This window comes from Photobacterium rosenbergii (genome assembly GCF_033022775.1).
Lineage (GTDB): Bacteria > Pseudomonadota > Gammaproteobacteria > Enterobacterales > Vibrionaceae > Photobacterium > Photobacterium rosenbergii_A.
In genome coordinates, this window is record NZ_JAWJZI010000003.1 from 115344 (window position 1) to 173014 (window position 57671).

58 protein-coding genes and 1 riboswitch (2 of these 59 cut by a window edge) are annotated in these 57671 nt (G+C 48.6%); of the genes, 29 read left to right on the top strand and 29 right to left on the bottom strand.

The annotated features are described in order from the left end of the window. A protein-coding gene (locus R2X38_RS08470; RefSeq protein ID WP_317521801.1) for a patatin family protein crosses the window boundary here: on the bottom strand, positions 1–1065 show its 5' portion. Its footprint begins 147 nt before the window's first position; the window shows 1065 of its 1212 coding nt (coding positions 1–1065); it begins with the start codon at positions 1063–1065; its stop codon lies beyond the left edge, outside the window. A gap of 101 nt (positions 1066–1166) precedes the next feature. Further along, complete coding sequence (locus R2X38_RS08475; protein WP_317521802.1) at positions 1167–1256, bottom strand: YnhF family membrane protein; 90 nt, start codon at positions 1254–1256, stop codon at positions 1167–1169. A 141-nt stretch (positions 1257–1397) separates the two neighbouring features. Here R2X38_RS08475 and R2X38_RS08480 point away from each other — a divergent pair, with 141 nt between their 5' ends. From R2X38_RS08480 to panP, 6 genes are all read left to right on the top strand, one after another. Then, positions 1398–1991 (top strand): outer membrane beta-barrel protein, encoded by a 594-nt coding sequence (locus tag R2X38_RS08480; protein WP_317521803.1) that lies wholly within the window; start codon positions 1398–1400, stop codon positions 1989–1991. Positions 1992–2399: 408 nt separating this feature from the next. Beyond that, positions 2400–3887 (top strand): sodium-dependent transporter, encoded by a 1488-nt coding sequence (locus R2X38_RS08485; protein WP_317521804.1) that lies wholly within the window; start codon positions 2400–2402, stop codon positions 3885–3887. Further along, the gene (locus tag R2X38_RS08490; protein ID WP_107298394.1) at positions 3884–3979 is read left to right on the top strand and encodes a MetS family NSS transporter small subunit; all 96 of its coding nucleotides are present in this window, start codon (positions 3884–3886) and stop codon (positions 3977–3979) included. The genes R2X38_RS08485 and R2X38_RS08490 overlap by 4 nt, the downstream gene beginning before the upstream one ends. A gap of 239 nt (positions 3980–4218) precedes the next feature. Continuing rightward, positions 4219–4731 (top strand): hypothetical protein, encoded by a 513-nt coding sequence (locus tag R2X38_RS08495; RefSeq protein WP_317521805.1) that lies wholly within the window; start codon positions 4219–4221, stop codon positions 4729–4731. Positions 4732–4892: 161 nt separating this feature from the next. Further along, the gene (locus R2X38_RS08500; protein ID WP_317521806.1) at positions 4893–5891 is read left to right on the top strand and encodes a DUF2860 domain-containing protein; all 999 of its coding nucleotides are present in this window, start codon (positions 4893–4895) and stop codon (positions 5889–5891) included. A gap of 76 nt (positions 5892–5967) precedes the next feature. Continuing rightward, a complete protein-coding gene (gene panP / locus R2X38_RS08505; protein ID WP_317521807.1) occupies positions 5968–7629 on the top strand; it encodes a pyridoxal-dependent aspartate 1-decarboxylase PanP in 1662 nt (553 codons plus the stop codon). Positions 7630–8103: 474 nt separating this feature from the next. Here the strand turns inward: panP and torR are convergent, their stop codons facing one another. After that, on the bottom strand, positions 8104–8817 hold the full coding sequence (gene torR / locus R2X38_RS08510) for a two-component system response regulator TorR (RefSeq protein WP_317521808.1): 714 nt from the start codon (positions 8815–8817) through the stop codon (positions 8104–8106). Between the two features lie 202 nt (positions 8818–9019). On the opposite strand from torR, the gene torC reads away from it, so the two are divergent. The 4 genes from torC to R2X38_RS08530 all read left to right on the top strand — a co-directional run bounded on the left by torC (position 9020) and on the right by R2X38_RS08530 (position 14404). Then, positions 9020–10186, top strand: coding sequence for a pentaheme c-type cytochrome TorC (torC, locus tag R2X38_RS08515; RefSeq protein WP_317521809.1), 1167 nt, complete (start codon positions 9020–9022; stop codon positions 10184–10186). Between the two features lie 70 nt (positions 10187–10256). Next, positions 10257–12788 carry a trimethylamine-N-oxide reductase TorA gene (gene torA / locus R2X38_RS08520; protein WP_317521810.1) on the top strand — a complete coding sequence of 844 codons (2532 nt, stop codon included), beginning with the start codon at positions 10257–10259 and terminating at the stop codon, positions 12786–12788. Positions 12789–12958: 170 nt separating this feature from the next. Next, positions 12959–13612, top strand: coding sequence for a molecular chaperone TorD (gene torD, locus R2X38_RS08525; protein ID WP_317521811.1), 654 nt, complete (start codon positions 12959–12961; stop codon positions 13610–13612). Positions 13613–13837: 225 nt separating this feature from the next. Further along, entirely contained in the window at positions 13838–14404 is a 567-nt protein-coding gene (locus tag R2X38_RS08530; RefSeq protein ID WP_317521812.1) for a hypothetical protein, read from the top strand. A 54-nt stretch (positions 14405–14458) separates the two neighbouring features. On the opposite strand, the gene R2X38_RS08535 is transcribed toward R2X38_RS08530, so the two are convergent. From R2X38_RS08535 to hutW, 23 genes are all read right to left on the bottom strand, one after another. Continuing rightward, positions 14459–14644, bottom strand: coding sequence for a hypothetical protein (locus R2X38_RS08535; RefSeq protein WP_317521813.1), 186 nt, complete (start codon positions 14642–14644; stop codon positions 14459–14461). Between the two features lie 151 nt (positions 14645–14795). Beyond that, positions 14796–15896, bottom strand: coding sequence for an ethanolamine utilization protein EutH (gene eutH / locus R2X38_RS08540; RefSeq protein WP_317521814.1), 1101 nt, complete (start codon positions 15894–15896; stop codon positions 14796–14798). 255 nt (positions 15897–16151) lie between these two features. Further along, positions 16152–16700, bottom strand: coding sequence for a BMC domain-containing protein (locus tag R2X38_RS08545; protein WP_187462182.1), 549 nt, complete (start codon positions 16698–16700; stop codon positions 16152–16154). A gap of 19 nt (positions 16701–16719) precedes the next feature. After that, on the bottom strand, positions 16720–18078 hold the full coding sequence (locus tag R2X38_RS08550; RefSeq protein WP_317521815.1) for a 4Fe-4S dicluster domain-containing protein: 1359 nt from the start codon (positions 18076–18078) through the stop codon (positions 16720–16722). Positions 18079–18089: 11 nt separating this feature from the next. Then, positions 18090–18746 carry an ethanolamine utilization microcompartment protein EutL gene (gene eutL / locus R2X38_RS08555; protein WP_187462180.1) on the bottom strand — a complete coding sequence of 219 codons (657 nt, stop codon included), beginning with the start codon at positions 18744–18746 and terminating at the stop codon, positions 18090–18092. Positions 18747–18759: 13 nt separating this feature from the next. Continuing rightward, complete coding sequence (gene eutC, locus R2X38_RS08560) at positions 18760–19650, bottom strand: ethanolamine ammonia-lyase subunit EutC (protein ID WP_317521816.1); 891 nt, start codon at positions 19648–19650, stop codon at positions 18760–18762. Positions 19651–19663: 13 nt separating this feature from the next. Next, entirely contained in the window at positions 19664–21028 is a 1365-nt protein-coding gene (locus R2X38_RS08565; protein WP_317521818.1) for an ethanolamine ammonia-lyase subunit EutB, read from the bottom strand. Positions 21029–21041: 13 nt separating this feature from the next. Beyond that, the gene (locus tag R2X38_RS08570) at positions 21042–22463 is read right to left on the bottom strand and encodes an ethanolamine ammonia-lyase reactivating factor EutA (protein WP_317521819.1); all 1422 of its coding nucleotides are present in this window, start codon (positions 22461–22463) and stop codon (positions 21042–21044) included. Continuing rightward, a complete protein-coding gene (locus R2X38_RS08575; RefSeq protein ID WP_317521821.1) occupies positions 22463–23701 on the bottom strand; it encodes an iron-containing alcohol dehydrogenase in 1239 nt (412 codons plus the stop codon). Before R2X38_RS08575 ends, R2X38_RS08570 begins: the two co-directional genes overlap by 1 nt. Before the next feature lie 3 nt (positions 23702–23704). Further along, positions 23705–24541 (bottom strand): ethanolamine utilization protein EutJ, encoded by an 837-nt coding sequence (gene eutJ / locus R2X38_RS08580; RefSeq protein WP_317521823.1) that lies wholly within the window; start codon positions 24539–24541, stop codon positions 23705–23707. A 2-nt stretch (positions 24542–24543) separates the two neighbouring features. Then, complete coding sequence (locus tag R2X38_RS08585) at positions 24544–25953, bottom strand: aldehyde dehydrogenase family protein (protein WP_317521825.1); 1410 nt, start codon at positions 25951–25953, stop codon at positions 24544–24546. A 24-nt stretch (positions 25954–25977) separates the two neighbouring features. Further along, a complete protein-coding gene (locus R2X38_RS08590) occupies positions 25978–26274 on the bottom strand; it encodes a EutN/CcmL family microcompartment protein (RefSeq protein WP_039461511.1) in 297 nt (98 codons plus the stop codon). 49 nt (positions 26275–26323) lie between these two features. After that, positions 26324–26599: an ethanolamine utilization microcompartment protein EutM gene (gene eutM, locus R2X38_RS08595; protein ID WP_039461512.1), complete on the bottom strand. Its 276-nt coding sequence runs from the start codon at positions 26597–26599 to the stop codon at positions 26324–26326. Positions 26600–26614: 15 nt separating this feature from the next. Beyond that, complete coding sequence (gene eutM, locus R2X38_RS08600; RefSeq protein ID WP_187462172.1) at positions 26615–26935, bottom strand: ethanolamine utilization microcompartment protein EutM; 321 nt, start codon at positions 26933–26935, stop codon at positions 26615–26617. Positions 26936–26964: 29 nt separating this feature from the next. Continuing rightward, positions 26965–27942 (bottom strand): phosphate acetyltransferase, encoded by a 978-nt coding sequence (gene pta / locus R2X38_RS08605; RefSeq protein WP_317521828.1) that lies wholly within the window; start codon positions 27940–27942, stop codon positions 26965–26967. Continuing rightward, positions 27929–28765, bottom strand: a complete 837-nt coding sequence (gene eutT, locus R2X38_RS08610) for an ethanolamine utilization cob(I)yrinic acid a,c-diamide adenosyltransferase EutT (RefSeq protein WP_317521829.1) — start codon at positions 28763–28765, stop codon at positions 27929–27931. Before eutT ends, pta begins: the two co-directional genes overlap by 14 nt. A 2-nt stretch (positions 28766–28767) precedes the next feature. Further along, positions 28768–29493 (bottom strand): ethanolamine utilization acetate kinase EutQ, encoded by a 726-nt coding sequence (eutQ, locus tag R2X38_RS08615; RefSeq protein WP_317521830.1) that lies wholly within the window; start codon positions 29491–29493, stop codon positions 28768–28770. An 18-nt stretch (positions 29494–29511) separates the two neighbouring features. Further along, complete coding sequence (locus R2X38_RS08620; RefSeq protein WP_317521831.1) at positions 29512–29988, bottom strand: EutP/PduV family microcompartment system protein; 477 nt, start codon at positions 29986–29988, stop codon at positions 29512–29514. 1 nt (position 29989) lies between these two features. Next, positions 29990–30340, bottom strand: a complete 351-nt coding sequence (gene eutS, locus R2X38_RS08625) for an ethanolamine utilization microcompartment protein EutS (protein WP_187462167.1) — start codon at positions 30338–30340, stop codon at positions 29990–29992. 400 nt (positions 30341–30740) lie between these two features. Further along, positions 30741–31136, bottom strand: coding sequence for a hypothetical protein (locus R2X38_RS08630; protein WP_317521832.1), 396 nt, complete (start codon positions 31134–31136; stop codon positions 30741–30743). 178 nt (positions 31137–31314) lie between these two features. After that, the gene (gene hutZ / locus R2X38_RS08635; protein WP_317521833.1) at positions 31315–31872 is read right to left on the bottom strand and encodes a heme utilization protein HutZ; all 558 of its coding nucleotides are present in this window, start codon (positions 31870–31872) and stop codon (positions 31315–31317) included. A gap of 25 nt (positions 31873–31897) precedes the next feature. After that, positions 31898–32416, bottom strand: a complete 519-nt coding sequence (gene hutX, locus R2X38_RS08640) for a heme utilization cystosolic carrier protein HutX (protein WP_317521834.1) — start codon at positions 32414–32416, stop codon at positions 31898–31900. 51 nt (positions 32417–32467) lie between these two features. Further along, positions 32468–33853 carry a heme anaerobic degradation radical SAM methyltransferase ChuW/HutW gene (gene hutW, locus R2X38_RS08645; protein WP_317521835.1) on the bottom strand — a complete coding sequence of 462 codons (1386 nt, stop codon included), beginning with the start codon at positions 33851–33853 and terminating at the stop codon, positions 32468–32470. Positions 33854–34211: 358 nt separating this feature from the next. Here hutW and R2X38_RS08650 point away from each other — a divergent pair, with 358 nt between their 5' ends. The 15 genes from R2X38_RS08650 to R2X38_RS08720 all read left to right on the top strand — a co-directional run bounded on the left by R2X38_RS08650 (position 34212) and on the right by R2X38_RS08720 (position 49081). Further along, positions 34212–34958 (top strand): energy transducer TonB, encoded by a 747-nt coding sequence (locus R2X38_RS08650; RefSeq protein WP_317521836.1) that lies wholly within the window; start codon positions 34212–34214, stop codon positions 34956–34958. Between the two features lie 18 nt (positions 34959–34976). Beyond that, a complete protein-coding gene (locus R2X38_RS08655) occupies positions 34977–35660 on the top strand; it encodes a MotA/TolQ/ExbB proton channel family protein (protein ID WP_317521837.1) in 684 nt (227 codons plus the stop codon). Beyond that, the gene (locus R2X38_RS08660) at positions 35657–36079 is read left to right on the top strand and encodes a biopolymer transporter ExbD (RefSeq protein ID WP_317521838.1); all 423 of its coding nucleotides are present in this window, start codon (positions 35657–35659) and stop codon (positions 36077–36079) included. The genes R2X38_RS08655 and R2X38_RS08660 overlap by 4 nt, the downstream gene beginning before the upstream one ends. Then, entirely contained in the window at positions 36076–36912 is an 837-nt protein-coding gene (locus R2X38_RS08665; protein ID WP_317521839.1) for a hemin ABC transporter substrate-binding protein, read from the top strand. Before R2X38_RS08660 ends, R2X38_RS08665 begins: the two co-directional genes overlap by 4 nt. A gap of 34 nt (positions 36913–36946) precedes the next feature. Beyond that, positions 36947–37984 (top strand): iron ABC transporter permease, encoded by a 1038-nt coding sequence (locus R2X38_RS08670; protein ID WP_317521840.1) that lies wholly within the window; start codon positions 36947–36949, stop codon positions 37982–37984. Beyond that, positions 37981–38799, top strand: a complete 819-nt coding sequence (locus R2X38_RS08675; protein ID WP_317521841.1) for a heme ABC transporter ATP-binding protein — start codon at positions 37981–37983, stop codon at positions 38797–38799. Before R2X38_RS08670 ends, R2X38_RS08675 begins: the two co-directional genes overlap by 4 nt. 378 nt (positions 38800–39177) lie before the next feature. Further along, a complete protein-coding gene (locus R2X38_RS08680) occupies positions 39178–40182 on the top strand; it encodes a substrate-binding domain-containing protein (protein ID WP_317521842.1) in 1005 nt (334 codons plus the stop codon). Between the two features lie 192 nt (positions 40183–40374). Further along, positions 40375–40479: riboswitch (cyclic di-GMP riboswitch) on the top strand. 123 nt (positions 40480–40602) lie between these two features. Further along, the gene (locus R2X38_RS08685; RefSeq protein ID WP_317521843.1) at positions 40603–41193 is read left to right on the top strand and encodes a TfoX/Sxy family DNA transformation protein; all 591 of its coding nucleotides are present in this window, start codon (positions 40603–40605) and stop codon (positions 41191–41193) included. A gap of 221 nt (positions 41194–41414) precedes the next feature. Next, a complete protein-coding gene (locus R2X38_RS08690) occupies positions 41415–41807 on the top strand; it encodes a hypothetical protein (RefSeq protein ID WP_317521844.1) in 393 nt (130 codons plus the stop codon). A gap of 140 nt (positions 41808–41947) precedes the next feature. After that, on the top strand, positions 41948–42535 hold the full coding sequence (locus R2X38_RS08695; RefSeq protein ID WP_317521845.1) for a carboxymuconolactone decarboxylase family protein: 588 nt from the start codon (positions 41948–41950) through the stop codon (positions 42533–42535). Between the two features lie 11 nt (positions 42536–42546). Continuing rightward, entirely contained in the window at positions 42547–44841 is a 2295-nt protein-coding gene (gene lpdA, locus R2X38_RS08700) for a dihydrolipoyl dehydrogenase (protein ID WP_317521846.1), read from the top strand. Between the two features lie 16 nt (positions 44842–44857). Continuing rightward, entirely contained in the window at positions 44858–46033 is a 1176-nt protein-coding gene (locus R2X38_RS08705; protein WP_317521847.1) for an ABC transporter substrate-binding protein, read from the top strand. A gap of 56 nt (positions 46034–46089) precedes the next feature. After that, the gene (locus R2X38_RS08710) at positions 46090–47820 is read left to right on the top strand and encodes an ABC transporter permease (protein ID WP_317521848.1); all 1731 of its coding nucleotides are present in this window, start codon (positions 46090–46092) and stop codon (positions 47818–47820) included. Then, positions 47817–48476 (top strand): ATP-binding cassette domain-containing protein, encoded by a 660-nt coding sequence (locus R2X38_RS08715; RefSeq protein WP_317521849.1) that lies wholly within the window; start codon positions 47817–47819, stop codon positions 48474–48476. Before R2X38_RS08710 ends, R2X38_RS08715 begins: the two co-directional genes overlap by 4 nt. Beyond that, positions 48470–49081, top strand: a complete 612-nt coding sequence (locus R2X38_RS08720) for a CDP-alcohol phosphatidyltransferase family protein (RefSeq protein WP_317521850.1) — start codon at positions 48470–48472, stop codon at positions 49079–49081. Before R2X38_RS08715 ends, R2X38_RS08720 begins: the two co-directional genes overlap by 7 nt. A gap of 110 nt (positions 49082–49191) precedes the next feature. Here R2X38_RS08720 and melB read toward each other — a convergent pair whose 3' ends face one another. From melB to R2X38_RS08735, 3 genes are all read right to left on the bottom strand, one after another. Next, on the bottom strand, positions 49192–50562 hold the full coding sequence (melB, locus tag R2X38_RS08725) for a melibiose:sodium transporter MelB (RefSeq protein WP_317521851.1): 1371 nt from the start codon (positions 50560–50562) through the stop codon (positions 49192–49194). A gap of 319 nt (positions 50563–50881) precedes the next feature. Beyond that, the gene (locus tag R2X38_RS08730; RefSeq protein ID WP_317521852.1) at positions 50882–53005 is read right to left on the bottom strand and encodes an alpha-galactosidase; all 2124 of its coding nucleotides are present in this window, start codon (positions 53003–53005) and stop codon (positions 50882–50884) included. Between the two features lie 250 nt (positions 53006–53255). Then, positions 53256–53453, bottom strand: coding sequence for a hypothetical protein (locus R2X38_RS08735; protein ID WP_317521853.1), 198 nt, complete (start codon positions 53451–53453; stop codon positions 53256–53258). 207 nt (positions 53454–53660) lie between these two features. Here R2X38_RS08735 and R2X38_RS08740 point away from each other — a divergent pair, with 207 nt between their 5' ends. The 4 genes from R2X38_RS08740 to R2X38_RS08755 form a co-directional block, all read left to right on the top strand. After that, on the top strand, positions 53661–54296 hold the full coding sequence (locus tag R2X38_RS08740) for a response regulator (RefSeq protein WP_317521854.1): 636 nt from the start codon (positions 53661–53663) through the stop codon (positions 54294–54296). After that, complete coding sequence (gene uhpB, locus R2X38_RS08745) at positions 54293–55888, top strand: signal transduction histidine-protein kinase/phosphatase UhpB (protein WP_317521855.1); 1596 nt, start codon at positions 54293–54295, stop codon at positions 55886–55888. Before R2X38_RS08740 ends, uhpB begins: the two co-directional genes overlap by 4 nt. 96 nt (positions 55889–55984) lie before the next feature. Continuing rightward, a complete protein-coding gene (uhpC, locus tag R2X38_RS08750) occupies positions 55985–57289 on the top strand; it encodes an MFS transporter family glucose-6-phosphate receptor UhpC (protein WP_317521856.1) in 1305 nt (434 codons plus the stop codon). A gap of 66 nt (positions 57290–57355) precedes the next feature. Next, positions 57356–57671, top strand: partial view of an ABC transporter substrate-binding protein gene (locus tag R2X38_RS08755; RefSeq protein ID WP_317521857.1) — the beginning only. The gene runs 719 nt beyond the window's last position; only the first 316 of its 1035 coding nucleotides appear in the window; the start codon lies at positions 57356–57358; its stop codon lies beyond the right edge, outside the window.

Below are 57671 nucleotides of genomic sequence, written 5' to 3' on the forward strand. Positions count from 1 at the left end.
TGCTATCTGAATGATTTTCAGCCCCTCTGGGGGAGAGAGCATAAACTCATGTGCATCCTGGTAGGTGGTGTAATAACGATTAAGCATATCAATCACTTCTAAACGCTTGTTCGAACCAGTCAGTGACAAAAAGCGCTCTATATTGTCTGCAGAGAGCAAGCTCCAACCTTTGCTCTTAGTACTAGAATCGGTGCCTGAGATGGCCTCACCTTCCCCGCTGTTCAATGTTTCCTCTTTATCACGCCAGTTCAACTTCCAGCTTTCTAACTTGGTGGTGAGTTCACCATGCAGCGCCTTCACTCTATCCAAAGACTGGTTGAGGCTGAGCCTTTCGATATACTCAGGTAACGCTGTCTCTACCTTGCCCCGCCAATCATCAAAACGGCTGGTTCCATCTTGCGGCAAAACAACAGGCTCGGTTCTAACCACAATAACCAAGTCAGCACCACGCAACTGTGCCTGCCGAACGGGGACTGCAGCACTTACCCCGCCATCAACCCATTCTAAATCATTAATATTAACTGGTTGATTGTAGATAACAGGAATGGCACAGGATGCCCTCAATACCTCGCACCAGTTTTCCTCGTACATCGGCATGTAGATATCTTGCAAGGTATCTTTACGGGTTGCGCAAGCTAATGCTGTTCTACGCCGCAGTACTTCACGGGCGGTGACAATATCCAACGGGGTAGAACCACGCGGACAAACTTCTTCCAGCGCCCAGTCGAGGTTCATTGATTTCTGCTGGCTCAAATATTTATACAGATTGAAAAATTCATTGTCAGTGGTGTAGTTAACAATAAAGTTATAGCCGAACCGGGGTTGACGGCTGATAAAGGAAGAAAGGTTTAAGGCGCCGGCTGAAGTGCCGATGTAGAGCTCGAAGGGATCAAATCCGCTTTCCAAAAAAGCATCAAATACGCCAGCTGTAAAAATACCGCGCTGACCGCCTCCCTGTACCACAAGCGCAATTTTTTTCTTTTTCGCACTCAGCAGCTGGCGCGAGAAATTGTTAATTAAAGGTAAATCGAAAGCTTTTAAGCTAAACGGTAAATGATTTGTCATACCCCTGACTCTCAGACTACAGAATCCATTTCAGGCAGTATACCGTCCTTAGTTTGATAATACTTTAATCTTGACTACAGTTTTATTGCTGTATTAATAACTTACGCAGTCACTGAGACAAGGCCAAAACCCAAAATGACAGTCATGGTGATGATTGCAGTTAAGACAGCGAACTTCAAATCAGAATCCATAATAATATCCTTATCCCATCAAGGCACTTAACAAATTATTAACCCCATTTTAGGGAGAGTTCAAGATTCTGGCTAATAAAAAAGCAATAATATAAGAAAGCTGTCACACTAAATATTATGTTTGCGCTATTGGATAATGGTATGAAAACTGGACATTTGTTCATCATTGCCGCAGGACTAATAACGGCATCTCACTCAGCTATGGCGAATACCGTCTATGTCACCCCGTATGTTGGGTATACTTTTTCAAATTCAATCAAAGATGATAATGGGACCAAAATAGAGCCTGAAAACGATCCCCATTACGCAATCAGTATTGAAACAGACTTGGACAAAGGCCGTGTCGGCCTGTTCGTTAGCCACCAACCCACCGACTATGATACGTTCTCTGGTTCAGGCTCATTCACTTATGTCCATTTTCAGAGTTCACTACGCTTCGATACATTCGATCACTTTGATACCTATCTGGGCGCCAGTATAGGTACCACCATTATTGATGAAGACTGGACCGACAAAGACATGGTGTTCTCTGGTGGTTTCTTGGGTGGTGTTGAGTACAAGTTCACCCCTAACTTTTCAGTTCTGCTGGAAGGACGTTGGCTGGCCAATCTGATGGAAAGTGATACCACAACTATCTGTAACCTTCCTGAAGGAAACCAAACCTGTAACATCAGAGTCAATTCTGAGTGGCTAACCCAATTCCAGACCAACCTTGGCTTTACCTTCTCATTCTAAACATCAAGACGGCGGTTTCGACTGCTTATCAAGCCAACTTCCACACACCAGGATAGTGCTGCTGATGTGTGGAAAAGCTGAATTTGGGCCATTCCTCAGTCATTATCGTTAAGTTTGTAAAATAATATTTCCAACCAAACATTTTCCCTCCTGATAGTTTTTTCCACCAGCACGAAGGCGATCACGGTTTTTCTCATCTGGAAACTAATAAAAACCCAAAAATTAACAACTAGCTAATTTAGGATTTACAACCCTACGCTCTATTGCTTTACATATTCACTCTAGTTAATCTCGTCCCATCAGCGTGGTCTTACCTTTCAATTCTCACGCTAAGTATCGATATTAATTGGAATAATTCTCTGACTAATCCTATTTATATAGCGATTTGCAGTACATAAGGAGATGTATATGAAACGTGAACAATGGGGCTCGCGAGCAGGATTTATTCTTGCTGCAGTAGGCTCTGCAATCGGCCTTGGGAACATCTGGCGCTTCCCATATATGGCTTACGAAAATGGTGGTGGCGCCTTTTTTATCCCCTACCTTTTTGCCATGCTCACCGCCGGTATCCCATTTATGATCATGGAGTTCAGCCTTGGTCATAAACTTCGTGGTGCCGCACCCAGAGCCTTTTCAAAACTAGGTACAAAATTTGAGTGGCTTGGTTGGTTTCAAGTATTTATTGCTGCCATCATCGCTGTTTACTACGTCGCAATTATCGGCTGGGCAATTTCGTACTTGAGTTATTCATTCACCCAAAGCTGGGGCACAGACACTAACGGCTTCTTCTTCGGTGAATACCTGAAGCTCGGTGACAACACGCCTAGTCAACTAGGTAGCCTACAGAGCCATATTGCCATTCCAATGGCTATTGCATGGGCTATCACATTTGCTGCCGTATTTACCGGTGTTAAAGGCGGTATTGAACGCGCCAGCAAAATCATGATGCCGCTTCTATTTATCATGGTGCTTGCACTGATTGCCCGCGTGGTCTTCCTGCCTGGGGCTCTGGATGGTCTGAACTACCTATTCCAGCCAGATTTCAGCAAGATCATGGATGCCAAAGTATGGTCAGCAGCATACGGTCAGATTTTCTTCACCCTGAGTGTCGGCTTCGCCATTATGATTGCCTATTCTAGCTACCTGCCTGAGAAGTCTGATATCAACAACAACGCCTTCATGACGGTACTGATCAACTGTGGCTTCTCTATCACCGCAGGTGTATTGATCTTCGGTGTATTGGGTTACATGGCGCAAGAGCAAGCCAAACCGATCACTGAAGTCGTTTCAGCCGGTGTCGGTTTGGCGTTCGTGACTATTCCAGCAGCAATCAACCTGCTACCAGCTCCGTTTATCCTTGGTCCACTATTCTTCTTAGCTCTGGTCGTTGCAGGTCTCAGCTCGCACATTTCAATCATTGAAGCGGTTACTTCGGCCATCATCGATAAGCTGAAGATCTCGCGTAAACTTGCAGCCTCTTTGGTATGTGGCATCGGCTTTATCGTATCAATGGCATTTGCCACTAACGGCGGCTTGCTACTCCTAGATTTGGTTGACTACTTCATTAACAACGTTGCACTGCTTGCCAGTTGCTTGGTTGAGCTTGTCGTGATTGCCTGGTTGCTGAAAGTGTCTGACATCCGTAACTATGTAAACAGCATTTCGGAGTTCAGCATCGGTAAATGGTTTGAAATTTGTATCCGCTTCCTAAGCCCAGCAATGCTAGCGGTTATTCTAGGCACAAACCTTGTGAACACCTTCAATGATGGCTACGGCGGTTATGCTACCTCAGATCTACTGATACTCGGTTGGGGTTTGGTTGCAGCTATGTTTGTTGTTGCCGTCATCATCAACGTTTCGTCTAAACCACAACTTCAGCAGGAGGCCAAACTATGACCACAGGTGCGATTATCATGATGCTTTTCGGCTTGGGCATTACATGGGGCGGCGCAGCATACTGCATCTCCGTTGCGATGAAAAAGCAATAATATAAGGCTAAAAGTCAACAAGGAGGCATTTCGCCTCCTTGTTTTTTTGTCCTAAGCCAACAGTAATAATGTTAACAATGATGCATTCTCATAAAGAATTCTTTTCCTTATGGCAATCAGATAGCTACAATCGGAATTCATGAGATGGCAGCTGAAAAATAACAGCCTGTAAACAACACAAGCCATCAGACCCGATTTATCTGTTGAGCCCAATGAAAAATAAGAACCAAGGATTTGAAATGAAGTTAGCAGCATTAGTACTCTCAACGACACTCATCCCATCCATCGCTTTGGCATCTACATCCAGTTGCGAAAGTGAAAAATACCATCAATATATCGACGCTTCGCTCAACTGGTATGAAAACCTCGTCGAGCTAGCAGTAGAAAAAGAACCCAGTCTCAAAGAAGTCGGTGATTGGTTTCTGGAAGGACGTAAACACCATTTTGAGCTAAACCGTGATGCCTTCGATTGGTACCTTGCCAACGACAAAGATAAACTCGCCCTATCCCTGCCGGTTGAATCTTGGCTCAATCTGACTCAACAGGATGTCAAAGCACTATCAGAGCAAGATTCGGAGTTAGGCAAAGCGGCAAAACTGGCTTTTGATGACCGCCAAAGCAAACCCCATCCGCAAAACTACGCATTGCGCAGTGCATTTGCTGAGTTATTAACCCATCCGGGTAACATTGAAAAGCCACTCAATACCTATAACGAAAAAATAACGGCGATTTCTGAAATGGAATGTAAGTAATCACCAAGTCTATGGCTCAATATAAATTTTATATAAATTGGGCCAGTTTCTTATTCTTTTCAATTGCATACCTAAGTCGATTCATACAAGATCAACGGTTTTTTGCTACGGTCAATCTACCCTTTTTCGCCATGAATCCCTTTGATTAGGAAGGACCCAAGATGACAAAACGGTACGCTAACGCACTATGTATTCTTTTTCCTGCAGCTTGTTTATCGACTCAAGCGCTAGCCAACCAGCCACAAACCTGGTCTGCAGGCCTCAATGCTGATATTTCAATTTTGGCTGGCTACTCAGAAAGCCGCTCCCCATTCAACACTGATGACAGCACGATTAGTGATTACGGCAAAGCGGACAAAGAAAGTGACTTACTTATCGCTCCACTGGGTACTATTAGCTACACCAATGAAGCACTCGACAAGCAGGTGTACTTTGGTACCAGCCGTTCTGACTTGGCCTTCGGTCGTTTTCATGTAGAACTCGGCTATAAACACAAACTCAAAGACAACGGCACCTTGATTTTTAGCTATGTGCCAGGATTGCTGACAAGTGAAACTTGGCAAGACCCGTACTTGCTGGATCAAGATCGCTCAAAGACCGACAGTACAATCAGAGGCCTGCGTTTCCAGTATAATCAGATCCTCGGCAGTAATTTCTCGCTGGAGCTGTCTGGCGGTAACCAGGATCTTGACGAAGAAAACAGCGGTGCAAGCCAGGTTCGTCTTGATGATTCGCAGAAAGAATCACTCGACCGCCAGTCTGATATCTACTTTGCCCAGCTAAGTCATTTCTTGCCAATCAACCGCACACAAGTCATCCGCTCAGCGGTCAGCTATACCCGTAACGACGCACAGGGCTCGGCGATGGCCAGTGACAGCTTTGGTGCTGAATTAGGTGTGGTGCAGCGTGTCAACAAAGCCAGCTTCGCACTGACCTTCAGCTACAACTATGTGGACTTTGATGAGCAAAACCCTATCTTTGAGCGTACCCAACAAGATGATAAATGGGGTGTGTTCCTAGCATCGCAATACGATGCGCCTATGGGCTGGGAAAACTGGAACTTAGTCTCGCTTATAGGCTATAACCAAAGTAACTCAAACATCACTTTTTATGATGAAGAGAGCTTACTATTCACCGTGGGTATGAACTACCGTTTCTAATTTTTTTTCGACAGCGGCGGCAAATTGCATTAAATTAGCTGCAATTTGCCGAAATAGTTACAAGTTATTAATCGTTATGGCAGTAGTGGATCACAAAAAAGCCGATGCAACCCAAGAGTCGCTGCATCGCATTTTTACAGTGCCGGAAGCACCCGAATCGACGTTAGGTCGGATCGAAAAAGACATTTCAGAAAACCTCAATGTGTTTTTGCAAACGCATATTGCTGCCCGCGAAAAACCTCTGGCAGAAATCGAGAAGGACTTCTCGTCCGCCGATATTCCAGAGACGCCGAGCTTTGTTTCTGATCACACCCATTTCCTATTGGACAAGCTGGTCGCACAGTCAGTGCATACCTCTGCGCCGACGTTTATCGGTCACATGACATCGGCCCTGCCCTACTTCTTGATGCCGCTGTCCAAAATCATGATCGGTTTGAACCAGAACCTGGTAAAAATCGAAACCTCCAAGGCATTTACGCCATTGGAACGCCAAGTGCTGGGAATGCTTCACAACCTGGTTTACGGTGAGCAAGAGGTCTTCTACCAACAGTGGATGCACAGTGCCAATCACTCACTTGGAGCTTTCTGCTCTGGCGGTACCATTGCAAACATCACGGCCCTTTGGGTTGCACGTAATAATGCGCTCAAACCGGATGGTGCGTTTAGAGGTGTCGCGCAGGAAGGTCTTTTCAAGGCGATGAAACATTATGGCTACGAAGATCTGGTGGTGCTAGTTTCCGAGCGTGGCCATTACTCGCTCAAGAAAGCCGCTGACGTATTGGGCTTAGGCAGAGACTGCTTGGTCCCTATCAAGACTGACAGCCACAACCGTGTCCGTGTCGATGAAATGCGTGCCAAGCTAAAAGAGCTCAAGCAGAACAATATCAAAGCCTTTGCGATTGTCGGTGTAGCCGGCACCACGGAAACCGGCAATATTGACCCGCTTGAAGAGCTGGCTGATCTGGCTCAGGAATATGATTGCCATTTCCATGTCGATGCGGCTTGGGGTGGTGCGACTCTGATGTCCAACACCTACCGCCCGCTACTGAAGGGGATCGAGCGTGCTGACTCTGTCACCATTGATGCCCACAAACAGCTGTATGTACCGATGGGTGCCGGTATGGTTATTTTCAAGAACCCAGCCCTGATGACGGCCATCGAGCACCATGCTGAGTATATCCTGCGTAAGGGCTCCAAAGACCTAGGTAGCCATACTCTGGAAGGCTCAAGAAGCGGTATGGCGATGCTGCTGTATGCCAGCCTTAACATCATCAGCCGCCCGGGTTACGAAATGCTGATCAACACCAGTATCGAGAAGGCCAAGTACTTTGCCTCTTTGATTAATAAAGATCCGGATTTTGAGCTGATTTCAGAGCCTGAGCTTTGCTTGTTGACCTATCGCTATGCGCCTGCTCGAACGCAAGAAGCGCTGCACCTTGCCGATCCGGCTCAACGTGAAGAGTTGTTGTCTGCCCTTGATGATATGACAAAATTCATCCAGAAGCGCCAACGTGAATCAGGTAAGTCGTTTGTTTCTCGTACCCGTATAACCCCTGAGGCATGGGACCGCAGGCTAACAACCGTTTTCCGCGTCGTGCTAGCCAACCCACTCACAACGGACCAGATCCTCAAGGATGTACTGCAAGAACAGAAAGACATTGCCAAGCAGAGCTTGATCAGTTTCCCTAAAATCAACACCCTCACAGACAGCATTCTGAATCAGCAAGCTGCACTCTAAATTAGCATGCGATAAGTGGGTAAACAGTTTGAAAGCCTGGTGAAAGCCAGGCTTTTTTGCGTCTAAAGCAGCGAGAGCTGATTTCATATTTCTTCACAGCTTGCTTTAAAAACCATCAATTACCTTAAAATAATTTTCACAAAGCAATTAACTGCCTGATAAAACACCGCAAGACCGCTCAAATTACGACCGAACAGTCATTTCATCGAGAAATAACCGCCAATGCAGAGCATTGAAATAACAACACACCCAACTCATACTGGCAACCAAACATTAACTATTAGCCACTAAATGCAAAATTTAAAGTGAATGTCTTATTATTGATACTCTTCCAACCATTCATATCACGTAATAATAGTTGATCAAGATCAACATAAGCGCCGTTTTAAACAAACAAAAAAGGCCAATACCCAGTGGATATCGGCCTATTTATTACAAATTATTTCAGTGCTTCAGTACATCAATGCCGGGGAATTAGTCACCCGCAAACATGTATCCTTCACCGTGTACCGTAACAAAAATCTGCGGGTTTTTCGGGTCAACTTCCATCTTGGAGCGCATACGGCGGATCAGTACATCAATGGTACGATCGTTAGGCGCTTCGACACGATGGCTAAGCATATTCAAGATGCGCTCACGACTCAGAACCACGTTCGGATGGGAAGAAAAAGCCACCAGCAACTCGTATTCCGCCTTGGTCAGTTTAACAGGTACACCATTGTGCGTTAACGCGCGCTTGTTAATATCAAACTGCCAATCACCAAAGCGAATAATGCTATCTTCTTGCATCTCAACCATGGTTTCATCACGTGCTTTTTCGACAAGAGAGATGCGCCACAGCAGGTTTTTGACCCTAACCAAAAGTTCTCGCAATTCAAAAGGTTTGGTCACGTAGTCGTCGGCCCCCATCTCTAATCCGACAATACGATCAATGCTATCTGTACGCCCCGTCACCAGGATAATGCCGACCTCTGAACGACTTCTCAACTCGCGGGTTAGCATCAGGCCATCTTCGCCTGGTAGGTTAATATCGAGCATGACAAGATCGATCTTTTCACTGGCCATCACTTCGCGCATCTGGGCACCGCTTTCGGCCTGACTGACTTTATATCCCTCGTTCTCAAAGTACCCGACCAATTTGGTACGGGTAACAATTTCATCCTCTACTACAAGTACATGATGACTCATTTCTTTCTCTTTATGTCTTATTTACTGTTCTATAAAAACGTTAGCACAGGAGGCAGTTATTCACAATTTGTCATAATCCTGCAAATCCTGTTCACTGCCGCCATTAACCTTATTCACATCGTGGAATTAAGATTACCCCATAAAAATTTATACGTCACCGTAGTTTACGGCAGGCATTCATTCGAAATTGGAATCTTCCACTATGAAAAAACTTTGGCAAATGTTGACTAAGCCTAGCAGCAAGTATTCGATTCTTGCGCTGGTCTTGGTTGGTATTGGTATCACTTTGGCGGGCGTTGTGACCGTACACAAGAGTTTTGAATTCGCGTCTTCCACTGAATTCTGTACGTCTTGTCACACCATGCAGCAAAACTACGAAGAATACAAACAAAGCATCCACTTCAAAAATGCCTCGGGTGTTCGTGCCGAGTGTGTTGACTGTCACCAGCCAAAAGATTTGCCAGGCAAGGTTCAGCGTAAGCTGGGCGCGTGGAAAGATGTATACAACCACTTCATCACCAAGAAAATAGACACGCCAGAGAAACTGGAAGAGCACCGCTTGGAGCTTGCGACCATGGTATGGGATCGCATGAAGAGCCAGAACTCTAAAACCTGTAAGAGCTGTCACTCGTACGATGCGATGGATCATACCAAGCAGTCTGCACAAGCCGCTTTCGAAATGAACAAAGCTGCCGCTGAAGACATGAACTGTATCGAGTGTCACAAGGGTATTGCCCACGAACTGCCAAACATGGCTGGCGGCTTCCAGAAAGACTTCGAAGAGCTTCAGGCAACAGCTAACTCACAAGGTGCCGTGGCTGAGAAACTTTACTCTTTGGGCGAAAAAGACCTATTTGCGACCGATGATGCCAACGGCAAGTCTGACGGTAAGCTGCTTCCTGCATCTGAAGTCACTGTACTTGAGCGCAACGGTGACATGCTGAAGGTTAAAGTTGATGGCTGGCTAGAGAAAGAAGGCAAAGGCCGTGTGATGACCGAGTACATGGGTAAGCGTGTCTTCAAGGCTACTATCCGTGGTGAAGTTAAAGCGACTGAGCAAGTTATCGAAGAGCAAACTGACGCATCAACCAACATCGTTTGGCAGCACGTTTCTGTTGAAGCTTGGATCACTGGCGAAGACATGATCGACAATATCCAGCCAATCTGGAACTACGCCGAGAACATGTACGGTGCAACCTGTAACGCCTGTCACGCTGCTCCGGACCCAGGCCATTTTACTGCAAACGGTTGGATCTCAGGTCTGAACGGCATGAGCGCCTACTACCGTCTAAGCAAAACTGAAGAGCGTACCCTTCTGAAGTACCTTCAGAACCACGGTAAAGACACCGGCGGCGCTGGCTCTCATTAATTCCTATTCGCAGAGAGGGGACTCGCTCCCCTCTCCCATGCAAAAGAATTCAAATTAAAGGAATTGCTCAATGGCAACTCAAATTCTGAACAAAGGCGTTTCACGCCGCCGTTTCCTTTCAGGCATGGTTGCAGCAAGTGCTGCATCTGTTGTCGGTACTAGCCTGCTGGCACCTCGCAAAGCTCTGGCTGCAACTGATACCAAGGCTAACTTCTCCGGTGAAGTACTATCTGGTTCTCACTGGGGTGCATTCCGCGCCAAAGTAGAAAACGGTGTATGGGTAGATACCGTACCGTTCGAAAAAGACAAGAACCCAACCTCAATGATCAACGGTGTACGTGAAGTGGTATACAACCCTGCACGTGTTAAGTACCCGATGGTTCGTCTTGACTGGCTAAAACACGGCTACAAGTCAGATACAAGCCAGCGCGGTGACAACCGTTTCGTTCGTGTGCCTTGGTCACAGGCTTTGGACTTTTTCTACCACGAACTAGAGCGAGTTCAGAACAACTACGGTCCAAGTGCCCTATACGCGGGTCATACTGGTTGGCAGTCAGTGGGTAAACTGCACTCTGCAGGTACCATGATGATGCGTGCAATCGGTCTACACGGTACTTACCTTGGTAAAATGGGGGATTACTCTACCGGTGCTGCGCAGGTTGTGCTTCCTTACGTTGCTGGTGCAATGGAAGTTTACGAACAGCAGACTTCTTGGCCGCTTGTTCTTGAGCACTCAGATACTATCGTGATCTGGGGTTCTGATCCGGTTAAGAACCTGCAAGTTGGTTGGTTGGTGCCTGACCACAGCCCTTATGCTTACTTCGAGCAACTAGCCGATAAGGTGAAGAACAACGAAATCAAGGTTATCTACATTGATCCCGTTGTCTCTGACACCCAGAAGTTCGTGGGTGGCGAGCAGGTTAAAGTGAACCCGCAAACCGATGTGCCTTTGATGCTGGCTATTGCCCACACGCTATATACCGAGAACCTTTACAACAAAGAATTCCTGGCTGACTACACTACAGGTTTCGACAAGTTCCTGCCTTACCTACTGGGTGAGAAAGACGGCACGGCGAAAACACCTGAATGGGCTGAGAAAATTTGTGGTATCGACGCTGATACCATCCGCGAGCTAGCTCGTCAGATGGCTTCTGGCCGTACCCAGATCATCGGTGGCTGGTGTCTACAGCGTATGCAGCACGGTGAGCAGTACGCGTGGATGCTGGTTGTGGTTGCTGCGATGCTGGGCCAGATCGGTCTGCCAGGCGGTGGTTTCGGTTTCGGCTGGCACTACAACGATGCAGGTTCAATCACCTCTAACGGCCCACTGATGTCAGGTTTCAGCGGTGTAACCGGTGTTGACCCAATCCACAACGGTTCGTACAAAGGCTACTCGTCTTACATCCCTGTAGCTCGCTTCGTAGACTGTATCGAGAACCCAGGTAAGACTATCCAATGGAACGGTCACGACATCACCTTCCCTGAAATGAAGATGGCGATCTTCTGTGGTAACAACCCATTCCACCACCACCAAGATCGTAACAAGATGATCAAGATCTGGCGTAAGCTTGAGACCGTTGTTTCTGTTGAGCACCAATGGACAGCAACCTGTCGCTTTGCCGATATCGTTCTGCCTGCAACAACCACGCACGAGCGTAACGACATCGAACAGTACGGCAACCACTCTAACGCCGGTATCATTGCCCTTCCCAAAGTGGTTGAGCCGATGTACGAAGCGAAAGACGATTTCGATATCTTCCGCGATCTGTGCCGCCGTTTCGACCGTGAAGAAGCCTTCACCGAAGGTAAATCACAGATGGAGTGGATCGAGCAGTTCTACAACGGTGCACGCCTGCAGGGCCGTGGCCTAGGTGTTCGTATGCCTAACTTCAAGAAATTCTGGGAAGAAGAAGGTTTCATCGAGTTCCCGGCAGGCACCGAGTGGGTACGTCACGAGTCATTCCGTAATGAACCGGATCTTGAGCCACTGGGCACAGCAACAGGTCTTATCGAGATCTACTGTAAAGCCATTGCCGATATGGGGTACGACGACTGTCAGGGTCACCCAATGTGGTTCGAGAAGAAAGAGCGTAGCCACGGTGGTCCGGGCTCTGAGAAGTTCCCACTGAACCTACAGAGTACGCACCCTAAACACCGACTGCACTCTCAGCTTTGTTCTTCAACAGAGCACCGTGCAACATATTCGGTTGCCGATCGTGAGCCTGTATACATCAGCACACAAGACGCAAAAGCGCGTGGCATTAAATCTGGTGATATCGTACGTGTCTTCAATGACCGCGGTGAAGTACTGGCAGGCGCAGTTGTGACTGACGACTACATGTCTGGTGTTTGCCGTATCCACGAAGGTGCATGGTACAGCCCGCTAGAAGGCGGTAAGCCCGGTACACTCTGTACTTACGGTGATCCAAACGTACTGACTCAAGATATCGGCTCTTCGAAGCTAGCTCAGGCAACGTCGGCTGCCTCTGCGTTGGTTGAAATCGAGAAGTACACAGGCAAGGTGCCAGCGGTAACCGGCTTCCATGGCCCTACAGCCGTGACTGACATTAACCCACTATTCCCAGCGATGGATCTAGAATAAGTTAATATCAGCTATTACCCAGTCAGGGGCTTTGGCCCCTGACTGATTTTTACTTCTATAACAGTGTGTTTACAAAACCTATTCAGATAGAATATATGCTTTATTTATTCTACCTAAATATGTTTTTTATTCGGTGAGCACAGCACCGCATGCCTTGATTTGGAGTGATCATGAAAGAGTTTATTGCTTTCAACGAACAACGCGCAGAAATTTATTGGTGGATGTCATCCCTTTTCGCTCGAGAGCTGACCGAGCAGGACATTGAACAATACCGTGGTGGCGATATGGTCACTTTTTTGTCAGGCTTGGCAATGACACCGGAGCTAAAGCAGCCTGTGGAAGCCTTCCGAGACGCCATTAACCGTTTGGAAAGCCGAGAAGACGCTCAACTAGAGCTTGCTGCTGACTTCTGTGGCTTGTTCCTGAGCACACCAAAGTCCGGTGCCCTTCCCTATGCATCTATGTATGTCGGCGAAAGCGGCCTGATGAATGACAAGCCAGCACAAGACATGAACAAGCTGATGGAAGAGTATGGCATTGCCCAGCGCAAAGAGTTTAATGAGCCTGCCGATCACCTTGCTGTCGAACTCGACTTCATGGGCAACTTGATCATCATGGCTAACCAGCAAGGTTCACCGGAGCAAGCTGAACCGGTTATGCAGGCGCAGCTCGATTTCATCAACACTATGCTGCTTAACTGGCTGCCTGCCTTTGCCGCTGAAGCCAAACAGCGAGACCAGTTTGGTTTTTATGCAGCAGCAGCACAAGTGCTCATCGCATTCTGCCATTTGGACGCTCAGTTCCTAAGAGGCGAAGAACAATAATCCTGACTGGCAATAGCCAGCGACTCAAAAACACTATCTTCATTTGCCGGCACATGGATTGCCGGCTTTTTTGTACTTCGCCTTCCATGCAACGCCCACTTTCAAAGGCAGCCTGCTGCTTGTTCAGTTCGTATCCAGCATACATGACACAATACTGACATTCCGCTTTGGGTGCTTTTATACATTGCAGTCATAGCGATGATAACCACCAACAAAGGTTAAACTATGCAAAACAGCAAAACGCGTACCCTGCAACAATCAAATTCAGTATTCAACCTAATGAAATACGCCCTTCCTTTGATGCTTGTGACTTTGTTCGCATTTAGTCCAGCGTCGAAGGCCAGTGATGCGGCAACCGATACAGTTGCCAACCAGAAAGAAGTAACGCACCGTATCAATGCAATCCAGCGTGATTTGACCAGCATCCGTCAGCAAACGCTACAGGCAAATCCAGAGCTAATTGAACAAGCCAAAGCCTTTGAAGCGGCCTACAAAGAGAAGGCCAAAGAAATCGGTTACAACCCTGATGAGTTCGTCAGTCAGGCTCAAGAGATCCAAGACAAAGTTCGCAATGCTGAAACCAGCGAAGAAGAACGTGAAGCGTTGATTAAAGAATTCGCTGCCGCTAAGCGTCAGCTAGCCGAACAGCGTGAGAGCATCCTTGCGGATGAAAAGCTGATGGCAATGCAGGAAAAGCTGCAGGCTGATACGTTTGCAGCGATGAAATCTACCAACCCTGAAACTGAAACATTGATCCAAGAGCTAAATAGCCTATTGGAATCTCTTCAGTAAGCGTTAGCCCAAATATTGATAACAAATACCGCAGCCATTTCGCTGCGGTATTTTTTATCGACCATCTTCATAATCGCTCATGTTAATACCCATTTCATCAGCAACATCCATCCAGTAAGGCTCGGCTTCGCACACACAGCAGTCGCACCAGTTGGCAATTCCTTCGTGCATGCTCATCTTTTCCTCTGGTACAACACTCTCGCTGTCAGGGCGGCTTCGCCCGATATCATTACTAGCCATAACACCCTCCTCTATGAGGATTCTCCCGCAACAAAAGCCGATAGAATAAGTATAGGGAATTAAGAGCTATTATTGGCGATAACAAAAAGGGCAGCACGACAGCAGCCCTTTTCTTTTAATCAATCCCACTTAGGACAGAGCACATCTATCATCACTGGTTGGCAGGAATCAAATCAGGTTCATCTGTCATGTTTCGGGTCACATAAACAGCTAGCAACAGTGCACTAAAGCCACCAACCAATTTACCGGCGACAACAGCAGAAATCATGTCGCTATTTACCGCCGCCGTGAAACCAAGGTGGTCTCCAAAGACAAAAGAACCACATACCGCAAAAGCCACGTTAATCACCTTCCCGCGGTTGTCCATGTCTTTGAAGATATTGAACATTGCAATGTTGTTTGCCATGGTAGCCACAAGACCGGCCGCTGCTGTTTCTCCCATCCCCATTGAACTGCCCAGTTTGATGAGCGGTTTGTTCAAGTGCTTGGTAATAAAGTGGACCATCGGGAATGCACCAGCCAACACGATAGCAATGGCACCGACAATTTCGATACCGTCTGAAATAGGTGCCATACCTGGGATTAGTACCAAGCCGGTCAAGGTTTCTACCACTATCGCCGCCAAGGCAATAGTGATAACAGCAATTACCCCTTTACCAAAGACTTCAAAGCCTCGGATCATCGCATCGGGTTTGAGCCATAGACCGACCGCAATCAAGCCGGCAACAATCACGATAGGCACCAAATTACCCAAGATCATTGCCATATCAAAGCCGGCAACCAACCCGCCAACGAAGCAACCCACAGGGATAGTGATCATCCCAATCAGTACACCGCGCGCCAGGTATTGAGTATCCTCTTTTTGGATGATTCCCAGCGCCACGGGAATGGTAAAGACCAATGTTGGTCCCATCATGGCACCTAGGATCAAGCCAGAGAACAAACCCGCCGCTTCGGTTTCCGCCATGCTCTGTGCTAATGGATAGCCGCCCATGTCATTGGCTAGCAATGTACCGGCAAACATTGCTGGGTCCGCACCTAGTGCGGTATATAAAGGCACGACAACAGGGCTGAGTAAATTAGCCAGCACCGGAGCTAAACTCACGACCCCGACCATTGCCAATGCCAAAGCCCCCATAGCCATGAAGCCTTCGTCGAATTGCTGTCCGTAGCCCCACCGGTTACCGAGAACTTTATCTATCGCCCCCAGAACCATGAAGCCCACCATAATGTATAGAATGATGTCATTCATGATGTACCTTCCTTTTCCCAAATAATGATTTGCATCAGCTGCAAGGAATCGTTGCTTTCTTCAAGGTGCAAGAGCTCCGCCCTGTGCAGCTGCATACGGCTAAAAAATGGAACGTTAATTTGATTAGTTCGCTTTATTTACTCGAAAGACATTAAAGCGAATGGGTAAATAACAGTTATTTTCAACAGCAACCAACAGTTTGCGTGGTTCGAAATACCACATTAAGAACGACCACTGTTTGGTTATATCACTGATTTATACTTTTCCTTCTAAAACCTCTTTACGGGGTTGTGCAATGACGACCTTGTCGACCAGCACGCCTTTGTCTCTAATTCGATCGGCTGCCGCTTCCACAGCAGCTTGCACCGCAGCGACATCACCGGTAAGTGTGACGAAACCTTTCCCGCCAATCGCCATTGCCATATGGACTTCTAGCAGCTCAATGTTTGCAGCTTTGACGGCTGCATCGGCCGCCTCCACGATAGCAGCGACAGAAAATGTCTCGACTATTCCCAGTGCCGCGGTATGTTCAACTACACGTGTACCTGCGATGGCTGGAAACACGTCCGGGTGAACATTGGCAATAATTAAGTCATCAACCACTTCGCCGCCGCCGACCCGCAATCCAGTCTCGACCGCTGCGTTGATCGCTGCGACATCGCCGCTGACCATCACCATGAACTTGCCGGGGCAAATCGTCCGGTTAAACAGGATCTCGACATTTGCCGACTTGAGCATGGCATCAGCAACCAAATAGCCACGCGCTATCGAGTTCAGTTCAATACAGCCAATTGCATTTACCATCTATTATTCCAATCTATGTCTAATTGCACGAAGCCGCCGACTCGGCAATGGCTTGGTGCTGGATTACTACTGAATCACCCACGGCAGTGACAATACCCGAGATACTGGCATGGACAGCGGTACTCAATCCGCCTTCGGCAGGTTGGCCGATCATCTGTCCTTTAGTAACCGTTTCGCCCTTTGTCACAATAGCCAGTGCTGGCTGGCCGATATGCTGGGCCAGCGGAATTGCCACTTTCTCGGGCGTAATCTCAAAATCATGAAACGTGGCTTTTTTGGCCATGTAGTCAGTGAGCTCCAGCCGTCTGGCAAGTCGCTTGGTCGGTACACCGCGGTATTCGCGCAATGGGTGGACCTCTGTGGTTTGCGCCTGAAGTTCATCTGGTGATTGCCACTGCTGATGCTCGCGTAACACCCTTTTCGTCGTCGCGCAAACCCGGCTTGGATCCAGTCCCTCGGGACACGACCACATAGTACAGAGGTTGCACTCAGAACATGCTTGCGCAGCCAGTGAGTAGCTCAAGTTATTGCTACCGGAGACTTGGAGTGATCGCATGGCAAGGTGCGGCTTGATCGGGTAACCCAGCAAGTTGCGTGGGCACATCGATGTACACAGGCTGCACTGATCACAAGCGGCTTTGCCTATACGGCGAAGATCCGCTTCACTGCGCAGCTTGATGCGGGCAATACGTGATGTTCTCGGTAATACCAGCAAACCACTTGAAACCTTAGTGATAGGCTTGTCGAAATCTGCAGTTACCGCTCCCATCATTGGCCCGCCTTCAACGACAATACAGTCCTGTGCTGTCATGCCTCCGGCAAGCTCAACGGCCTCACGGTATGTCATGCCCAAAGGAAGCCATGCCGAATAAGGTGCCACGACCTCACCGTGGACCGTGATCATGGTGTCTGTGACGGGGTGGCCATTGGCAGCCCGGAAAACATTAATGAATGATTCGATGTTATTGACCAACACACCGATATCTTTCGGCAGGCCACCAGCCGGGATCCGCTGCCCTGTGGCATGGAAAACCAACTCCACTTCGTCGCCTGCCGGATAGACATCATCCATGAGCAGAAACTCGATATTCTCCGGCAACAGTGGCTCCAAAATAGCAATGGTATCAGCATTTTTTTTCTTGATACCAATCACCCCTCGTGATGCCCCAACTTGCTTCATCGCCAGTAACATGCCACCACATAGCTCGTGCCCCCACTGCTGCATCAAGACTTGATCCTTGTAAAGCAGTGGCTCGCACTCAGCACCATTTGCCAGCACCAGGTCAACCTGGCAATCAAGCTTGACGTAAGTCGGGAAGCCAGCGCCACCGGCACCGACTACCCCTGCTTGCTGAACCAGTTTCAATAGCGGTTCCACATCAACCTCGCCTAATTCGCTATAGGATTACGGGCAACGTCAAGCACGGCTGCCTGAAACGCCTCGCACGCTGCCCGGCAAGCCGCTTGCGAGCCCGCCAGATGACCACCGCCAAAGTTGGTTTCTGACGGTGGCGCAAACAGGTTAACCAAGCGCACATCCGCAGCTTTCAATGCCGCATCAAGGGCAAACATCGCCTCTAGCGGAGGTGCAATCAGATACGCAAGCGCTTCGCCTTGTTCTACCCCTGCTTCTGCTGACAAATAGCTACCTGTTGATGACACCAGATGGGCAAAGAATGCAATGTCGCCATTTTCATCAGCACACTGGAATGCTGCTTCATCTTCAATAAAGGCTTTGGCACGCTCGAGGCCGGCGATGACGTCAGCCGGACATGCGCCTGCCAAAATACCGATCACCTCGCCCGATGTCGGGCCTGATGAGTGAGCAGCACCGGCATAGAACGAACGGGCGTAAACCACATCAACGTTAGCCGCCTTCGTCGCTTCATCTAGCGCACAATAAGTCACATCATCACAATCAGCGGTGATCATGCCGATACTGTTGTGGTGGGGTGCCAGCCCCATTTTTTCCTTATATACAGGATCGACCGAGGCAATCACACGGGTTGCCAATACGGCAGGTTGGATTTTGTCTAAAATAGCCATGCTTTGATCCTTCTTAGCGCTTCAAGTTAATACCACTGGCTTTCTGCGCCAGCATGGTTTTCACCAAGTCAACAATGACCGCAGCTGCTTCAACCGGCGGTGTGCCGCCCGCGTGAATATTTGAAATCACGGTTCTGTCAGACTCAACGGTATCTTCTGTCGGTTTATAGATGGCATAGCAACTCAACGACTCTGACTGCCCTAACCCCGGGCGCTCACCAATCAACAACAGATTAACTTCGGCATCCAGCAACATGCCGATCTCGTCCTGTGCCTTGACCCGGCCATAGCGCAGGAAGAAAGGTGTGCCGACATCCAATCCTGCATTCTTGAGACCATTAAGCAATGGCGGCAGTATTTCATCATGGTTAACGGTCACCGCATCCAAGCTCAGGCCATCAGAAAGTACAACCTGGACCTGCGGTGACTTCTTACAGTTATCACGAATCAACATCTTGGCATCATCGTTGAGCTTGCGGCCCAAGTCCGGACGCGTCAGGTATTGGTCTTTATCCACCGCACAAGACTGCACCTCCATCAGGTTGCGCTCTTGCAACCATGAAGACTCGACGTTTTTGATCACCGTATCTTTGGATCGGGAATGGTCCGCCAGAAAGCGCAGCAAAGCCGTTGTTCTAGGCCGTGGGCCAGTACGCCCAGTCCCTACCCTTGCATCGGTCTGGGACATCAAGTCATCAATCACTTTGCTATCAGCAGCATCGGTAATTCCGTTCCACTTTTTAAAGCATTTCTCGCCGAGATCAGGCAGTGACTCGGCATGGTTGTTGTCTTGTTGCGAAACCTTGGCATCAACCACCTTGGTCACGGCCGCCGGTGTTACATTGGTTTCGCCCAATTGAGCCAGCACAGTGGCGACGATATCCTGAATTTTTTGTTCGTTCATTCCTAGCTACCCCTTATTTGAAGAAGATTGACGGGTCGCCCGCCTTGCGGGTCAAGCGGCCATTTTCCATAAGCCCCATGGTTTCCATCCAGGCTTCAAACTCAGGGGCCGGACGCAACTTCAATAGCTGTCGCACAGTGGCGGTATCATGGAATGAGGTGGTTTGGTAGTTGAGCATGATGTCGTCGCCAAGCGGCATGCCAATCACAAAGTTAACCCCAGCGGCGGCCAACAAAGTCACCAGGTTTTCGTTGGAGTTCTGGTCGGTATCGGCATGGTTGGTGTAACACGCATCACACCCCATAGGAATGCCCGACAACTTACCCATAAAGTGGTCTTCCAAACCGGCACGGATAATTTGTTGGTGGTTGTAAAGGTATTCTGGACCGATAAACCCAACGACGGTGTTGACCAGATGTGGGTTGTAACGCTGTGCCAGTGCATAGCAACGCGCTTCCATCGTCATCTGATCGGCACCGTGGTGGGCATCGGCAGAAAGTTCTGAACCCTGACCGGTTTCAAAATACATCATGTTCTCACCGGCCAGGTTGCAGTACTGCTTGCCGATTTCATAAGCTTCATCGAGCATCTCGACACTGACGCCGAACTCGGCCAGGCCTTTTTCAGAGCCGGCAATGCTTTGGAACAACAAGCCACCTGGCGCACCACGGCGTACCGCTTCCATCTGGGTGCTAATATGGGCAAGTACGCATGGCTGGGTAGGAATATCCCACTTGGTGATCACGTCCTGGATAGCATTGAGCATCTGCGTGGTATTTTCAACGCTGTCAGTCACAGGGTTAATACCGATCACCGCATCGCCACAGCCGAAAGTTAGGCCTTCGTAGGTCTGGGCCAATATCGAGTTAACGTTGTCGCGGGTGTCATTGGGTTGCAGGCGGCAGCTGAAGTGGCCCGGCAAACCTACAGTGGCATTGGCCTTGGTGATAACCGGCATCTTGCTGGCGCCGTACATTAAGTCGCCGTTCGAGCACAGCTTGCCCACCGCCGATACCATTTCAGCCGTTAGGCCCTTGCGAAGGCGCTGCATATCTTCGTTGCTGATATCGTCACTCAGCACGTATTCACGCAGCTCACTCACCGACCAGTTCTGAATTTTCTCGTACATGGTACGATTCAGGCTGTCTTGGTTGATGCGGGTGATCATATCCTTTTCGTAGCTGACCACCGGGTTCTCGCGCAGATCTTTGAGCGTCATTTCTGACAAAACATGCTTGGCAGCAACACGCTCTTGCGCTGTTTGAGCCGCTACTCCCGCCAGAATATCGCCGGAGCGAAGGTCCGAAGCTTTAGCGAGTACATCTTTGACATCCCTGAATTGGTAGGTTTGACCAAACAGGTGGGTTTTTAACTTCATGTAACAACTCCTTTTAAGACGGGAAGGCGAGAGATTTCACAGTTAAGGGCACAATCTCCCCGCCGAAGTAACTGTTGCCGATATCGATATAGTCACCCTCATGGGTGATCACTTCGTCAATCACACTGACTGGTTGTGGTTGTAATTTTGGTTGCAATTCCATGCCTACCGCTTTGCCGATATCGTTATGTACAATGACAAACGCTGGATCTTGATGATTGCCATGATGTTGGTAGAAACGGGCCAATTCCTCCGCCACGTGCTGAACAGTTTGGTAACGCACTGGCATTCCGCGATCGAGGGCTATCGCGTAGCGGTCGCAACCGAGGGCAAGATCCATCCTCTCGGCAGCGATGACAATTTCATCGCATATCGACGGCTGTGGTTGTAACCAATCCACGGCCGGATGAACAACCGGTATGTTCTTGAGAGGCAGCTCGTCCGAGTTCAGCCAGATTGTCGACCCTGATAACGTCAGCGAATAAGCCCCGGCGCCAATAACGGTGGCTCGCAATGTCTGGTTAGGGCGGCGTACTGGATAATTAGAAAGCCGGCCATGGCGCAGCAGAGAAAACGCTAACTTGGGGCCGATATCGCCAAAGCCTCCAGCCTCCTGACTGTCATGCTGGTAGTAGCACTCACCCACACCGCCACTGAGAAATACAGCGTCTAAGTCTTTATGCTCAGAAAGAGCCGAGGTTTGAAGCAATTGCACAGCCAAAGGGGAAAGCTGTCCCTCCATCACCTCGACAATCAAGTTGGCCATCCGGTCAACCATGCGCTTGAGGTGATCCGCAGTGATCTGGCGAGGATGCAGCGCTTCGCCAAAAAGATCCTGCATTACCGCAATGCCTGGCTTGTGGACGTACACCACCTCCCCGTTATCGTTGAGTTCCACCAGGCGGCCGCCGATATTGAGACAAGCGGTCTCTACCACCCGGCCACAATCGAATACCACGTAATTAGAGGTTCCTCCGCCGATGTCGATATTCATCACTTTCAGGTGGTTGTTCTGTGCCAGTTCCTGCGCGCCGCTGCCACGCCCTGCGATAACAGACTCGAGATTGGGCCCAGCCGTCGCGACCACGAAATCACCCAGCCGCTGGGACAACGCCATAATGGCATCACGAGCATTATGCGCTTTAGCCGTTTCACCGGTAATGATGATGGCCCCAGTCTCAACCTTCTCTGCCAGTCCAGCCTGTTCTATTTGCTGTTCAATAAACTGCTGCAACCGCGTGGCATCAATGGTGCCCTCGCGATTAATTGGTGTGAAAGACACAGGACTCTGATAGACAATTTCACGCTCGATAAACTCATACACTGGCACTTGTGACGCCGGCGCACGGTTAACCACCGTCAGGTTGGAAAAAATAACCTGTGTTGTGGTGGTACCAATATCAATGCCGACACTGTGAATCAGCTTCCTGTCCATCAGCAGTATCCTTCTGGCAAGGTGCCATCAATAACCTGCTGTAACAGGCTTGCGATCTGGTTTGGGTTCACATCACGAGGGTTGCCCTTCAGGCAGATATCTTTCATCGCCTGTTCGGCAAGCAAGGGAATATCTCGCTTGGCAATATCTACATCGGCCAGCGAAGTCGGTAACCCCAAGTCAATGACCAATTGGCGCACGGCAAGAACCGCGGCCCGGCAACGCTCGCGCAATGTCATTGATTCGCGCCCTACCCCCAGCGCACTTGCCACTTCTGCCAACTCGGCTTCACAGCTAAGGGCATTAAACGCCATGATATAAGGCAGCAAAATGGCGTTAGCTACCCCGTGGGCGAGGTGATAACGGGCCCCTATCTGGTGCGAGATGGCATGGGTTAGTCCCAGCCCGGCATTGCTAAATGCCAAACCTGCTTTGTAGGCTGCGACTGCCATGTCATAACGTTTGTCGATATCCTGACCGTAACCCACCGCAATCGGCAGGGCTTTACCAATCGCCTCAATGGCGTGGTAGGCATAGGCTTTTGATAGCGGATTTGAATGGCGGGAAATATACGCCTCGATAGCATGGGTCAGCGCATCTATACCCGTTGCAGCGGTTATCCCGGCTGGCACACCCGTCATCAAGGCGGGATCAATCAAAGCCATATCAGGCACCAGCGCCGGTCCCTTCACTGGCACTTTGATACCCAATACCAGATCCTTGATAACCGCAATATCAGTAACCTCTGATCCCGTACCTGCAGTTGTCGGTATCGCGCCCAGCCCTACACGCCGCGAGGCAATGCCGCCGACATGGAAATCGGTCAATTTACCCGCATAGTCTCCTAGAACAGCGATGGCTTTCGCCGCATCCAATGCCGAACCACCACCAACCCCTAAAACAAAATCTGCATCACAACGATTGAGCATCTCTGCGCCCGCCTTGATACAGTCAGTATCCGGCTCACCGGCGATATCGGTGAACAGCATCAGTTCAAGCCCCGATAACGTGATGGCAGCTTCGCAACTTGTGGTTAGGCCAAGCTGGTGAACCAGTTTGTCGGCAACCAGCAGTACTTTAGTCGCTCCAAGCTCTTTCAGCACCTCACCCAGCTGGTAGACGCAATAACCACCGGTTACCGTGACAGCCGGGGAACGGAAAGTAAAACCCCGGTGCGGGCGGAACTGGGTAAGCGTCTGCTGGACTATCGCTGCTATATCGGCTTGAGACACATTCATCGCTTACTCCTTGCCTTCCAGCATCAAGCCATAGCTAGCAATAGCCAACGGCGTCAGATAGAGAGCCCGTGAAAACTCGACCACGTTGATAGCCGGAAAAGACTTACGGAAAATATCACTAAAGCCCGCAATCAGGGTGCCACCGCCTGTCAGGTACATATCCGCAGGTTGGTGCCCAGCAAGATGGCCAGCGACGATGTCGGCCATTTTTTCAATAACCGGCTTTGCCATTGCAGCGACAAGAGGATCTTCATGGCTACGGCGCTTGTGCTGCTCGGCTTCATCCATATCAATCCCAAGCCCGCCTGCAATTGTCAGGCTGACATGGCGACCGCCCGACGGCTCGTCTAAAGATGTCACCAACTCGCCACCAGATATAATGGCAGTCCCCGTTGTCCCGCCGCCAACATCTATCACTGCACCTTGTTGGATCTGCAGTAGCTCGGCTACACTGCTTGGCTCATCGATAACATGGCTAACCACAATCCCGGTAGACTCCACCACATTGATAGAAATACGCGGATCGGTTCCCGGTGGATAGGAAGTAATGGCTTGCTCGACGCTAACGCCGAGCTTTTGTTCCACTTTGAGCAGTTGCTCGCGTGCAATGCGGCAGGCACCGACATAATCGACCACCACCCCGTCCCGGACCACATCGGCCCAGTCAAGGAATGCCGCAATGGGCACACCGCAGCCATCGACCACAACGGTTTGGATATCCGCGGTTCCCAAATCAATGCCGACATGCCATTTTTCCGGAGCTGTAATCGGTGACGCATCATTCACCAATTCATCAATACGCAGCAGGTGCTGATTAACTTGTTCGAGCAAACTAGTCATGACTAAACAATCCTGAAAGCGTCAACGGCGGTGCAACGGCGTTTGCGGGTAAAGGTCAACGCATTGGTCACCCCTTCCCCGGTAGGCGTCGAAATGGTCATGGTTGTCCAACCTTCACCACCGGCACCAATGGCAGCTATCGCAGGTCCATTTTTGGCAAGCAGGCTACAGTCCATTTCAAAAGCCATCCGGGTTAGCACATCGATATTTTTTGAATGGATGGCGGCCGTATGGCGATTGCCATTTTCCAACTCCACCGCCCAATCAATGGCTTGATCGACATGCTTGGCCCTGATCAGCGGCAGGATCGGCATCATTTGTTCGGTCGTAGCAAAGACATGATCTTTATCAGCATCAAAGATCAGCAGTCGGGTATCGGCTGGAACTTGGATATCCGCGGCTGCGGCAATTTTGGCTGCATCACGGCCAACCCATTTAGGATCGGCCGATGGGCTCTCGCCCGGGTAACCTTTAAGTACCACCCTTGCCACAGCCTCAGCCTGGGCTGGTGTTAGCTCATGGGCACCGTGCTGGCACATCTGCACTTTCAGTTCATCGGCTATCGATTCAACGGCGATAATCTCTTTTTCGGTAGCACAAACGATATTGTTATCGAATGATGCCCCCTGAACGATGGAGATAGCAGCACGTTGCAAGTCTGCAGTTTCATCAACAACAACAGGCGGGTTACCTGGTCCAGCCGCGATAAGGCGCTTATCCGTAACCTTTCGTGCTGCATCAACTACTGCATCACCACCAGTGACAACCAACAATCCAATACCTGGGTAGCAGAACAGAGCCTGCGCATTTTCCAACGAAGGCGTCTTAACCGTGGTACAGATACTGGCTGGGCCGCCAACGCTTTCACAGGCCTTGTTGACCAACTGAATGGCATACTGGGAAACCTTTTTCGCTGCTGGGTGAGGTGCAAATACCACTGCATTGCCAGCAGCAATCATACTGATCGCATTATTAATGACAGTACAGGATGGGTTAGTACTCGGGGTTACCGATGCAATTACTCCCCATGGGGCATTTTCCATCAAGCTCATTCCCGCATCACCTGAAACCGCTTGAGGGGCAAGGATTTCGGTTCCAGGCGTACGTTGGGCGACCAACAAGTGCTTGGCAATTTTGTCTTCTACACGGCCAAAGCCTGTTTCCTCAACAGCCATGCTAGAAAGCTCTTCGGCATGTTTTTTCGCCATCCGGCGGATAGCCAAAATCATCTCATCGCGCAAAGCTAGCGAATGAATTTGTTTCTGTGCTTGTTTTGCCGCGGCAACGGCGCCGTCCAACGTTGGGAAAATTCCATAGTCGCCGGCTTCGCTACCTGAAGAGGTACTGCCGTGGGCAACATCAAGTTGCATGACAACACGTCTAACAATTTCTTCAATTTGCTGCTGATCCATAGTGATCGACTCCATGCAACATCATTAAATTTTTCGATAAAGCTGTTCGCGAGACGCCGTGACTTCATCGATGATCCCCACGACGCAAAGATCAACCGGTGAACCCGTCTGCAAATCGCCGTAAGCCGCCCTGGCTGAACTGCCTGACACGACCATTACCCATTCGTCTTCTCCGGCTCCGAGCTGATCCATCGCGATGTGGATCTCCCCCATACCGTTACCTTGCTTGTCGATAAATTCCACCAAGCAAAGTTTGTCCATCCGCATATGTTGGCTGCGGACAGTGGCGATAACATGGCCTATGACCTTTGCGATGCGCATACGAACTCCTCATACAATCACTCCCCCAGCCTTTACCAAGGGAGGATTTTTATTTCACTTTGATCGGAAAGACTTTCTCAAGATCCTGATGAGGACGTGGGATCACATGTACAGCTACCAGCTCTCCCAAACGCTGCGCCACAACCGAACCGGCATCTGTTGCTGCTTTACAAGAAGCAACATCACCACGGATCAGCGCTGTTACATACCCAGAGCCAATTTGCTGATAGCCAACCAGTTCTACCCGAGCCGCTTTAACCATGGCGTCCGATGCTTCAATTAGCGCTGTAAGCCCTTTGGTTTCAAGAATTCCTAATGCGTCCATTTGCTTCTCCTTGGGTTATTTAGTTGTGCGGGCTTTGGATGCCGCAGGTTTTTCTTCTTCTACTTCTGTGGTAATTGGGAAAATCGCTTCCAAGTCACCGTGCGGACGCGGGATCACGTGCACCGCTACCACCTCACCAAGTCGCTGAGCCGCCGCTGCACCTGCATCTGTTGCAGCCTTACATGCAGCCACATCACCGCGAACCATCGCTGACACAATGCCTGAGCCGATTTGCTTATAACCCACCAACTGCACGCGAGCCGCCTTCACCATGGCATCCGATGCTTCAATCAGTGCAGTCAATCCTTTGGTTTCAATAATGCCTAACGCTTCCATTAGCTATTCCTCAACTTTTTTGTTTACAGTTACCGACACAGACATGAAGCCAATACCGAAATATCAACGATATCGTTCGCACTGCAGCCGCGAGATAAATCATGTACCGGTGAAGCCAAACCTTGCAGCATTGGCCCCAGCGCGATATATCCGCCTAACCGCTGGGCAACTTTGTAAGCAATGTTGCCGGCGTTAAGCGAAGGGAAAATAAATACATTAGCCTGCCCTTCAAGTGGGCTATTGGGCATTTTCTGGGCGGCAACTGCAGGAACAATTGCCGCATCGAATTGCACCTCGCCATCGATGATTAGATCTGGACAACGCTGACGGACCAGTTCGGTCGCTTCGGTTACCTTGCTTACCGTAGGGTGTTCAGCGCTTCCTTTGGTTGAAAATGACAGCATCGCAACCCGTGGAGTTTGTCCGGTGAGCTTTGCAAAGTTAGCTGCGGTATCTATCGCTATATCGGCCAACTGTTCTGCTGTCGGTAATGGGATCACGCCAGCATCGGAGAATGCATGGACAGATTCGCCGTCTGGCGACAGCATCAAGAAAAAGCTCGATACCGTTTTGGAATCAGGGGCAATCCCAACCCCACGTATCGCCGCCCTGATTACATCACCAGTAGTAGAGATATTGCCGCCGATACAAACATCGGCATACCCGTGGGCCACCATCATCATCGCGAAGTCCAATGGTTGTTTTAGCCTTGCCGCAGCCTCGTCGGTAGTTATCGGTTTACGCTGCCGTGATACATAGCTAGAAACCATTTCGTCGAAGCAGCCCGCTGATTCAGGCGAAAGCAAGGTCAGGCATGGCACGGCGATGCCGCTACGATGGGCCAAATCACGCAGCTTGAACGGGTTACCCACCAAAATAGGCTCTGCCAACCCAGCAAGCTTCATCTCGTTGGCAGCATGCAGTAGACGGACATCCTCGGCATCAGGAAAAACAATACGTTTTGGCGCTTGGCGGCAAGCATCGCGGCATGTTTCAAGCAACTTCATTTCCAAGCTCCTTGAGAATTTCTACGCGGCCTTTTTCGCACTGCAAAACCAAAATCATCACCACGTACACCGCACTCGAAAGTCGGTTCAACCCAGCAACAATATCGTTGCGGCTCAGTTGCATGCAGTCGTCCAGAAATACCTGGCTTGCGATCAGCTCAAGCTCACGGACAAGGGCGCGCAGGTAATTCAGTTGTGCTACCTGCTCCCCATAACCCACCTCAGGCAGCAAATGGTCATGGCCAAGGTACGTCAAGGGCTTATGCGACCAACGATGTACCTCGTCAGCTTCAAAATCGCCCAAACTAGGTAGCGGAAGCGTCTGCTCGGTCACTTCGGCCTGCAGCACTTGCCCTAGATATGAGCGGATATCAGCCATGAAGCCCTTTAAGATTTCCGGTTGGTTCCCCATTGCGCACTGCGCCATAACACAAAAACATATACAGCTATCTAATTTGCCCCGCAGCGCAATCCTCGGGTGCGTTTTCGGTACCAGCACTTTGTCATTGAGGTGAGTCATCAGTGCTGGCTTTTCGGCAATATTCGACCCACACATCACACACGCGTTTTCTGGTCGTTCGTTGTTGGTTTTTAATGGGTGGACCTGCTTGGATGACGCTTGCGCCTTATCTTGCCCACCGGTAAACACCCGCCCGCTGTCATCACGCCATTTCACCGTAATCTGCCGTTCGGTGATCATCTGCTGGGCCGAGGGCGTGAAACGGGTACCTGCAGGCAAGAAGATTTCACCACCAGCACGTAATCCCACATGCTGGCGAAGGTAATCTTCCGTAATAAATGCAGGCGAGGCTTTACTGTCCATGATTACGCCCACTCAGCTGGGTAGGTAATGTAGACATAACGGACATGAGTCGGGGTACCGAATTCCACCGTACTTCCCTTAGGAATAAAAATGACATCCCCTGGTTGACCAACAGTGGTTCCAGAAGCGGTTTTTACGTGGAATTCCCCTTCCAATACCACGTTGACCTCGTCGTAACACAGGGTCCATGGGAAGAATGCGTTCTCCCACCCCATATAGCCCACGCCCATATTGCTGTTGTCTTGAGCACCGATAACATCGGTAAGCCCTATGTTCTTCCCTGGCGCTCCATCGAATTCGCCAAGTTGAACTGCGCTACCTCTTACCAGCACAATGCCATCATCATTGATCTGCCGGGCTGATGGCGGGGCTTGTACACCGAAGTCTTGCAATGCCTTGCTGATGAGCTCTTTGATCAAAAGGCTCTGATCACTGTCTACCCCCGGTAACTTCGATTCAATTTCAGACTGGATCTTAGCGGCTAGCTGCTGTGGACACTCAGCCTCGTCTTTTTGCTTGCTGACCAAATTACCGTCGCCAGTTGGTGCCTTCTGCGCAGAAGGTAACTGCTGTTGATCAGGCTCAGTGTCTAGCAATGCGATGCCTTCAACTTTGGCGACATCGCGAGCTTCTGGCGTAATAATGTATTGCGCCACCGGAACAACGAGGTAAAACTTGTTAGCCGCTTTTGCTTTGCGTATATCTGCAGCAGAAATTAGCTGTTTCATTACCGCTTCCCTTGCAAATTAGATGGATTCAGCACTTACCGGCTGAAGAGAAAGTAAGTGCCCGTGTAACTGCTCAATTGAAGGCAGGTCGTAAATTGATGTACGAAAATAGGGCCCGGTTATCCCTTCCACTCTCAATAACCGCTCTGCCCTTTCGCAATCAGCGTCTTCGACGTCGGACTTACTGATCACCGCAACGATATTTTTGTTTGGGTATACCCTAAGTAAACCGCTAGGCGCGCTGACACGTTTGGCATCAGCCGGCTGCAAAATGACAATCGTCTTAACGGATGAAATTGTCGACAGCAATGCACCGTTCCATGAGCGGTTATCGACAAACTCTCCGGGTGTATCGATAACGCTGCCCTGATAAAAAGTCGCAGCCTGTGTTTTGCCAGTATTGGTATCAGTATTTAAAAGCTTATTTATTAATGCCGACTTACCTGCATCAACCTCGCCAATAAAGGCGATATTTGATATTTGCTGATTATTCATATCATGTCCGCGTTATTTCACAGGTGTTATAAGACAAAGTGGTATTAAGTACAGAAATAACGGTATTCAAGGCCTCATCGACCGATGCAACACTACCTGTAATCACTAAAGCACCCGAGAAACGGTCAAGAAAGCCAATATTTACATTTGCAGACTTAGTCGCAATATCACCAGCAATAATCGACGTTTCACCCGGTGTCAGTGTCAAAATACCAATCGCACCTTTACTCTCTACGCCGACACGCTCGCATAACTCTTCAGTCGGATTAGCGACAAGATGCGCAAGAGTGACCTGTTTACCCGGCACAAACTCCTGAATAATCCGCTCTTTACCAGAAGATAGATCTAACATTAGTGGTCACTTAGTATAAAAACACTAAATCAATCTACACTTATGCCTAGCGTTTTTATGAAACACCTGTCACACATTTATTTTTTGCTTTCATTAATTATTAAACTAATAAATAAAACATGATCGCAGTCACCAAAACAAATAACTATATAATTTACTAGGCAAGAAAATAAAACAACAAAGCCAAACGGCAGCAACAAAAGCCTAACAACCGCATTAACCATCGATTAACAGATAGAATTGTTTCAATTTAAATATAAGTATCAAAATGATATTTAAAAGACATTTATCATATTGATTAAAATATTTAGGAAATTAGATAGCCAAACCATAGATAGATACAAAAAAACCGATGCAAAACATCGGCTTTAGAATAATTAATTATGGTGAGTTTTTAATTTTACAGCTCGATCGGCTGATTTGCCTTAAGCAATTTCATACCTTGGATATGCTGTATAAACCATTTCACAATCGCAAGCAGCGCGATGACAAGACCAACTACAGGTATAGCCTGTAAGAGCTTGTGCAGTACAGGACTGTAAACCCAGTACTCGGCACCGGCAATAATACCCGTGGTAGTTGCAGCGGTTACACCCAACACCACGAAGAAGGTGAAGAAGTAAAAGAAGGTTCGGATGATGGTGTAGTAGTGGCTGTAGCTCAGCTCATCAGTTCCCTTGTTCAGCTTGTAAGCTGAGTAGATCACAGCAATGATGCCTGAAATCATCAAAGTCAAAGGGGTAAGGAAACTGGCAATATAGGCAAATCGCACTTCGCGGCGTGGATCAGTAGACATGACTTTATCCGTTGATAATTATCTTTATCCTAATTATCACAGGTATTTTTGTGCTATCAAGTTTAGATAATCAAGACGCTGATCACGATCAAGCCTATCCGCTATAGTCTGTTATAGTCATTTATAATGACAGATAAACAACAGCCTAGGTTGAGCGGCCTAGGCTGTTTTTTTTAAATTAAAGCTCTTCAGTCGGTTGGGTCACTTCGCTACCGTCTTTGATTCGACGGTGACCTTCTTGGAGGTGTACAAAGTCTACCAAGTCATCACCACCAACCTGGAATGCTTGACCAAAGCCTTTTACGAATAGGCCCTGAGTCGGTTCAAAGCGGAACATTTTGAAATCTTCCAGACCGCTAAGACCATCGATAATCTCGCCAAAACGTGACTTCAGCTCTTCTACCGCCGCCAGCCATTTCTCGGTTTCACGCTCGACCACAACCACATTGGCTTCAAATGTAAGACGTTTGCGCGCATAAATAGTCTTCGATGATGCTTCATCCTCAATCATCATCAATGAAACCTGTGGGTTGGCCAGCAAATTACGAGCGTGCTTAGCAATCTGGCTGATAAGCACATAGTAACCGTCACCAAGCAAGGCAAATGGTGCATAGCTCACGTTTGGCTTACCGTCTGCATCAACGGTCGCCAACTGGATAGTCTGGCAAGACTGGCGGAATTCTTTAATTTCTGGGCCTAGGCGGTTTTGAAGGCGCTCTTGCTTTACAGCATTCATTCTGACTTTCTCCGGGATATTATTGTTATTTAAATTTTGTTTTAAGTTCTTGGAATTTTTCAATTTGCTCTGGGAACAGTTGACGTTTCTTGTCGCGTCCCAGGTAAACTTTGAATACACACTCACCGCCTTTAGCGAAGAAGCCGATGAAGTAGCTTTCCTGTCCCATAAATGGCTTGCTTACCAAAGCAATGTCAGTCACAAGATCAAGACGTAGGTGGCCATGCAATTCACCTTCTTTACCCATTAGATTGTAGTAACCACGTGCTTCTTTACCTTTAGGGAAAGGCGCTTTTACTTCAAAAATTGAAGCCATTGAGTGAACAATGGTGGTAACTGGGCCCCAAGTAGGTAGCTCTTCAAGAATCGTTTGTGCATGTTCACCTGGCAAAGCAACCACTAACTCTTCAGGAAAAGCCATCACAACTTCACCTTCAGTGACACCTAGGGTTTCGGCAATCGCCATTGCATGAAGTTTAGGTTCAGCAGCTAGTTGTTCTGCAACCTGAGCTTTTAGCGATTCAAAGGAAATTTTCTCAAACACGTTTTTCTCTCCAGGTACTTCAATGTACGAGTATTAATTAGTTATATTTGTTTATGCAGCGACTTTTGGCATCGCATGCTGTTGTAAAACTTGAATCATCGACTGAGCCAAGGTCACAGACCAGAACGTTCCGGCAAGGGTTAATGAAAGGTACTGCCCTTCCAACTTCACTAAACCATTCTTTTGCCACGCTTTAAACAGCGGCTTGCATAGTGAAAAGATGTCTTGTGAGAACTTCTGGTTAAAATCTCTTGCAGACAAGAAACCACGATCAAAGCTCGCTTTGATCTCAGCGTGCAATGCGGCTTGAGGGCTTGATTTAGTCATCATCGCCAGAGGTAGTTGCTCGGCTTTGATAGCTTCAATGTAAGCTTCCAAGGTTCTGTGCTGCATGAACCCAAATCCACCTACGTTACCGCCAGCACCAGCCCCTAGAGGCAATACCTCAGCAGAGGTTTTCGCTAGGCTGTTGTATATACTGCGTTCGCGATTGTCGCGAGCCCAATGGTTTCCGCTGAGTCGACGCAAGTGGTGCTCTGCCATAAAGTTTACGCCATATTCAAACATAGATGCTTTGGTCGGCGTGTCGGCAGGCTCTGGTAGGCGCCCTTTCTCAATCATGCCTTTCATTGGTGTGCCGCCCATCTCAATCAGCTGATAGAGATCGACACCGTGTGCGCCGCTGTCCAAGAAATCACTCAAATCTTGCTGCCAAACATCCATATCTTGATAAGGAAGGCCAAACAACAAGTCGATGACAATGGGGGCTTCATTGGTTGCACTCAAATATTGGATCCGCTCCATAACTGGCTCGCGGTCATCCAGACGTTTGGCTTTTCGACGTACCCTTGTGTCAAAGCTTTGCACACCAAAGGAAAAACGGTTGAAGCCACCTTCTAATGCCCCTTCGAACATTTGATCATCGAAGCGGTTAATACGGCCTTCAAGGGTAATTTCGCAATCTGTGGTCAATGGAAAGTGAGCTTTTACCATTTTACCCAGACGCGTCACTTGCTCTGCCGTTAAGTCGGTTGGCGTACCCCCACCAACATAGACCGCCCGAAACGGGGCTGCTTGTGTCCAAGGCATTGCCGCTTTTGCTTTCAGCTCAACCATCAGTGCATCGAAATAATCATCAATTAGAGACTGGCTGGAAGCATACTGGAAGAAATTACAGTACGTGCAACGCACACGGCAGAATGGAATATGAATATAAAGGCATCGACTGTTAGGACTTTCTGGCACAGTCGCTAGCACCTTGAGCGCTAAACCCTGTCGCTCTTCCTCTGCGATCATTGCCGACATACCACCGGCATGCGCTGAACGCTTATTGGCAAATGCATAGCGAAGTGGGTCAGGCGTGTGCTTTCCTACCACCGCTTCAGTCAGTAGCTCCGGCGCCAACACAGCAGAATGTAATGCTTGTTCTTCAATCATCTACTTTTTCGTCGAGCTAGATACCTAGCCCCTCCACAACAGGCTGATACCTGTCAGTTTTACTCACTAGAGCAACAGTTCTTTGCTGTTTACTTCTAGCACCACGTTGAGCAAACGTGCATGACTACTTTCTTTTGGGCTAGGCCCTAGTTATTGAGTGGAATGATAACCACTCTTATTTGCAGGCAATCATAAGCACCCCTAAATAATATTGCAAATGATAATTGATATTATTTCGATTACATGGATAATGATAACCATTCTTGATTCGAGGGGCTAATTGATAAATTACTTTTTATACAATTTATCAATAGTTACAAACACATAAAGCATTATTTTGCATAGTTGGAGTTAAACAGTGAACGCAAAGAGATATGCCATAGCGGGTGTTGTATCAGTGCTTGCCCACAGCCTATTGCTTTCAGCTGTGCCTAACAAAATGGTGATGGCGATGCCGGTTGGTACAGACTCAACCAAAGTCTCGCTGAATCTCGTCTCGGCACCGGCTCCTCAGCCAACTGAGCCCGTTGCAGCCGAGCCACCACCTCCAGCGCCGGTCGAAGCGCCTAAAAAAGTCGTCAAAGAAGAAACAGCAGTTAAAAAGCTGGTAAAGAAAAAGCAGCCGGAGCCTAAACCCGAGGTAAAAAAGGTCACTAAACCTGCACCGAAAAAAACAGTTGAGAAGAAGGTCGAACAAAAGGTCGCAAAGAAACCAACACCTGTTAAGAAGCCCGTTGAGAACGATAAGCCTAAAGCTATTGAAGAAGTGGCGAAGACAGCTGCACCTACCCTGGCACAAGCCGCTTCTGGGGTGAACAGTGAGCCTCAGCTCGTGACCAAGCCAACCTTCGCCACAAGGCCGAGCCCTGTTAAATACCCTCGCATTGCTAAGCGTCGCGGTATTGAAGGCCAAGTCTTGGTTGAAATTTGGATTGATGAGTCTGGCAAGCAGGTAAAACAGAATCTATTGAAATCATCGGGCACAGAGATCCTTGATGATGCTGCGCTGGAAGCCATCAAGCGCTGGCGTTTTTCTTCCCATATTGTTGATGGTCAAGCCATTGCCCATCGCGTACAAGTTCCTGTCCGCTTTAAGCTGGACTAGCAATTATTGGAATCACCCATGGAAATGTTTCACTCCCTACAAAACCAATTTGGCCTAATGACAGCACCCTTGCTGCTGTGTTCAGCACTGACGCTGATGATCCTCATTGAACGATGCATCCAGGTACTGTTATGTACGGGTGTTGGCCGAAGTAAAATTGATGCCATTTTGGCTAAACAAAGCCGTAGCGATGAAGCTGGGCTCGACCAGTTAGCGACTTCGCTAAAAGAAAAACGCCCTTTACTTTTCAAAGGCGTTTCCATGCTCATTTCACACCGTCATTTTGCCAAGCCTTTGCGTGAAGATGCAGCGGGAATATGGCTACAGCAAAAGCGCTCTCAACTTCGTTCAGGCCTACGCCTACTGAGCCTAATTGGCGTGATCAGCCCGTTACTAGGGCTACTGGGTACCGTTCTTGGCTTGATTGAAATGTTCAAGGGCATTGCGATGAGCTCAGGCTCTGTGACACCAAACGATCTTGCAGATGGCCTGGGTCTAGCCATGCGTACTACTGCTGCAGGCCTTATCATTGCGCTGCCAGCCATTACTGGTTCACAGCTGCTTGGACTTTGGGCCGATAAAATAACCGCTAAACTTGAACATAGCCTCAACCATTGCAACCTATGGTTAGAAGGCCTGACCCTTGACCCAAACTGTCAGCCTAGGACGGACAACGCCGAACGTACAGAGGCCGAATCATGATCCGTACCAATCAAGGGGGTGCTGGCGAAGACGAACTAAAGCCAGATTTAACCCCCCTGCTCGATATCATCTTTATTGTCATGGTATTTCTGCTTTTGACTGCCAGTGTGAAGCTGCAGTCTTTAGATGTCGAACTGCCTCAAACAGAGACCCAGGCACTGCAAGAAACAGAATCAGATCCTATCACAGTCAACATTACCTCTACAGAGCCTTACTGGGCACTGCAAGGCACAGAAATCGACAGTTGGGATGCCTTCAAAACTGCACTTCTTAAGGAAGTAAAAGCCAATCCTGATAAGCCCGTGGTGATTGGTGCCGATAAGGCTGGCTCGGTTGAAAACATGCTTAAACTTCTCGCTTTTCTTCAACAAAATGAAATCAAGGCGACACAGTTATTAATGGAAGAGGATAAATCATGAAGCGTATTGCTCTGGCTACCGCATTACTACTCGCTGCTAACTCATCTTATGCCAGTGAGCGCATTATCAGTGCAGGAGCAGCAATTACTGAGCTCATTAATGCAATGGGTGCACAAGAACAACTTGTTGCCGTTGATGTTACCAGTAAAACAATGGTCAATGATGACATGCCTGTACTGGGCTACCACCGCCAGCTTTCGGCTGAAAGCTTGATCGCCCTTAACCCTACTCGTCTGCTAGGCTCAAGTGAAATGGGACCAAAGACAACCTTGGCTCTCATCATGCAAGCAGGTATTGAAGTAAATGTGGTCAACTCAGGTGAAACCGTTGATGACCTTCTGGCGCGTATCGAGCAAGTCGGCGAACTCACCGACACGGAGCAAGAAGCACAAGCTCTACAGGCGAACGTGCAGGATAAGGTTGATTCCATCAACCAAAACCTAGCAAACCACTCCGACAAGAAAAAAGTCTTGTTCCTAATGATCCACGACGGTCGCCCTGCGAATGTGGCTGGCCGTAATACCACCGCTGACAGCGTGATTCGCCTAGCCGGAGCCATTAACCCTGCCGCAGGTGCTGTCGAGTCGTACAAGCCAATATCACTAGAAGCCATGGTTGAAATGCAGCCTGATATCATCTTGCTAAGTTCTCGCACGCTCAGCCAAATTGGCTCTGCGGATGACTTGTTGAAGAAGATGCCTCTGCTAGCAGCAACGCCAGCAGGCCAGAACAAAGCGGTGGTGGCCATTGATGGCACAGCGCTTATTGGTGGCCTTGGCTTAAAAAGCCTGAGTGAAGCAGAACGCCTGAACCAAGTGTTTTACAACCAATAACGCTTTGCCGTTCATCTAAGCAGTAGTTTTTATTATGCAGTTACAACGAATTCCTGCCAGCATTGTTTTTCCTATTGGCCTGACATGTCTGGTAATGGCTGTCACCTCATCAATTGCGGTGGGTCCGATGAATATCAGTTTTGCTGACAGCTTCAAAGCTCTACTCCCTATTCAGCTGGATTTACCGGCCCATATTGAAATCGTCATTCACCAAATTCGCCTTCCACGAACATTACTAGGCATGGCCATCGGTGCCATTTTGGCACTGTGTGGGGCCGTGATGCAGGGGCTATTCCGCAACCCTCTTGCCGACCCTGGAATCATTGGCGTCTCAGGGGGGGCAAGTCTGGGCGCAGCGCTTTCCATTGTTATCTTCGCGCCATTAGCCGCAAGCTTTCCGCTGCTGTTAACTCTGGGAACAGTGCCTGTTTTCGCCTTTATTGGCGGTGCTGTCAGTACGTTTTTGGTCTACCAGCTCGGCACAGATAAAAACGGGACATCCGTTACCATTATGTTGCTAGCCGGTGTAGCCATCGGCGCCCTGTCAGGCGCAGCACTGGGTCTGATGAACTATTATGCGGATGACCAAGCGCTGCGTGATTTGTCATTATGGACAATGGGCTCTCTGGCTGGCGCTACGTGGCCAGGAATTGGCCTTGCCTACATAACCTTGATCGCCCTGCTGTTCTCTTTTGATCGCAATGCAAACGCGCTAAACGCCTTTTTGCTCGGCGAAGCGGAAGCCAAACACCTTGGGGTGAACGTCCAACGCTTGAAGCGCATGTTGATCTTGCTGTGTGCCGCCGGTGTCGGGATTGCCGTATCACTAACTGGGGTGATTGGTTTTGTTGGGCTTATCGTACCGCACATTGGCCGTATGATTTCCGGGCCAAACCATAAAACCTTGCTACCTCTATCCGCCTTGCTTGGCGCATTGATCTTATTGGTTGCAGACATGCTAGCCCGTGTTGTGGCTGCGCCAGCAGAGCTGCCAGTGGGGATCATTACTGCATTACTTGGTGCACCATTCTTCATTTACTTATTGATCAAGCAAAGAGGCAGACTGTCATGAGCCAGCAAACCAACTCGGCGCATCAACAAGGTCCTAACAATGACATTGCCATTGAAGCACGAAACCTGTCACTCAGCCTAGGGGGTAAAACGCTGCTTGATGATTTCTCGCTACAAATCAAACGCGGCCAACTGACAGCTCTGCTAGGGCCAAATGGAGCAGGAAAAAGTACCTTGTTAAAAGTTATGTGTGGCGAAGTAGAAGCCGAAGGTAATGTCGACCTATTCGGCTACCCTCGACAAGATTGGCCACCAGCGCAATTGGCGAAACATCTTGGTGTCCTTCCCCAGCACAGCTCATTGACGTTTGCTTTCACGGCACAGGAGGTCGTTGAGCTCGGTGCGCTACCACTCGAACTGCCGAATGCCCAAACAAAGCAAATTGCGTATGAAAAAATGGATATGGTCGGTGTGACCGATCTTGGTCCCCGCCTCTACCCAACCATGTCTGGCGGCGAAAAACAGCGGGTTCACTTTGCCAGGGTCCTCACGCAGTTAAGCCAAGCAGGTGAAAACTGCATCTTGATGTTGGATGAGCCTACCTCAGCACTAGATCTTGCCCACCAGCACAATGCACTACTTGTTGCCAAACACATGGCGCAAGCAGGAGCCGCCGTGATTATTGTGATTCATGATCTTAACCTTGCTGCTCAATATGCAGACCGGCTGGTTATCATTAACCATGGCAAGATACAGGCCGATGGTAAACCGCATCAGGCACTGACGGCAGAAACCATAGAGTCTGTCTATGGCTGGCCAGTATGCATTACCCAGCACCCTGTCGATGGTTACCCGATTGTATTACCAGCAGCATAGCTGACTTTAACCGTTGCATAGAATGATAGACAACAGGGCCAAAATTTGGCCCTGTTGTCTTTCTCTCAAGCAAATTATCGAATGTAAGCCATGAAAATTGCAATTTGAGATAACAAGCATTGCACTCTGGGCCACACTAAGTAAAATGTGAACGCAAGCGATTAAACCATGCAACATGTGCGATATGCACATCATGCATGCAGCAGAAATGTCAGTAGAGAGCCGCCCATTTGAGATGCGGCCTTTTGCCGTTTCTGCTTTTCGTACCCAACAGAACAATGAGCTACTCGAATAGAAGACGGTGAACTAGTTCATTTTTCTGTTGAGTAAATGATTAATTTATAAGGTTCTCTGACCTTTATTATTAGAAGAATAACTATGGCAACGATTAAAGATGTTGCACGTATGGCTGGTGTATCTACAACCACAGTCTCTCACGTGATTAACAAAACTCGCTTCGTCGCAGAAGCAACCCAAAAGAAAGTGCTAGCTGCGGTAGATGAGTTGAATTACGCACCTAGTGCGGTTGCGCGAAGCCTAAAATGCAACACAACAAGAACCATTGGCATGTTGGTGACCAAATCGACCAACCCTTTCTTTGCCGAAGTGGTACATGGCGTTGAAGAATTCTGCTACGGCGCAGGCTATACCCTGATCTTATGTAATACCGAAGGTAACCTGGTTAAGCAGCGTGATTACCTACGCATGCTGGCCGAGAAGCGTGTAGATGGCCTTCTTGTTATGTGTTCAGACTTAGATGAGCAGCTTCTGGGGTTACTGGAACGCCAGAAAGAAACGCCTATGGTGATCATGGACTGGGGTCCAGAGAGCCCGCACACAGATAAAATCCAAGATAACGCCGAACTTGGCGGATATGTCGCGACCAAATTCTTCATCGAGCATGGCCACAAAGCCGTTGGTTGCTTAACCGGCCATAGCGAGAAAACGGCATGCCGTGAGCGCCTGAAAGGCTTCCGTAAAGCAATGAGTGAAGCTGGTCTCGAAGTCAATGAAGACTGGATTCTTGAAGGTGACTTCGAGTGTGAGTCAGCGGTCACTGCTGCCAAACAGATCATTGCGATGGAAGAGCGCCCTAGCGCAATATTCTGTTTCAACGACATCATGGCTATGGCGATGATCAGTACCTTTCAGCAAGCTGGTATCAACGTACCGGAAGATATCTCTATCATCGGCTACGACAATATCGATCTGGCACCTTACTTCTCACCACCGCTAACCACTATTCACCAGCCTAAACGTCGCCTGGGCAAGAGCGCGGTTGAAATCTTGATGCACCGTGTGAAAGACAAAGAGCACGCACCACAGGTATTCGAAATGGTGCCTGAGTTGGTGATCCGTAACTCGGTTAAGAAGTTGAACTAAGTAACCGCCAGCGTTTACTTTTTTAGAATCCAAACGGAGGCTTGTACCTCCGTTTTTTATTGCTATCAACTTATGTTTTGGGACAAAAAAATTCATTCACGAGCAGAAATCGACGGCAATTTCTGGAACCAACATCACATTTACAAAGTTGCGATCAAGTTCAAAAATATCTTCTGAGATATTCTTAAATTGTCACGAACAAGGCAAACCTATCGAAAGGTAGGGACGCAAAGCTTCCGGCCTAAGAGTCGTCGGGTTTTATTAACTCAGTCAACTTATGGTAGCGGGGTTGCCGATGGATATAGCAACTGTGTCAAGAAAGTCTTACTTTCTCCTGACAGTGTAATGTCTTGATATTTGCTATTCTTGAATCCTCGCTCTGTTGTTAGGTGACCCAAGAAATTTTCACCGAGAAGAAGCATGGACAAACCAATTTTAAAAGAATCTTTACGCCTGTTTAGTTGTTTCGATAACGTTAAATCGCGTTCAATGTTTGGTGGCTTTGGTATTTTTGCGGGTGAAACAATGTTTGCACTCGTAGTAAATGACAAACTTCATCTTCGCGCTAACGCAAAAAACGAACAAGAATATAAAAAGGCAGGACTAAAACCGTACATATATAAAAAGCGCGGCTTTCCAGTTGTAACCAAACATTACGCAATTCCTGATGAATGGTGGAATGACACTGCAAAAATCGTCGAACAGGCTACTCGTTCTCTAGATGCTGCGAAAGTTGATAAAGAAACAAAAGAAAAAGCATCACCAGATCGAATAAAAGACCTACCAAACCTTCGCTTGGCAAATGAAAGAATGCTCAAGAAAGCAGGTATTTGCACTGTGGACGAATTAATGGAGGCAGGTTCAATCAATGCCTTTAAAGCATTGCAAGATACCCACCAAGGCACCGTGAGCATTGACTTGCTTTGGGCCCTAGAGGGGGCAATTAGCGGCCAACACTGGTCAGTTATTCCAAAAGATCGCCGCTCTGAGTTACTAGCAAAATTAAGCTAGCAAAATTAATTGCATATATATAAAGAGACCATCAAGGTCTCTTTTTTGTATTTATTCCATCAATGATATGTGTCAATAATCAATCATTCCATTGACAACTTTTTGTCAATTTTCGTTAAATATTGAATTATCTCACAACGCTGTTTATAAATTGCTCAACACCCTTTTATTGCAAACTCACACTTGTAAAATATGTTTCAAAATAGCACTAGGGGGTAATTATGAACTGTTCCAAACCTTTTCCAGGACAGAGCGATAAAATGTTCAAGGATAAGTTTGGCAAGTGGCCGCGACTCATGCGCCTACTTGCTTTGTTCAGTCTGCTTCCTCCTCTCGTCGCTTTTATTCTTGTACAGAATAACATCGCCACCTATCAGTCACTTCACAACTTACTGGTGTCAATGGCAAGCTTAAATGCGCTGCTATTATTTTGGGGCCTGATGCTGAAAATCAGAGCACGCAAATACTGGTACCGTAATTACCATATTGGTAAAACCATGCTGCTGGCCTTTGTCCCTTTGATGGCCTGCGGCTATATTGTGCTCACAGAGCTCTCTTCTGAGAAGGTGATCACCCACCCCAAACCGCAAACTGTACATATTTCGGTCAACTAAACACTTATTTTTGCCAATAAGTGAAATAATTTGCTTCCTAGTAAGGTCTTTGTCTCATAACTATCTGATAATTTCGGTAATAATTACCGCCGCTATCCTGATAGGCTCATAGTAGCATAACAAAGAGACAAGGGGTCACCGTGCGCATTTCCGCCAAAGAAAACTACTCAATATTTATCAAGCCACTGCTATGGCTACAAAAACGCCATTACGGCAAAGTGCTAAATCCCGCCAAGCTGTGGGGGCGTCGTCCGACGCTATTTTGGCTCGTTGCTGGATTCTTTGGCTATTTGGATCGCCGCTCATCCCCGCTAAGCCCAGTAATTCGTTCACTGGTTTGCGTCAGGGTCTCCCAGCTAAACGACTGCGCATTCTGTGTCGATGCCAACGGCATGAAGCTTGCCGAGCGTTGTGATTCTGTCGATAAAATCAAAGCACTTGCCAACTGGCAGCACAGTGAACTTTTCGACCAGCAGGAGCAAGTCGTCCTGAGCTATGTAGAAGCGATGACCATTACCGGCCAACGCGTTACCGATGACATGCTTGCAGACTTGAAACAATGGTTTGATGAAGATGCTATTGTTGATTTAACCGCTCTGATTGCATTTCAAAACCTATCGGCAAAATTTAACACCGCACTTGATGTACCTGACCAAGGTTTCTGTTCACTCCCGATCCAACCCGGTCAACAGCAATCCGATGATGCCCCTACTCATACGGACAAATAAAGGAGCAAATTATGGACAGAAAAAAACTGCTGGTGATCAGTGTTGTTGTTTCCCTGATTGCTATTTGGTATGCATTTGATCTTGGCCAGTACTTTACCCTTGAACAAGCCAAGGCACAGCAAATTGCACTGACTGACACCATCCATGCTAAGCCTTTCTTATCAAGCATGGTCTACTTTGTTCTATACATTGTCGTCACAGCCCTGTCATTGCCGGGCGCTGCAATTATGACCTTGCTCGGCGCAGCCTTGTTCGGGTTCTGGTGGAGCTTACTACTGGTTTCCTTTGCCAGCACGATTGGTGCTACCCTCGCCTTCCTGTTTAGCCGTTATATCCTGCGTGACTGGGTACAGGCAAAGTTTGGTCACCGCTTATCTGCGATTAACCGAGGTATTGAGAAAGACGGTCCATTTTACCTCTTCACGTTACGTTTGATCCCGGTATTCCCGTTTTTCATCGTTAACTTGCTGATGGGCCTAACACCTATCACCACCCGTATGTATTACCTTGTCAGCCAGCTGGGTATGCTTGCAGGCACCGCCGTCTACATTAACGCCGGTACCCAGTTGGGCCAGATTGACAGCCTAAGCGGCATTATCTCTGCGCCAGTATTGGTGTCGTTGGTACTACTCGGTATCTTCCCACTTATCGCCAAAGCCGTAATGCAAGTTCTCAACAAGCGCCGCGTATACGCTGATTGGGAAAAGCCAAACCATTTTGACCAAAATATGGTAGTCATTGGCGCTGGTGCCGGTGGGTTGGTTAGCGCATATATCGCTGCCGCAGTAAAAGCCAAAGTGACCCTTATTGAACGACATAAAATGGGAGGTGACTGCCTTAATACTGGTTGCGTGCCATCCAAAGCCATTATCCGCGCTGCCCACACCATGGCTGAAATTACCCGAGCCAAGGATTTTGGTATCGAAACCGGTGAAGCCAAGGTGGATTTTGCCAAAGTCATGCAACGTATCCACAACGTGATCGGAAAAATTGAGCCGCATGACAGCGTAGAGCGTTACAGTAAACTTGGCGTTAACTGTATCTCAGGTGAAGCGACTATTCTCTCGCCTTGGGAAGTCGAAGTGAACGGTGAACGTATCACGACCCGCAATATCGTGATTGCCACGGGTGCCCGCCCGCTGGTACCCGGTATCCCTGGCTTGGATAAAGTTAACTACCTAACCTCAGATTCTATTTGGTCTTTGACTGAGCAACCTCAGCGCCTACTGGTATTGGGTGGTGGCCCAATTGGTTGTGAGCTGGCACAAAGCTTCCAGCGTCTTGGCAGCGATGTCACCTTGGTCGAAATGGCTGATCAGCTGCTAATTCGTGAAGATAGTGATGCCGCCGCTTTGGTCAAATCCAGCCTTGAGCAAAACGGTGTAGACATTAAAACTGGCCATAAAGCGGTTAAATTCGAACGTGTTACCGATGAGCACGGTAACGAGCAGCAACGTGTGCTGCTGGAAACCACTAATGGTCAATCACTTACCGTTGAGTTTGACGCCGTGATGCTGGCTCTGGGCCGTGTTGCCAATGTGCAAGGTTTCGGCCTTGAGAAGCTGGGTATTACCACCTCACAGCGTGGCACTGTCGAGGTTAATGAATACCTGCAAACCAAATACCCGAACATCTTTGCCGTCGGCGATGTTGCCGGTCCGTTCCAGTTGACCCATGCCGCCGCTCACCAGGCATGGTATGCCGCAGTGAACGGGCTATTTGGCCAGTTCAAGAAATTCAAAGCCGATTACTCGGTAGTACCCGCTGCGACTTATACTTCGCCAGAAGTGGCCCGTGTCGGTATCAATGAGAAAGAAGCAAAGCAACAAGGTATTGATTTTGATATTGTTACCTATGGTATTGATGACTTGGACCGTGCAATTACCGATGGTGAGGATCATGGCTTTATCAAAGTCATCACACCAAAAGGCAAGGATAAAATCCTTGGGGCGACCATTGTTGGTCATAATGCAGGCGAATTGCTTGCCGAATTTACCCTTGCGATGCGCCACGGCCTCGGACTGAACAAAATCCTGGGTACCGTCCACCCTTACCCAACTATGAGTGAAGCCGCAAAATACACGGCAGGGGTATGGAAACAAGCTAATGCTCCACAAGGTCTGCTAACACTGGTTGAGAAATACCATGGCTGGATGCGCAAAGGCGAGCAAGTTGCCGATAGCAAGCATGAGGCTGAATCAGCGAGCGCTGTTGAAGTAAACAGGGTTGAAAGAGACAGCGTTAAAATAGATACCGTTGAAACATCATCAAAGCGCAGCAATGAAGGTGCGCTGAGCGAAAAATAGGGATGAGAAAAGGATCATGAAGAAAACACTCCTGGGGCTGGCGCTTGCGCTGGCCTCTGGCCTTAGCACGGCACAAGCGGCTCCCGAACCAGAACAAAGCTGGGATGACATTGTTAAGCAGGCTGAAGGGCAAACTGTCTATTTCAATGCCTGGGGTGGCAGCCAAGAAATTAATGATTACCTACGCTGGGCTGCTCGCCAGCTGCAAGCCCAATATGGTGTCAGCCTCAAACATGTAAAAGTTGCCGACATCGCCGAGACTACTCAGCGTCTGCTGGCAGAAAAAGCCGCAGGTAAAAACGAAGGCGGCAGTGTCGATCTGGTTTGGATCAATGGTGAAAACTTCCGCTCGATGAAACAGAGCAACCTGCTGCATGGCCCATTTACCCAGCAACTGCCTAACTGGCAGTATGTGGATACCCGCCTGCCAATCGATGAAGACTTCACCGAACCAACGGTCGGCTTGGAAGCTCCATGGGGTGTCGGCCAGTTAGTCTTTATCCATGATAAAGAAACCCTGAACAACCCACCGAAGAATTTTGCTGAGCTGCTGAGCTTGGCCAAAGCATTCCCGGGCAAGGTGAGCTACCCGCAACCACCAGAATTTCACGGCAGCAGCTTCTTGAAAGCCGCTTTGCTGGAGCTGACCAGCGAGCCGGACTCACTCTACTCAGCAATAGACAGCCAAAAGGAACGCCAGCGTTTTGAACAGGTGACTGCACCGTTGTGGCAATACCTTGATCAGCTCCACCCTGTAGCTTGGCAGCAAGGCAAGCGCTTCCCATCAGGAACCAGCGAGACAATCCAGCTACTTGATGATCAGCAATTACTGCTGGCCATTACGTTCAATCCTAATGCTGCCAATGCCGCGATTGAAAATGGCAACTTGGTTGATACCGCGCAAACCTATGCCTTTGAACAAGGTGCCTTGTCCAATATCCACTTTTTGGCGATTCCGTGGAATGCCCAAGCGAAAGCTGGCGCTCTGGTAACCATCAACTTCTTGATGAGCCCTGACGCACAAGCACGTAAAGCTGATGCCAAAATCTGGGGAGACCCATCTGTTTTGAAACCAGAGTCTATGGCTAAAAGTGGCGCGCAAGGCTTTTCATTGTTCAAATCGATCCCTGAACCACATCCAAGCTGGCTGACCGCCATTGAGCTGGAGTGGCAAAAGCGCTACGGCAGCTAAAATTAAAAAGGCTAAGCCTAACGGGTGGGAGTTAGCGCCCACCCAATGAGTAATTTATGATTCATCTATTTTTTATTTTCGCCCTTATTCTTTGTTTTTTGCCCCTCTTGCCAGGCATTATCGGGTTGTTACTTCCTTCGCTTTCTTGGATCCCGACATTAGGCTTCAACAATGTCTCCATCTCGGCGTTTAATGATGTGGCTACATGGCCTAACCTAACGGCATCTATCGGCTTAAGCTTGTTCGCAGGCCTTGGCAGCACCGCTCTCGCGTTGTTTTTTACCTATTCCATCCTGAAGCGTTATTGGGGTACTGCGCGTTGGCAGAAACTTGAACGCACACTCTCCCCCATGCTGGCCATGCCGCATGTTGCCTTTGCGATTGGTTTTGCTTTGCTATTTTCTCCTACCGGCTGGTTTTTCAGGCTCATCGATGCACTTGGAATATCGGATTTGGCGGGAATAGCCCTTCTCCAAAGCAACCTTATTCAAGATAACTACGGGTTCGGGCTGATGTTGGCACTGGCGATTAAGGAAACGCCCTTTCTGCTGATCATGAGCATTCCTATCCTCAAACAGCTCAGCGTACAGCAACTCGGTAAAGTGTCTGCCAGCTTAGGTTACAGCCATTTTGAAACATGGCGAAAAGTGATTCTGCCGCAATGGCTTCCCAAATTGCGCCTATCCCTGTTTGCGGTTGCTGCTTATGGCTTATCGGTCGTGGATGTTGCATTGATTTTGGGCCCAACACGCCCATCCACCCTGTCTGTTCTGGTATGGCAATGGTTTAACGATCCCGATCTTCAGCAGCTTCCTCGTGCAGCTGCAGGTGCATGCCTGTTACTTATCATTACCGCTGCCAGCCTAGGTCTTATCAAATTTGTCGAGTGGTTTAGCTTCAAGCACCAGCGAGGTTGGATAACCAAAGGTGCCCAAACAATAAGAAACACCAAGCAAAAACCCAAGCGTCACCTAGCGTTATACAGCCCATTTATCGCTATTCCCGTTATGATCGTTCCGCTATTGATAATCTGGTCGTTTGCCCAACGTTGGCGTTTTCCCGACTTATTACCGAGCCGCTATAGCGATCGATTCTGGCAACAAGAGCTGCCAACCTTAGCTGATCTCATGGGCACCAGCTTATCGCTGGCGATCGTCTCCAGCACGGTCGCTCTGCTGTTAGTGATTGCATGCCTGGAATATCGCCAAAAATACCAACGCGCCATTCCAGTCTGGCTTATCGCGATACCCCTGGTGACGCCTCAGCTCTCTTTACTATTCGGGATCCAGATCGTGACATACATGATCCCCGGCCAGCACTACTGGCTTTGGGTAAGCTGGAGCCATTTACTATTTGTCTTCCCTTATATGTATCTCGCCTTGGACGGTGCATGGCGAAGCTATGACGTTCGCCTCGATCAATGCAGCCGAAGCTTAGGCCTGAACGCATGGCAAACCTGGTGGCGAGTAAAACGCCCCCAGGTTCAACCTGCCATCATTTTCGGGCTGGCTATTGGGATCAGCGTAAGTCTTGCACAATATCTACCTACACAAATGCTTGGTGCAGGACGGATCAGTACCGTCACCACTGAGGCTGTTGCCCTTGCCAGTGGTCAGGACCGCAGGGTCATGGCGATATATGGCTTGCTGCAAGGCATACTGCCTTTCGTTTTCTTTACTCTGGCGATAGTAGCAAACCGCCTGAGCTATCGCTGGCGACACTATCGCCAGTACTCGCTACAAAATACTCATATATCCAATAAATCAAAGGAGTACACTCACGGATGACTTTATCTGTGAAAAACCTAGCCATCCAGCACGGTGAAAAAGCCCTGTTCTCACCGGTTAGCTTTGATGTTAGCCCTGGTGAAGTTTTCACCTTGATGGGCCCAAGCGGTTGTGGAAAATCAACTTTATTAAGTGCGATTGCCGGACATCTTGTTACTGACTTCTCTTTTTCCGGTGATGTGACCCTCAGCGGCACAAGTGTGATGGATTTGGCGCCCGATCAGAGAAAAATCGGCCTGCTGTTTCAAGATGATCTGCTCTTCCCCCACCTCAGCGTGTTGGAAAACCTCATGTTTGGTATTCCTCGCCGCTACAGAGGTCAAGAGCGTATAGAACGCGCTGAGACGACTTTGGCAGCCATTGGCTTATCTCAACTGGCCGGCAAACAGCCTAACGAGATATCCGGCGGCCAGCGTGCAAGGATCAGCTTGATGAGGATGTTGCTGTCAGAGCCTAAGGCAGTACTACTAGACGAACCATTTAGCAAACTGGATAAAGCCTTGCGCAATGAATTTCGCCAGTTTGTATTCGATCAAATTCAAAGTCGCCAGATCCCCGCGATCATGGTTACCCATGATCATGATGATATACCTCCACAAGGCCGGGTCTTGGACTGGCCATGGACAACCGCTGTTCAGGAACAACCAACATGCTAGATAGATACGCGATCAAGGTGATCCGCTGGCCACTTACGACTTTTTCTGCACTGCCGGATAAACTCGGTATTACTGCCAACCAGGTGACATTAGCAGGCTTTGTCATTGGATTGTTTGCCCTGCCCGCCTTGGCACTGGAAGCTTACAATTGGGCATTGGGCTTTATTATCATCAACCGGATCTTTGACGGTCTCGATGGCGCGATCGCTCGCCGCCAAGGGATCACTGACTGTGGTGGTTTTCTTGATATCACCTTGGATTTTCTTTTCTATTCCATGGTGCCGTTCGGTTTTGTATTGGCCAACCCAGATGCCAACGCGGTGGCGGGGGCTTTCCTTATTTTCTCATTTATCGGCACCGGCTCGAGCTTCCTCAGCTTTGCCATCATGGCTGGCAAACGTAACATCGAAAGCCCGGTATACAAGCAGAAGTCGCTTTACTATATTGGCGGTTTGACCGAAGGGACTGAAACCATTGCCTGTTTCGTGCTGTTTTGCCTGTTCCCGGCCCACTTCGCTACCATTGCTTGGGTATTCGGCACGCTGTGCTGGATCACCACAACGACACGTATCTGGGCGGGCTACCAAACCCTGAAAGAGGCTTAGTCACTCGGCTTGAACCAAACCAACTGGGTTCAAGAAAAACAAAAACAGCTACCCGGAAGTAGCTGTTTGTTTATTAGACCTATTATAGATTCTTGTCTTCAGGCCAGTGATTATGCTTCTACAGGTTTAGCATTCACTGCAGCTGTTTCCACTTCATCTTTATTGAAGCCATCGTGCAAGCGGTAGTAGCGCTGGTAGACAAAGCCACTCACTGCCATCAAGATTGCTGGCAGACCTACCATCATAAAGTGAAGACCCATAATCGTTTCTGCTGTCTGCTCGACATTTGGTACATAGCCCACCACTGACAAGCCTACACCGACAATGAAGCCACCTGCCGCACCGGCAAACTTAACCAGCATAGTCTGAACCGAGAAGATCACACTTTCACTGCGGCGGCCAGTTTTGTACTCACCATAGTCCACGACATCAGCAAGCATCACCGTCTGTAGGGCGTTGGCAATACCGACACCAAACTTGATGGCAGCACCCGCTAGGCCGATAAGGAAAGCGTTGCCCGGGAACATGACGCCCATTACAAGTAGGACAATGCAAGACAAAATCGGGAAGCCACACGCCATTTTCCACAGGTGCTTACGAGGCAGCTTAGCCGCGATACGAGGGAACAAGAACACACCTGCCACTTCCGCCGCACCTGCAACCATCATATAGACAGGGAACAGCTCAGGATTACCCAGTGCGTAAGAGAAGTAGTAGATTGCAAAACCACCCACAAGCAGGTTAGCAATCTGGAATGAAAGTACGGTACCGATCAGTGCTTTAAGCTGGTCGTTCTTACCGATGATCACCAGTACATCTTTGAAGCTAAATTTCTCAGCCGGTTTTGCGTTGGCTGGCGCCGCTTTTTCTTTAACGTTACGGGCAATCAGGAATGCACTCATCACAAACAGAACAGCGATCAGCATTGCCACGTTGAAGAAACCATCACCTTGGTTGCCTTCACCCAGTACCCCAACAATGTGCAGGCCGTAAGTACCCGTGATAAACCATGCCAGGCTAGCAAAAAGACGCGGCCACACCACTAGTTTTTCACGCTCTTGACGCTCGCTTGAAAGCGCAGGGATCATTGACCAGTAAGGGATATCCATAATGGTGTAAGTCAAACCCCAAAGGATATATGCAGCAGCTGCGTAAAGGTAAAGGGCTGGACCTTCGAACATATGGGTACTGAACAAGCCAACCAATACGATAGCGTTCAGTAGTGTACCGATGACAATCCATGGACGGAATTTACCGAACTTAGAACGGGTGTTATCAACAATCACCCCCATCATCGGATCAGTAACCGCATCGATAATTCGGGCTGCAAGGAAGATTGTACCCACAAAGGCAGCAGACAGGCCAGCTACATCCGTGAAGTAGAACATCAAGAAAATATAGATTGGTGCACACGCGAAATCTTTACCGAGTGCACCGAGGCCATATGATAACTTGGTTTGTAGTGTGATTTTGTCAGACATGTTTTATCCTTCAGTCTGTTCCACACCCCTTCCCTAACTAAAGGGATGCGTACAGCATTTATTTAATTTTTTGTATCCATCAAGCTCTGGGCTCAAAAGGTATATTAAGGATCTACAGAAGGATAACTGTGATCCAACCCCCACCCATGGAAACGTTTCCATGGATTCCATGAATAGAATGCCAAAGTGCGATTTTGATCACTTAACGCATCTTCACAGCAATGTTTAAGCAATAATTAACAACACGTCGTACTGCAAGTGGGTCAAAAAATGGGACCAATAAGGCCCCGTTATTTCGTTCAGTTTTACCTGACAGTAATTACACAGCAACCAGCTTAATTAAAATAGCGCTCTCGGCATCGAGGACAGGCATGGCTAACCCGGCCTTCTGACACCATTCCCCGCTCAATGACACCGGCTGTTTCGTCCATGCTGGTTGTTGGTTTACCAAGCCTTCATGGAAATTAACTGGATGATCAATCACGGATATCTTATAGGATTTGCTGGCATCCAGCTCAGGGATCCTCAACGCACCACTCAAGGAGTTTGTAGGCATTGCCACCTGAGCCACCATGACTAGTGCCTCGTTGCCATCTTGGCTGATCACCGCCTTGGCTAACTGGCTATCACTATCATCAACTGGGATGCGCACAGATTTGCCAGTATGAAGCAAGCTACGGTATTCCTTGTGCAATTTAATATACCGCTCGAATCCGGCCTTCTCTTCGGCCCCCTCTTTCACCGGATCTAGCTCGATACCCATATGGCCAAACAAGGCTGTCAGGCCACGAAAACAGATATCATGGGTACGGCGGGTACTGTGGCAATGGCGCGCACCGATATGGCTTCCCATCACCTCAGGTGGGAAGAAATAACTAAAGCCACGCTGGATCTGCTGGCGTTCCAATGCATCGTTATTATCTGACGTCCAGAAACGGTGGGTGCGCTTAAGTACCTCGTAATCAATCCGGCCGCCACCAGCGGCACAGGACTCTATTTCCACATCAGGATGGCGCGCGCGGATTTTCTCGACTAATTCATAGTATCGCATCACCTGGTTATTACCGGCAGCACGGCCCTGATGGCCCGGTTGGACAATCTCGCGGTTCATGTCCCACTTGATATAAGCAATATTAAGGGTCGATAGGAAGTGATCAAGCCTTGCCAATAAGTATTCAAAAGCCTCATCATTTTGCAGGTTTATCGCATACTGATTGCGGCCTGTAGGCTGATCATAGCCCTCGACAGCGAGCAGCCAGTCGGGATGATTGCGGTAAAGATCTGAGTCCTTGTTGATCATCTCCGGCTCGAACCACAAACCGAACTCCATCCCCAATTCGTTCACGTGATTTACGATGCCCTCAAGCCCCTCGGGATACTTGGTTTCATCAAGATACCAATCACCCAATGCAGCCTTGTCACCATTACGCCCTTTGAACCAACCATCATCAATAATAAAGCGCTCAACACCCATTTTGGCTGATTCTGTCGCCATCTCCTTGATATATTCAGGATCATGATCGAAATAGATCCCCTCCCACGTGTTTAGGTGGATTGGGCGGGCTTTCTCACTGATTTGCGGTGCCAAAATAGACTCACGCACATGGCCATGGAACTGCTGACTCATCTGATTCAAGCCATTCGCACTATGCGTAGCATACAGTACAGGCGTGGTTAGGCTCTCTCCCGGTTGTAGCGACACCTCACCCGGTAGGTACAACGCCTCAGTCTGGACAACCCTTCTTCCGTCAGCCTTGACGTCAACGCGCATCCGGTGGTTGCCGCTCCATGCCAAATGGAATCCCCAAACATCACCATCACACTCATCAAAACCTTTAGTACCCGCAATGAAGGCCGGGTAATGCTCATGTGACGTACGGCCACGACGGTTTTCTTGCTGGTAGCCCCCTTGCAACAAAGGCTGCCGTACTTGCTGGAACTCTTTGACCCAGCGGCCATAATAGGTCAGAAGCTCATTGACGCGCTCAGGCAGAGGAAGCGTATTAGCCAGGCGATTCACCTGATACTCTCCTTCGCCAATGTTGGTCAGGGTCTGCTTGAGTTGGACAACATCGTTGCTATCCACTTCCAGGTTCACGGTTAACGACAGGCCAGCATTGGCATCCTGGCTTTCCACCACCAGGCTTCCTCCCTCTTGATGAACCGAGCTAAGCGTAAAAGCAGGTGACCAATGCTGGCCGTTGCGGTGTCCTTCAAGAGCCGGGCTGCCGAACAGGCCTCGCGCAAGCTCAGGATGCAATGAAACAGGCACATCATTATCTAATCGGCCATAAGGGACTGGGCGTTTCAAGGCAATATCTGCCCCTTGAGGTAGCGCGGCAAGTGCTTCACCCCAGTAGATCACTTCAGCGACTTCTCCAATTTCGACGATCATTTCAGACTGTCGGCCTTTCAGACGAATGATTTGCTTATCCATTATCATGGTTTCCTATTAAGCATGAAATTTCACTCGATCATAATGAAATACCCAGTAGATACTGTGAGCAAACACGCACACTGGAAACGTTTCCATTTTATCAACTAAAAGTACCAATCAATAAAGTAGTAATTATGTAAAATAGTGCTTTCAAAAGTAAGGCGCGTGAATAGAAGCAGTTATTGAACTGAGTGTGAATAAAACGGGATCATACGTGACCCCGTAACTAATCCTGTAACCCAGCCTATAACCAGACCTAATAGGTTGAGGAAGCCTTCTTGTCGGCAGCTTCCTTCTTCATTGCGTTGCAATCTGTTATCAGGACATGCTTATGAATGAGCTTGCCATCAATCACACAAGGGGGGCTAGGTATGCCACCAGTACCAGAACTTCCCCCTGCTTGCACAGAAACGCTAAACAACATGATACCTAGCAAACCAATGAGCTTTTTCATGTTCGGATCCTACAAATGTGAAAAGGCACTTATAAGCATAGAAGACTTAAAACCGATAAGCTGCCCCGACACTGATCTTCCATTCGAGAAGCCCCCTTCCCCTAGCGGGCTTTAGCGACAGTTATCACACCTTCGTTGTTCTAATGTGCATTCATATCATGACATTGATATTTTCTAACCTGCTGACAATGAAGTAGGTTCCAAAAAATGATTTCTGTCTCTTTAGTTGATGACCATATTGTGGTTCGCTCGGGGTTTGCTCAATTACTCTCCATAGAGCCTGATATTCAAGTGCATAGTGAATACAGCAACGCTAAAGAGGCATTCCGCGGGCTTTCAGAGGCTGTGGTCGATGTGGCAGTCATTGATATCTCGATGCCGGATGAAAGCGGGCTGGTATTACTGGAAAAGCTTCGCAAAAAGCACCCTGAATTCAAAGCGATTATTCTGAGCATTTACGATTCCGCCTCTTTTGTCAGCAAAGCGATAGATGCGGGCGCTTATGGCTATCTCTCTAAACGCTGTGGCCCGAGCGAACTTGTCAGAGCGATACGAACCGTCGCAAGTGGTGACCGATACCTTTGCGCTGATGCGCTGGTTAATCTAAGTAATGCGTCTGCGGGGCCAGATGTACTGCATGAACTCACCAAGCGAGAACGAGAAGTCTTCGATCATTTGATTTTAGGGAAAGATGTCAAAGAAATAGGCAGTGAACTATTTATCAGCCATAAAACAATACACGTTCACCGCGCAAATATCCTTAGCAAACTCGGGCTCTCCAATAATGTCGACTTAATTCGTTTCGCCCTACACCACAAATTGCTCAATGACGAGCCAGTATGAATGACATCACACGACGGCAGCACCTGCCCAGGCTCATTCTAACCCACGCATTTACCTACGCTTTCAGCTTGGTTGTGTATACCATCAGCTGGTTTTGCCTGTGGAACATCAGTCGCTACCTAGTACCCGACCTGCTGTTAGCTGGCCTCTTCCTCCCGACGGGCTTGAAACTGGCCGTCTATGCGCTAAGCCCTCGCCGCCTATGGCCTCTGTTTACCTTGGGAGAGATAGGGCTGATTGCCCTCATGCTGCCAGTCATCAGTAATGACAGCACGCTGTACCTGCTTATGCTGTTCTCCATTTTCAGCCATGGCTTGGCCATCGCTTTTCAGCCCTATTGGCGAACATTAGACGTGTACTGGAAGCAATTGTTGGCACTGTGTGGTTTTGCATTCGCTTATGCCAACCTATGTGGCATCGCCCTGTTGATGGTTTTCAAACCGATGGGAATGACCATCGACTACGCTTTAGAAGGGACTGTCTCGGCTTTGACTGGCGGTATTCTCTTAATGCCATTTTTCTTTTTGCTTTATGACTACCTTCACCGCCAAATTTGGCAACCACTAAGTCCGACTCTCGTCCACCAGGAAATAACGCTACGCAGCTCTGCCCTTGTGTGGTGCCTGGTCTTTTTCAGTATCGGCCTCGTGGCAGAGTTGACCTTTCTCGAAGAGATGAAGTCCCTTTCGCTGCTGTTATTTCTCCTGCCAAATATTTTTATGGCTTACCGCTACGGTTGGCAAGGCGGGGTACTCGCCAGTGTGATGAACAGTATCTTACTCGCCACTGCACGGCAGATTTCTGGTTCATTCGAGTCCGATCTTGAACTTCAAAGCTTTATTGCAACTCAAGCGTTGATCGGTCTAGGTTTGGGTATTGCTATCAGCCGCCAATACCTCCTGTCCCAACAACTGAAAAAAGCCAACGAAGATCTCCAGACCGAACTGCACAATAAGAAGCAGTTGGCCAAACAGCTTGTTCACGTCGAGGAAGATATTCGTAAATCTGTCGCCAGAGAGCTTCACGATGAAATAGGCCAAAACATTACCGCAATACAAATTCAATCTATGCTGGCGAAAAGGCTTGCAGACAGTGAACAAGCAGAAACAATAGCCGATACCACCCATGAGCTAGCCATGCGGATCCATACTTCTACCCGCCAATTACTCAAGCAGCTACGCCCACAGGCTCTAGATGAAATGGGTCTCGAGGCTGCAATCCGCCAGCTAGCAACAGAAATGCGTTTCAAAGAGCGGAATGTCGATTTCAAGCTCAATTTTGGCATATTGGCTGACCGGTTAGACGAAGTCACCGCCGTGACCCTATACCGAATCGTTCAAGAGTTACTGAACAATATCTGCAAACATGCCCAAGCGACAGAGGTTCAACTCTCTTTGATGCCCGGTAGCCAATTTAGCCTGGAACTTCGAGACAATGGTATTGGTCTGCCTGAAGACTGGCGAAACCGTGGGCATGGACTGAGGGGCATTGAAGAGCGGGTTCAAGCCCTAGGCGGTCAAATGACGATTCGAAGCAATGAGCTTGGCTGCCGTATAACTGTTAACTTACCCACAAAATCCGACACCACCTAACCCTAACTAGGAAATTTTCCTAGTCATTTATGAAACTGTCTCATTCTTTTCATTCACTTTGTCAATAACATCAACTTCAGCACTTAAGGAGAAGTGATGACGTTCGCAGTTGCAACTAACCCTAGCCAGGTTAACGAAAGCTACCGCTACTGGCGTCTTCATTTGATGGCCGCGATGTATATCGGCTACGGGGTGTTCTATTTCACCCGTAAAAGCCTAAGTTTTGCCATGCCTGCAATGCTGTCCGATCTCGGGCTAAGCACTGCCGATTTTGGCGTACTTGGCACCTTGTTCTACATCACTTATGGCGCATCGAAATTTCTGTCCGGCATAGTCAGTGATCAGACGAAACCGAACTATTTCATGGGGCTCGGCCTCATCGCAACCGGTGTCATCAACATACTGTTCGGGCTCAGTTCATCACTTTCTGCCTTCGTGATGCTATGGACACTCAACGCTTTATTTCAAGGCTGGGGTTGGCCGCCTTGTGCAAAATTGCTGACCAGCTGGTATTCACGATCTGAGCGCGGCTTTTGGTGGTCGATTTGGAACACTTGCCACAACTTGAGTGGCGCGCTTATCCCTGTCTCGATTGGGATAATCGCAATCAGTTGGGGGTGGCGTTACGGCTTCATCTTGCCGGGTCTGCTCGCCATCATCGTAGGCACGGTACTGTGCTTTCGACTAAGGGACAAGCCACAAACCCTTGGTTTACCAAGTGTTGGCGAGTGGCGTGATGACGAGTTGGAAAAACAGCATGAAGCCGAGGGTAAAGGGCTGTCATTCAAGCAGATCCTGAAAACCTATGTCTTGGGTAACAAGTATATCTGGCTGCTTTGCAGCTCATATTTACTGGTCTACGTAGTGCGCATTGCTATCAATGACTGGGGGAATTTGTATCTGACCGAACGACACGGTTACTCGTTAATCACAGCTAACACCACCGTATCCATGTTTGAAGTGGGTGGCTTTCTCGGTTCACTGTTTGGCGGATGGGGATCAGACAAATTTTTCCGTGGCAATCGAGCGCCGATGAACCTGATTTTTGCTTTGGGGATTTTCATCTCTGTCGCGGCGCTGTGGCTGACCCCTCTTGATAACGTATTGGTGTTATCGGGTTGCTTCTTCTCCATCGGCTTTTTCGTCTTTGGACCGCAAATGATGATAGGCATGGCCGCGGCAGAGTGTTCGCACAAAGACGCAGCCGGCACCGCGACAGGGTTTGTCGGACTGTTCGCCTACTTAGGAGCAGCGCTGGCCGGATATCCGCTGGCACTGCTTATAGAGAATTTTAGCTGGGAAGGTTTCTTCGGTGTCATCACGCTGTGTGCAGCGTCGATAGGACTGCTGATTTTACCTTTCGTCAAAGCACAGCAACGGGCAGGGATCGCCGTTAACTAAAATTATGATTCCTCTCGTTGTCACTTATCCAACCCTACACGTTGGAAACAACAAGAGGAAATAATAATGAAAGTTAGAACTAAACGCTCGCTACTCGCTGCCTGTATTCTGGGTTCAATGTTTGCGGCTCCACAAGTTATGGCTGACGGCCGATTAGTCGTATATTGCAGTGCAACCAACGCGATGTGTGAAGCGGAGACAAAAGCTTTCTCTGAAAAATACAACGTAAAAACGTCTTTTGTTCGCAACGGTTCTGGCAGCACACTGGCCAAAATCGAAGCTGAAAAGAAAAACCCTCGTGCTGACGTTTGGTATGGCGGTACCCTTGATCCGCAATCTCAAGCTGGTGAAATGAACCTGCTGCAAGCCTACCCTTCCCCAC

Bases quoted from the DNA above. Each gene is read 5' to 3' on its own strand.
- R2X38_RS08475 (WP_317521802.1), bottom strand. From the start codon at position 1,256: ATGGATTCTGATTTGAAGTTCGCTGTCTTAACTGCAATCATCACCATG.
- R2X38_RS08480 (WP_317521803.1), top strand. From the start codon at position 1,398: ATGAAAACTGGACATTTGTTCATCATTGCCGCAGGACTAATAACGGCA.
- R2X38_RS08485 (WP_317521804.1), top strand. From the start codon at position 2,400: ATGAAACGTGAACAATGGGGCTCGCGAGCAGGATTTATTCTTGCTGCA.
- R2X38_RS08490 (WP_107298394.1), top strand. From the start codon at position 3,884: ATGACCACAGGTGCGATTATCATGATGCTTTTCGGCTTGGGCATTACA.
- R2X38_RS08495 (WP_317521805.1), top strand. From the start codon at position 4,219: ATGAAGTTAGCAGCATTAGTACTCTCAACGACACTCATCCCATCCATC.
- R2X38_RS08500 (WP_317521806.1), top strand. From the start codon at position 4,893: ATGACAAAACGGTACGCTAACGCACTATGTATTCTTTTTCCTGCAGCT.
- panP (WP_317521807.1), top strand. From the start codon at position 5,968: ATGGCAGTAGTGGATCACAAAAAAGCCGATGCAACCCAAGAGTCGCTG.
- torR (WP_317521808.1), bottom strand. From the start codon at position 8,817: ATGAGTCATCATGTACTTGTAGTAGAGGATGAAATTGTTACCCGTACC.
- torC (WP_317521809.1), top strand. From the start codon at position 9,020: ATGAAAAAACTTTGGCAAATGTTGACTAAGCCTAGCAGCAAGTATTCG.
- torA (WP_317521810.1), top strand. From the start codon at position 10,257: ATGGCAACTCAAATTCTGAACAAAGGCGTTTCACGCCGCCGTTTCCTT.
- torD (WP_317521811.1), top strand. From the start codon at position 12,959: ATGAAAGAGTTTATTGCTTTCAACGAACAACGCGCAGAAATTTATTGG.
- R2X38_RS08530 (WP_317521812.1), top strand. From the start codon at position 13,838: ATGCAAAACAGCAAAACGCGTACCCTGCAACAATCAAATTCAGTATTC.
- R2X38_RS08535 (WP_317521813.1), bottom strand. From the start codon at position 14,644: ATGGCTAGTAATGATATCGGGCGAAGCCGCCCTGACAGCGAGAGTGTT.
- eutH (WP_317521814.1), bottom strand. From the start codon at position 15,896: ATGAATGACATCATTCTATACATTATGGTGGGCTTCATGGTTCTGGGG.
- R2X38_RS08545 (WP_187462182.1), bottom strand. From the start codon at position 16,700: ATGGTAAATGCAATTGGCTGTATTGAACTGAACTCGATAGCGCGTGGC.
- eutL (WP_187462180.1), bottom strand. From the start codon at position 18,746: ATGGCTATTTTAGACAAAATCCAACCTGCCGTATTGGCAACCCGTGTG.
- eutC (WP_317521816.1), bottom strand. From the start codon at position 19,650: ATGAACGAACAAAAAATTCAGGATATCGTCGCCACTGTGCTGGCTCAA.
- R2X38_RS08565 (WP_317521818.1), bottom strand. From the start codon at position 21,028: ATGAAGTTAAAAACCCACCTGTTTGGTCAAACCTACCAATTCAGGGAT.
- R2X38_RS08570 (WP_317521819.1), bottom strand. From the start codon at position 22,463: ATGGACAGGAAGCTGATTCACAGTGTCGGCATTGATATTGGTACCACC.
- R2X38_RS08575 (WP_317521821.1), bottom strand. From the start codon at position 23,701: ATGAATGTGTCTCAAGCCGATATAGCAGCGATAGTCCAGCAGACGCTT.
- eutJ (WP_317521823.1), bottom strand. From the start codon at position 24,541: ATGACTAGTTTGCTCGAACAAGTTAATCAGCACCTGCTGCGTATTGAT.
- R2X38_RS08585 (WP_317521825.1), bottom strand. From the start codon at position 25,953: ATGGATCAGCAGCAAATTGAAGAAATTGTTAGACGTGTTGTCATGCAA.
- R2X38_RS08590 (WP_039461511.1), bottom strand. From the start codon at position 26,274: ATGCGCATCGCAAAGGTCATAGGCCATGTTATCGCCACTGTCCGCAGC.
- eutM (WP_039461512.1), bottom strand. From the start codon at position 26,599: ATGGACGCATTAGGAATTCTTGAAACCAAAGGGCTTACAGCGCTAATT.
- eutM (WP_187462172.1), bottom strand. From the start codon at position 26,935: ATGGAAGCGTTAGGCATTATTGAAACCAAAGGATTGACTGCACTGATT.
- pta (WP_317521828.1), bottom strand. From the start codon at position 27,942: ATGAAGTTGCTTGAAACATGCCGCGATGCTTGCCGCCAAGCGCCAAAA.
- eutT (WP_317521829.1), bottom strand. From the start codon at position 28,765: ATGGACAGTAAAGCCTCGCCTGCATTTATTACGGAAGATTACCTTCGC.
- eutQ (WP_317521830.1), bottom strand. From the start codon at position 29,493: ATGAAACAGCTAATTTCTGCTGCAGATATACGCAAAGCAAAAGCGGCT.
- R2X38_RS08620 (WP_317521831.1), bottom strand. From the start codon at position 29,988: ATGAATAATCAGCAAATATCAAATATCGCCTTTATTGGCGAGGTTGAT.
- eutS (WP_187462167.1), bottom strand. From the start codon at position 30,340: ATGTTAGATCTATCTTCTGGTAAAGAGCGGATTATTCAGGAGTTTGTG.
- R2X38_RS08630 (WP_317521832.1), bottom strand. From the start codon at position 31,136: ATGTCTACTGATCCACGCCGCGAAGTGCGATTTGCCTATATTGCCAGT.
- hutZ (WP_317521833.1), bottom strand. From the start codon at position 31,872: ATGAATGCTGTAAAGCAAGAGCGCCTTCAAAACCGCCTAGGCCCAGAA.
- hutW (WP_317521835.1), bottom strand. From the start codon at position 33,853: ATGATTGAAGAACAAGCATTACATTCTGCTGTGTTGGCGCCGGAGCTA.
- R2X38_RS08655 (WP_317521837.1), top strand. From the start codon at position 34,977: ATGGAAATGTTTCACTCCCTACAAAACCAATTTGGCCTAATGACAGCA.
- R2X38_RS08660 (WP_317521838.1), top strand. From the start codon at position 35,657: ATGATCCGTACCAATCAAGGGGGTGCTGGCGAAGACGAACTAAAGCCA.
- R2X38_RS08665 (WP_317521839.1), top strand. From the start codon at position 36,076: ATGAAGCGTATTGCTCTGGCTACCGCATTACTACTCGCTGCTAACTCA.
- R2X38_RS08670 (WP_317521840.1), top strand. From the start codon at position 36,947: ATGCAGTTACAACGAATTCCTGCCAGCATTGTTTTTCCTATTGGCCTG.
- R2X38_RS08675 (WP_317521841.1), top strand. From the start codon at position 37,981: ATGAGCCAGCAAACCAACTCGGCGCATCAACAAGGTCCTAACAATGAC.
- R2X38_RS08680 (WP_317521842.1), top strand. From the start codon at position 39,178: ATGGCAACGATTAAAGATGTTGCACGTATGGCTGGTGTATCTACAACC.
- R2X38_RS08685 (WP_317521843.1), top strand. From the start codon at position 40,603: ATGGACAAACCAATTTTAAAAGAATCTTTACGCCTGTTTAGTTGTTTC.
- R2X38_RS08690 (WP_317521844.1), top strand. From the start codon at position 41,415: ATGAACTGTTCCAAACCTTTTCCAGGACAGAGCGATAAAATGTTCAAG.
- lpdA (WP_317521846.1), top strand. From the start codon at position 42,547: ATGGACAGAAAAAAACTGCTGGTGATCAGTGTTGTTGTTTCCCTGATT.
- R2X38_RS08705 (WP_317521847.1), top strand. From the start codon at position 44,858: ATGAAGAAAACACTCCTGGGGCTGGCGCTTGCGCTGGCCTCTGGCCTT.
- R2X38_RS08710 (WP_317521848.1), top strand. From the start codon at position 46,090: ATGATTCATCTATTTTTTATTTTCGCCCTTATTCTTTGTTTTTTGCCC.
- R2X38_RS08715 (WP_317521849.1), top strand. From the start codon at position 47,817: ATGACTTTATCTGTGAAAAACCTAGCCATCCAGCACGGTGAAAAAGCC.
- R2X38_RS08720 (WP_317521850.1), top strand. From the start codon at position 48,470: ATGCTAGATAGATACGCGATCAAGGTGATCCGCTGGCCACTTACGACT.
- melB (WP_317521851.1), bottom strand. From the start codon at position 50,562: ATGTCTGACAAAATCACACTACAAACCAAGTTATCATATGGCCTCGGT.
- R2X38_RS08730 (WP_317521852.1), bottom strand. From the start codon at position 53,005: ATGATAATGGATAAGCAAATCATTCGTCTGAAAGGCCGACAGTCTGAA.
- R2X38_RS08735 (WP_317521853.1), bottom strand. From the start codon at position 53,453: ATGAAAAAGCTCATTGGTTTGCTAGGTATCATGTTGTTTAGCGTTTCT.
- R2X38_RS08740 (WP_317521854.1), top strand. From the start codon at position 53,661: ATGATTTCTGTCTCTTTAGTTGATGACCATATTGTGGTTCGCTCGGGG.
- uhpB (WP_317521855.1), top strand. From the start codon at position 54,293: ATGAATGACATCACACGACGGCAGCACCTGCCCAGGCTCATTCTAACC.
- uhpC (WP_317521856.1), top strand. From the start codon at position 55,985: ATGACGTTCGCAGTTGCAACTAACCCTAGCCAGGTTAACGAAAGCTAC.